Genomic DNA, 56383 nt, shown 5'->3' with positions numbered 1-56383 from the left:
CCACCCGGCTGGACCTCACCCACCGGCCGCCACTACACCAGCGAACACCAGGACTGGGAACCACCTTGGTGGCCACCCGGCGTCCTCCCCGGGGACCGAAGCCTGCTCGAGGAAGCCCTCCTGGCGCAACTGGCTTTATGACCGCCGGTGACGAAGGCTGTCCGGGTTTCGACTTGCCTAACCGCCGGGTCCTGCCGTCAGCCCAGTCGACGGTAGCGGATGTGCGTGGCCAGCGGGGAGTGGAGCACCTCGACGGGCTCGAAGTTGAAGGATTCAGTCCCGTCAAAGATTCGCTCACCCGAACCGAGCAGTACTGGCGCGATGTCGAGGGTGAGCTCATCAATCACACCGGCCGCCAGAGCCTGCCGCACGGTGGAGGCACCACCGGCGATGTCGACGCCGTCATCCCCGGCCGCCTCGCAAGCCGCGGCGTAGGCCTCGTCGAACCCGCCGGTGACGAAATGGAAGGTCGTCCCGCCCTCCATCTCGATGGGGTCGTGTGCAAAATGGGTCAGCACGAACACCGGAGCGTGGTACGGCGGCTCCGGCCCCCACCATCCGTTCCATTCTTCGTCCCAGTCCCCGCGGACGGGGCCGTACATGTTCCGGCCCATCACGTACGCCCCGCGAGGCCGCATGAGCCATTCGTTCGCAATCTGGTCGGCATCGTTGGCTCGTGGATCCCCAAGGTGCCAGGCGTGCAGTTCCATCCCGCGTCGGCCCAAGGGGTTCTCGCGGCTCTGGCCGGGCCCGGCGACAAAACCGTCCAGCGAGACCGACATGTGGCAGGTGGTATGCGGCACTGCGGACCTCCTGGGTGATCGCGGCCTGATGGCGGCCGCAAGGGGATACTGCGGCGGAGTCTAGCACTCGCCGGAGCGCCTACGCAGCACCGGCCACGGGGCTGCTACTCGCTTCGCGTGCCGAAGACGATCTCATCCCAAGACGGCACGCTGGAGCGCTTCGGCCGAGCGGGCCGTTCCGGCGCCTCGGTCTCGGGCAGCTGGCCCGTGCTGGGGGAGGAATCGTCCTGCTTGGCTGCCGGACGGCGCGGATTGCCGCCCAGCAGCTCATCCAGCCCGGCACCACTGGAAGCCCCGCTGTCCGCGGCCGGAGCGGAACCGGATGGCTTCTGCGGGGACGCGGCGATGGTGATTTCCCTCGTGTCGGTGCTGACGCCGTCGTGCAGCCTCAGCCTGTCATCGTCAACGTCCCGGTGCGGCGGAAGGAGGCTGAGCCTGGACAGCATGGAAGGCCGTGTATCGCGGCGCCGGATGAACGAATCACCCTGCGCGGCAGGGGCGTCGCCCTTCTCATCCTGCGGTTCCGGTTCCTGTTCCTCCGGCTCGGCGGCAACCTCGGAGGGGCGCGGGTGGGCGGCCGGCACACCGTGGGTCAGCAGCAGCGCCAGGGCGTCGTCTGAGTCCTCATCCACGCCAAGGCGCTGGCCACGTCGTGAACGGAGCATGTCCAGCAGGCCGTCGGCTTCCTTGCCGGGAGCCTGCGCAGGGCCTGCCTGGCCTGGGGAGGAAGCTTTCCCAGCATCCGCGTCCGTTTCGAAATCGAAGGGACGATCGGAAACTGCTGTGAGGCGGCGGGCAGGCACCGGCCCGTCCAGCGGCTCAAGTTCACTGAGCTGCTGCGCCCAGCGGTTGGTGTTCTGGAGGGACTTCCGCGCCGGGTTGAACGTCCAGAGGGCGGGCGGCTCCTCGCCGATGCCGGGCGTTCCGCCGGACTTTGCTTCGAAGCTTGCCGACACAGTCCATGTGCCGTCCTGGCGCCGCCAGGAGTCCCATTCCACCGTCGCAGGGTCGATGCCATGGGCGGACAGCCGGTGCGCCACCATGTCCCCGAGGGTGGCTGGATTGTCGCCAAACGCGGAACGGTAGATGTCGTGGCCGGGGGAGGGCGCCGCTACTTCCACCTTGCGCGCTTGCTGGGCCACGTACTCGCGCTCAGCCAGGACGGGGCCTTCATACCGTTCAACCTTGGCCAATGGCAGGCCGGACAGTTCCGCGACGTCGGCTGCTGTGGCGCCGGCCCGGATCCGTGCCTGGATGTCGCGCGGCGACATGGGAATGGCGGGCCGCTCGGTACGCGGCTTGGCCGTGGTCCGGCTCGCCGTCCTGAGTGCCTCGTCGATCGGCAGCTGGAACATCTCGCCGCCGGCCCCGCTCAACAGGAGATGCGTCCCGTCGTCGTGCACGCCTACAAGCCGTAGATCCTGCATACAAATCCTCCACCCTGGCATTACTATCAATCGAAACTCTGCCACCCGGCCGGGCGGATTTGGCTCAAGGGGCATGGCGCGCCGTCATTTTCCGCTGGATCCGGGGCCCGGCCAGCTCCTGCGCCGGATGTCAGCGCCGGGCAAGGGCTGCCGTCAGCTGGTCCGGGTGGCGGGTGGAGGCCAGCCAGTAGGGGGTGCGGTCTGCGGGATCGGTGATCTCGATCCTGACCACGGGGTCGATCCAGCCGCGGATGCACAGGTACGCCAGGCCATTGAGCCTGGTACCGCGCTCGGCCGTCGCCTCATCTGAACGGAACTGCTGTACTTCACCAACGAACCTGCGTTCGATCGTGGCCCGGCCAACCGTGAGGGAATCCTCCGTAACCGTGATGGCGGGAGTGGAAAGCACCAGGAGGACCGCAATGATGATGAAGAGGACAGCTGCCGCGGTGTAGCCCGCGGCCATGCTGATGGGTGCGAACACCAGGATTCCGGCGGCGGAAACACCCGCTGCGATGATCCAGATCCAGGCGTTGGGCCACAGCTTTTCCCGGTAGGCAGCAGGCGCCCCTGCGGACGGTGTGCTGGGGACTGATGCGGACGGGCTTGATTCGGGCATGAACCAAGCTTTCCACCTTTGGGCCGCTATTTCACCTTGGGACAGCGCCGCTGCACCGGGGGAGGGTGCCGAGCAGATTGCCGCCCTAGGAGCGATTTGGGAGCGCGGGTTAGAGTGAGTGACTGTGACTGATCATCCCGCCACAGTAGACCTTGCCCCGGAGGCAGCCTCCCCGGCCCCCGGCGCACCGACCCTCCAGGTGCAGCTGAAAATGCTGGACCCGGAGCTGGAAGCCCCGTCCTACGCGCATCCGGGCGACGCCGGGGCGGACCTTCGCGCGCGGGAGGACGTAGTGCTGCTGCCGGGGGAGCGCAAGCTCGTACCGACGGGCGTCGCCATCGCCCTTCCCGAAGGCTTCGTGGCCCTGATCCACCCCCGGTCGGGCCTGGCCACCAAGCACGGCCTGACCATCGTCAACGCCCCCGGAACCGTGGACGCCGGCTATCGGGGCGAGATTTCCGTCACCCTGCTGAACACCGACTCGTCCCAGCCGATCGAGCTCCGCCGCGGCGATAGAATTGCCCAGATGGTGATCCAGCGGGTGGAGCACGCCCAATTCATTCCTGTCAGCGAATTGAGCGGGTCCGTCCGGGGTACTGGAGGCTTTGGTTCCACCGGCGGCTTTACCGTCCCCGGAGCCTGACACCTCCGCTGTCCCCGCTGCCACGCCAGTATCCGTTGCACGGACCCGGTTCGCGCCGGCACATTCATAACTAAGGAGTCACCCATGGTCTTTGGGCTCGGCAGGAAAGCCAAGAACGCAGAGCCGGCTGAACCGGACGAATCCCTCACCGCCGCAGAGACCGGCACGGGGGAGCCCGGTACGTCAGCCTTCCGCCAGGACGGACCCTTCGACGAAGCCGAGATCAGCAGCCGTGACGGCTTCGTGGACCTCGGCGCCCTGCTGATCACGCCCAGCGAAGGCCTGCAGCTCCGCCTCGAAGTGGAGGAAGCAACCCAGCGGGTCGTGGCCGTCACGCTGGACCTGAACGGATCCAGCCTGCAGCTGCAGGCATTTGCCGCCCCCAAGACTGAAACGCTCTGGGATGAGATCCGCGAGCAGATCGGCCAGTCGGTGGGCGCACAGGGCGGGCAGGTTGAAGAGGTGGAAGGTGCCTTCGGGACCGAGCTCGTCGCCAAACTCCCCGCTGGCCTGCCGGACGGCAGCCAGGGTTACCGCGTCGCCCGGTTCATCGGCGTGGACGGACCCCGGTGGTTCCTCCGCGGCGTTTTGGGCGGTCCCGCAGCACTCGAGAAGCCTGCCGCCGAACCGCTGGAAGCACTGTTCCGGAAGGTCGTAGTCGTGCGGGGCGACAGCCCCATGCCTCCGCGCGACCTCCTGCAGCTGCGGCTGCCCAAGGATGCGTCCGCCACTCCTCCGCCCGCTGCGCCCACCCTGGAGGAGCCCGAACGTGGTCCGGAAATCACCCAAATCGGCTGAGTCCCCCGGAGCTTTTCGCGACACCGGGATCACCCCCATCGACCAGCTTCCGGACAAGGGCCGCGTCCTGTGCGAGGGCCATGTTGAATCGGTAACCTTCGTGCCGGCCGACCGGACCGCCGAGTTCAGCGCACTGCTCGCCGATGCTGACGCCGGAGGCCCGGGATTGGGGCCAGGGCGCCGCAGGGCGCCGCGGCTTCGCGTCGTCTGGCTGGGGCGACGACGGGTCCCCGGCATCGAGGCCGGCGCCGTGCTGCGGGTTGAAGGCATGCTGGCCCGCGGCAAGGACCTGCCCACCATCTTCAACCCCCGCTACGAGATCCTGTCCCGCGAGGAGAACGAATGACCGCCCGCCAGCCCGACCCATCCGAGACCCCGGGCTCCACGCCCCGGAAGGCACCGGCCGGGGAACCATCGCCGATGGCGGGGTTGGCCGCCGAATACGCCGCCAAGGCCGGGCTGCACCGCACCCATGATGGCCGCGTGGACGTGCTGCGCAGCGCCGGCGGGGTGCAGGGCATCGCCGAGAGCATTGTTCCCGGGCTGGTCTTCCTGATCGCGTTTACCGTCACCCGTGAACTGCCCCTGTCCCTGGTGGCAGCGCTGGTGTCGGCAGCAGTGTTCACCGTCGTCCGCCTCGTTCAGCGGCGACCCCTGACCCAGGCCCTCGCCGGTGTTGTCGGCGTGGGCATCTCAGCCTGGCTGGCCAACACCACCGGCAAGGCAGAAGACTTTTACCTGCCCGGTTTCCTGACCAACGCCGCATATATCCTGGCGATGGTCCTCTCGATTGCAGTGAGGTGGCCGATAGCCGGGCTGCTGTTCGGCTTCATCCGCAATGAAGGTGTGGACTGGCGGAAAGACCCTGCCCGGGTCAGGGCCTACCGCCTGGGCACCTGGATCATCGTGGCCGTCCTGGCGCTCCGGCTTATCGTCCAGGTTCCCCTGTACCTGGCGGGAACCGATGGCCTGGCGGCCCTCGCCACCACCCGCCTCATCATGGGCGCGCCCCTCTACATCCTGGGCGTCTGGATCGCGTGGCTCGTCACGCGGCCGGCTCCGGCCGAAGCTGAAGCAGGCGGCGGCCAAGCCGCCTGACGCCGCAGCCCCCAGCAGCCCCCGGCAAACCGGGGGCTGCGGCAACTAGCCGTCGAAGCCGTCGTCGTCCATTGTTGGTCCGTGCCCGGAAGCGGAGGCCGTCCCGCTGGCCACCTGCTGCGACGTATCAATGCTGCCCGGCGCCGAAGACAGCAGCGCACGCAGCCCATCCTCGGCGGCAATCGTGGTGACAAAGAAGAGCTCGTCGCCGCCGTCGATGACGTCGTCGCGGCTGGGCGTGATGGGTGCCTGATCCCGCAGGATGGCCACCAGGGTGGCGTCCTCGGGCCAATGGATATCCCCGACCGTCATGCCGATGACGTGCGAGTCGTGGGGAACGGTGAACTCCACCAGCGACGCCACCCCCGTCTGGAGGGTGAGGAGCCGGACCAGGTCACCGATCTCCACCGCTTCCTCCACGAGGGCGGTCATCAGCTGCGGGGTGTTGACGGCGACGTCGACGCCCCACGAGTCGTTGAACATCCAGTCGTTCTTGGGGTTGTTGACCCGGCCCACCGTGCGGCCCACACCGAACTCGGTCTTGGCGAGCAGGGAGACCACAAGGTTGACTTTGTCGTCGCCCGTCGCGGACACCACGACGTCGGCATCCTCAACCTTGGCGCCCTGGAGGGTGGACAGCTCGCAGGCGTCACCCACCAGCCAGTGAGCGCCGCGCAGGCCGCTGCGGCCGATGACCTCGGGCTTGAGGTCGATCAGGAGGATTTCATGCTTGTGCGCCAGCAGTTCCCTGGCGATTGACGATCCGACGCTGCCGGCACCGACGATAACGACTTTCACTGATACTCCTTGGCGGGGGCTTTGGCGAGGATCTGGGCGATCTGGGCGCTGCGGTCCACCTGCAGCATGGCGTGCACGGTGTCCCCGTCCTGATATGCCGTTCCCGCATCGGGCAGCAGGCCTTCACCGAAGCGGGTGAGGTAGGCCACGCGTACGTCCGCGGCCTTTTCGATGCTGCTGATCCGGTGCCCGATCCAGCCGGCGTCCAGGTCCAGTTCGGCCAGGACCAGCCGCCCGGAAGGCTCGCGGAAATCGCCGGCGAGGTGCTGTTCGGGAAGGATTCGGCGGAGCACCTGGTCCGCGCTCCAACGCACCGCCGCCACGGTGGGAATGCCCAGGCGCTGGTAGATCTCGGCGCGTCCGGGGTCGTAGATCCGCGCCACCACGTGCGGGACATGGAAGGTTTCGCGCGCCACCCGGGTGGCCAGGATGTTGGAGTTGTCGCCGCTGGACACCGCCGCGAAGGCATACGCTTCACCCACGCCGGCCTGCTTGAGCGTGTCCCGGTCGAAGCCCACACCGGTGACCTTCCGGCCCGTGAACCCTTGGCGGAGCCGGCGGAACGCGCGGTCGTCCTGGTCGATGATGGCCACGGAATGCCCGGCATCCTCCAGCGTGTGCGCCAGCGTTGCCCCCACCCGGCCACATCCCATGATCACGAAATGCGCCACCGTTTCTCCTTTGTGTTCCTGTCACGATTGTGCAGCTAGAACTCTACAGTCACCCGCCGGCATTCAGGCCTGGCGGCCGCCGTCATGACATCGCCCGCGATTCAGACTAGCTTTGTGGGGTGTTGACAATACTGAACGCCGTCAAACGCGTGCTGGTGGGCAGGCCGTTCCGGAATGACCGCCTCTCCCATACCTTGCTTCCCAAGAAGATCGCACTCCCGATTTTCGCGTCGGATGCCCTCTCGTCCGTTGCCTACGCGCCGGACGAAATCCTGCTGACCCTGGCCCTCGCGGGCGTCAGCGCCGTCGCTTTCTCTCCCTGGGTGGGCCTCGCCGTCATGGTGGTGCTGCTCACCGTCGTCGCCTCCTACCGGCAGAACGTGCACGCCTACCCGTCGGGCGGTGGCGACTACGAGATCGCCAATGAGAACCTGGGCAAGTACGCGGGGCTGACCGTGGCGTCGGCCCTCCTGGTGGACTACGTGCTGACGGTGGCTGTGTCCATGTCGTCCGCGGCGGCGTACCTGACCACGGCTGTCCCGTCGCTCCACGGCCAGCAGGCCGCCATCGCCACCATCGGCGTCATCATCCTTGCCCTGGTCAACCTCCGCGGCATCAAGGAGGCCGGCAGTGTGTTCGCCGTCCCCACCTACATCTTCATGGCCTCGATCTTTGGCATGACGGCCGTGGGAATTTTCCAGGCGGCCACCGGCCAGTTGGGGGAAGCTCCTTCTGCCGGGTTCACAATTGTCCCGGCGCCGGGCTTCGATGAAGGACTGGTGGGGCTGACCGGCGCTTTCCTGCTGCTGCGGGCCTTCTCCTCCGGAGCCGCGGCACTGACCGGTGTCGAGGCGATCAGCAACGGCGTTCCCAACTTCCGTCCGCCAAAGAGCAAGAATGCGGCCACCACGCTGCTGCTCCTGGGCATGATCGGCGCCGCCATGCTGGCCGGCATCATCTACCTTGCCAACGCCACCAAAGTGCACATCGTGCTGGACCCTGCCACGGAGTTCCTGCTCAACGGCAAGCCGCTGCCTGAGGGCTACATCCAGAATCCGGCCATCAGCCAGATTGCGCAGACCATTTTCGGCGCCGGCTCCATTCCGTTCTACATCGTGGTGGCCGCCACCGGCGTCATCCTGGTGTTTGCCTCCAACACCGCCTTCAACGGCTTCCCCGTCCTCGGGTCCATCCTTGCCCAGGACGGTTACCTTCCCCGCCAGCTGCGCACCAGGGGCGACCGCCTCGCCTTCAGTAACGGCGTCCTTGCCCTCGCGGCCGGTGCGCTGGTGCTCATCATCTCGTTCGACGCCGACGTCACCAGGCTCATCCAGCTGTACATCGTGGGCGTGTTTATCTCGTTCACCATGAGCCAGCTGGGCATGATCCGGCACTGGGGGCGTGAACTGAAACTCGCCAAGGACAAGACGGTCCGGCGCCGGATGGTTAAATCCCGGACCATCAACAGCATCGGCTTCGGCATGACGGGCCTGGTGTTGGTCATCGTCCTGATCACCAAGTTCGAACAGGGCGCATGGATCGCCCTGCTGGCCATGTTCATCCTCTTCCTGATCATGTGGAGCATCCGGGCGCACTACGACAATGTTGCCAAGGAACTTGCCGTGGACGAGGACTCCTCCCCGCGTGCCCTTCCCACCCGGGTCCACGCCGTCCTGCTGGTCTCCCACGTGCGCAAGCCCGTCCTGAGGGCCCTGGCCTATGCCCGGGCGTCCCGGCCCTCCCGGCTGGACGCCATCACGGTGGACATCGACCACGAGGAGACGGCCCAGACCGTTGCCGACTGGGAGAAGCTGGAAATACCCGTTCCGCTGACTGTCCTCGCCAGCCCGTACCGCGAAACCGTGACGCCCATCATGGAATACGTCAAGCAGATGAGGCTGGACTCTCCGCGGGACCTCGTGGTGGTCTACATCCCCGAATACGTCGTCGGTAAGTGGTGGGAGCAGCTGGTGCACAACCAGACCGCGCTGCGCATCAAGACCCGCCTGCACTTCGAACCCGGCGTCATGGTGGCAAGCGTGCCCTGGCAGCTCAAATCCTCCGAAGAAGCAAAGAACCTCCAGGACGTCCAATGACCCCCAGAACATCCTCCGCGGCTACTACCGAAGCGGATGCCGCAGGCCACGCGGGCGAAGAGGCCGTCCTCGACATCGGACCCGTGGCCCACGGCGGGCACTGCGTGGCCCGGCACGAGGGGCGAGTTGTCTTTGTCCGCCATGCCATCCCCGGCGAAAAGGTCCGCGCCAGGCTGACGGACGCAGGGGAGGACGCCAAGTTCTGGCGCGCGGACACCATCGAGGTGCTTGATGCCTCCCCGGACCGGGTGGAGCATTTCTGGCGTCCGGCGGATTCCCTGCGGGCCTGGAGCCACGGCCACCCGCCCGTGGGCGGGGCCGAATTCGGCCATATGGTCCTGGCCAGGCAGCGCAGCCTCAAGGCGGACGTCCTTGCCGAACAGCTAAGGCGCCTCGCCGGTGTCGAACTCAGCACCGAGGTTGAAGCGGTGGGCAAGGATGCCGGAACGGGGGCCGTGGGGGAAGCGTCCGACGGCGGCGGGGGCCTTGGGTGGCGGACCCGCGCAAGCTTTTCGGTCACCACCGGCGGCAAACTCGGGATGCATGCCCACCGCTCCGGTTACATCGTTCCCGTGCGGGACATGCCCTTGGCGACGGAGGACATCAACGCACTGCGCCTGTGGGACCTGGACCTGCAGGGCGTCGAGCGGGTTGAGGTGGCAGCCCCCGCGAACGGCTCCCGCCCCCTGGTGCTGCTGGCACCGGCTCCCGGAACCAAGGACAAGCGGCTGAAGGCCATAGCCGCGCAACTTCCCCCTGACGTTTCGGTGGCAGGCTTCGACCCCCTCACCGGCAGCGTCACCCAGCTGAAGGGCCGCACCTGGGTCGAGGAATCCGCCGCAGGCCACAACTACCGCGTCACCGGGGAAGGGTTCTGGCAGATCCACCGCGACGCGCCCGAAACACTTGTGGGGAGTGTCACAGAATTCCTCCAGAACGGTGGTTTCCTGCACTCCGGCGCGGTGGTGGCCGACCTCTATGCCGGGGCGGGACTGTTCACGGCCGTCCTTGCCGATGCCGTGGGGGAGACCGGCTCCGTGCTCTCCGTTGAAGGGGCGCCGGGAACCAGCCGCGATGCCCGCAAAAACCTTCACGCGGCGCCCCAGGTGGAAGTGGTGCAGGGCCGGGTGGAGCGCGTCCTGCGCCAAAAGCCACGGAATTTTGACGCCCTCATCCTTGACCCGCCCCGGGCCGGCGCAGGCAAGTCCGTGGTGGGCCAACTGGTCGCGGCACAGCCCGGCGCCGTCGCCTACGTGTCCTGCGATCCGGCGTCGTTCGCACGCGACCTGGGTTACTTCCAGCGCTCCGGGTGGGAACTGGCCAGCCTGCGGGCCTTCGACCTGTACCCCCACACCCACCATCTGGAGACAGTGGCACTGCTCGTTCCGGCTCCGTGATGCCGGCGGTGTTTTCGACTACGATGGCCGTAGTAGTCCCACGTCGCGCCCCGGATTCCCGGGCCGGCCGTGTGCAATTTTCGGGCCCTGGACATAGTTAGGGCCTCCTAACTAGCAGGCGGTCAACCGCGCGACAAAGATGAAACTGTTGCGAGAGGAGTCCTGCGATGAGCACTGTGGACAGCTTCGGTTCAAAAGGCAAACTTAATGTAGCCGGAACCGAGTACGAAATTTTCCGGTTGAACTCCGTTGAAGGTGCAGAAAACCTTCCGTTCAGCCTCAAGGTATTGCTTGAAAACCTGCTGAGGACCGAGGACGGCGCGAACATCACTGCCGATCACGTTCGCGCCTTGGCAGGCTGGGATCCCAACGCGGAGCCCGATACAGAAATCCAGTTCACGCCCGCCCGCGTGATCATGCAGGACTTCACCGGCGTCCCCTGCGTGGTTGACCTGGCGACGATGCGTGAAGCGGTCAAGAGCCTGGGCGGCGACCCCAAGCGGGTCAACCCGCTGGCACCGGCCGAAATGGTCATCGACCACTCGGTCCAGATCGACGCCTTCGGCAACTCCGGCGCACTGGAGCGCAACATGGAGATCGAATACCAGCGCAACGGTGAGCGCTACCAGTTCCTGCGCTGGGGCCAGACCGCGTTCGATGACTTCAAGGTCGTTCCCCCGGGAACGGGCATCGTGCACCAGGTCAACATCGAGTACCTCGCCCGCACCGTCATGACCCGCGAGGTGGACGGGGCACTCCGTGCCTACCCCGACACCTGCGTCGGCACCGACTCGCACACCACCATGGTCAACGGCCTGGGCGTTCTCGGCTGGGGCGTCGGCGGCATCGAAGCCGAGGCTGCCATGCTCGGCCAGCCCGTCTCCATGCTCATCCCGCGCGTTGTCGGCTTCAAGCTGAGCGGCAGCATCCCCGCGGGTGCCACCGCCACCGACGTGGTGCTGACCATCACCGAGATGCTCCGCAAGCACGGCGTGGTGGGCAAGTTCGTCGAGTTCTACGGCGAAGGCGTCGCCGAGGTGCCGCTGGCGAACCGCGCCACCATCGGCAACATGAGCCCGGAATTCGGTTCCACGGCCGCCATGTTCCCGATCGACGACGTCACCCTCGACTACCTGCGCCTCACCGGCCGGTCCGAGCAGAACGTCGCCCTCGTGGAGGCCTACGCGAAGGAACAGGGCCTGTGGCACGATCCTTCCCGCGACATCAAGTTCTCCGAGTACCTGGAACTGGACCTGTCCACCGTTGTCCCGTCCATCGCCGGCCCCAAGCGCCCGCAGGACCGCATCGAGCTGACCGAGGCCAAGGACGAGTTCCGCCACGACCTGAAGAACTACGTCTCCCACGACGCCAACGCCGGCACCCTGGACGAGTCCCTCGAAGAGACCTTCCCGGCCTCCGACGCCCCGTCCTTTACCTCCGGCGCAACCCACGTTTCGGACACCGACCGCGAACCGCCGAAGTACTCGGCAGCGCACGGCGGCGCCGGACGCATTTCCAGCCCGGTTCCGGTGAAGATGGCTGACGGACGCGAATTCGAACTGGACCACGGTGCAGTCACCATCGCCTCCATCACCTCCTGCACCAACACGTCCAACCCGTCGGTCATGCTGGCCGCCGCGGTACTGGCACGCAACGCCGTCGAAAAGGGCCTGACCGCCAAGCCGTGGGTCAAGACCTCCGTCGCCCCAGGCTCGAAGGTTGTCACGGACTACTACGAGAAGTCCGGCCTGACCCCGTACCTGGAGAAGCTCGGTTTCTACATCGTCGGCTACGGCTGCGCCACCTGCATCGGCAACTCCGGCCCTCTGGAGGCAGAAATCTCCGAGGCTGTCCAGGCCAACGACCTCGCCGTCACCGCCGTGCTCTCGGGCAACCGCAACTTCGAAGGCCGCATCAACCCGGACGTCAAGATGAACTACCTGGCCTCGCCGCCGCTGGTCATCGCCTACGCCCTGGCAGGTTCCATGGACTTCGACTTCGAGACCGACCCGCTCGGCAAGGACGAAGCCGGCAACGACGTCTTCCTGAAGGACATCTGGCCCAACCCGGTCGAGGTCCAGCAGGTCATCGATTCCTCGATCGACAAGGACATGTTCGCCAAGGGCTACGAGGGCGTCTTCGACGGCGACGACCGCTGGAAGGCACTGGACACCCCGGCCGGCGACACGTTCGCCTGGGATCCGAACTCCACGTACGTCCGCAAGCCCCCGTACTTCGAGGGCATGCAGGCGCAGCCGGAGCCGGTCAAGGACATCACCGGCGCACGCGTGCTCCTGAAGCTCGGCGACTCCGTGACCACCGACCACATCTCCCCGGCCGGTTCGTTCAAGTCCGACACCCCCGCGGGCCAGTACCTGCTGGCCAACGGAGTGGAGCGCAAGGACTTCAACTCCTACGGCTCGCGCCGTGGCAACCACGAGGTGATGATCCGCGGCACGTTCGCGAACATCCGCATCAAGAACCAGCTCCTGGACGGGGTCGAGGGTGGCTTCACCCGCGACTTCACGCAGGCTGACGGCCCGCAGGCCTACGTCTACGACGCCGCGCAGAACTACCAGGCAGCGGGCACCCCGCTGGTGGTCCTGGCAGGCAAGGAGTACGGTTCCGGATCCTCCCGTGACTGGGCTGCCAAGGGTACCGCCCTGCTGGGCGTCAAGGCCGTCATCGCCGAGAGCTACGAGCGCATCCACCGCTCCAACCTCATCGGCATGGGCGTCCTGCCGCTGCAGTTCCCTGCCGGCGAGAACGCTGCCAGCCTGGGCCTGACGGGCACCGAAACCTTCTCGGTGGAGGGCGTGACCGCCCTGAACGAGGGCACCACGCCCAAGACCCTGAAGGTCACCGCGACCGGAGAGGACGGCTCCTCGAAGTCGTTCGACGCCGTCCTTCGCATCGACACCCCGGGTGAAGCGGACTACTACCGCAACGGCGGCATCCTGCAGTACGTGCTGCGCCAGATCTCCGCGAACTAGCGGGAACTGCTGCGCAGGCAGCAGCATCGACGGAGCCCCGGCCGGTCACCGACCAGCCGGGGCTTCGGCGTTGCACGCGGGCTTCGCCGCCAAAACGAGGCGTTAGAGTTAAACGGCACGTCTACCACCCGAAGGAGGGGTCATTGGGAATCTTGGACACAATCCGGAATCCGCAGGACCTGAACGAGTTGACCGAGGAACAGCTGGAACAGCTGGCTTCGGAGATCAGGGACTTCCTGATCACGAACGTCTCCCAGACGGGCGGCCACCTCGGACCCAACCTCGGCGTCGTGGAACTGACGCTGGCCGTGCACCGCATTTTCGAATCTCCCCGTGACAGCATCGTTTTCGACACGGGCCACCAGTCCTACGTCCACAAACTGCTGACCGGCCGCCAGGACTTCAGCACCCTCCGCCAGGAAGGCGGCCTCTCCGGCTACCCGTCCCGCGCCGAGTCCGAGCATGACATTGTGGAAAGCTCCCACGCATCCTCATCACTTTCCTGGGCGGACGGCATCTCCCGCGCCCGCCAGCTCACCGGCGAAGGCGACCGGCACGTCGTCGCCATCGTGGGCGACGGCGCGCTCACGGGCGGCATGGCCTGGGAAGCCATCAACAACATCGCCGCGGACAAGAAGCGCCGCGTCGTCATCGTCGTCAACGACAACGGCCGCTCCTACGCGCCCACCGTGGGCGGCTTCGCCGACTACCTCGCGTCGCTGCGCCCCACCATCGACTCCTTCCGCGCCGCTCCCGCCTACGAGGGTGCCCTCGACTGGTGGAAGAAGAAGCTGCAGAACGGCGGCCCGGTGGGCCAGTTCACCTACAAGAGCCTGCATGCCATGAAGAAGGGCATCAAGGACTGGTGGGCGCCGCAGGGCATGTTCGAAGACCTCGGCATGAAGTACATCGGCCCGGTGGACGGCCACAACCTCCAGGCGATGGAGAACGCACTCTCCACGGCCAAGCACTACGGCGGCCCGGTCATCGTCCACGCCATGACGGAAAAAGGGCACGGCTACGCGCCCGCCCGCGCCCACGAGGCGGACCAGTTCCACGCCGTGGGCATTATCGACCCCGAAACGGGCGAGCCCACAGGCTCAGCCGGGGCGCAGTCCTGGACCTCGGTGTTCGCGGACGAGATCGCCGCCATCTCGGACGAACGGGAGGACGTCGTCGGCATCACCGGCGCCATGCTCATCCCCGTGGGGTTGCACAAGTTCGCCGCCAGGCATCCGGAGCGCGTCATCGACGTCGGCATTGCCGAGCAGCACGCCCTCACCGCAGCCGCGGGCATGGCGTTCGGCGGCCTTCACCCGGTGGTCGCGGTCTACGCCACCTTCCTCAACCGGGCCTTCGACCAACTGCTCATGGACGTCGCCCTCCACAAGGCCGGCGTCACCATCGTCCTGGACCGGGCCGGCGTCACCGGCCCCGACGGCGCCAGCCACCACGGCATGTGGGACATGGCCATGGTCCAGATCGTCCCCGGACTGCACCTTGCCGCGCCCCGGGACGCCACCCGGCTGCGCGAGGAACTGCGCGAGGCCCTCGCGGTCAGCGACGCCCCCACCGTGGTCCGCTTCTCGAAGGGATCGGTCGGCGCCGAAGTGGAGGCCCTGGAACGGCTTAGTGACGGCGTGGACATCCTCGCCCGCCGCCCGTCCGGTTCCACCGAGAATGACGTCCTGATCGTCAGCGTCGGTGCGATGTCCGAGCTCGCCCTCGACGTTTCCAACCGGCTCGGCGCGCAGGGCATCAGCACCACCGTGGTGGATCCCCGCTGGGTGCTGCCGGTCCGCCGCTCCATCATTGCGCTGGCCTCGCACCACCGGCTGGTGGTCTGCATCGAGGACGGAGTGCGCGCCGGCGGCGTGGGCTCCCGGATCCGCCAGGAGATGCGGGCAGCCGGTGTCGACACCGCCCTCAACGAGGTGGGCTTGCCCGTCGAGTTCCTTGACCACGGCACCCGCGGACAGGTCCTGGAACGGGTGGGGCTCACAGCCCAGCAAATCACGCACGACATCGTCGCCCAGGTCCTGGGAACGAAGGTTCCGTTCGCGCGCCCCCTGCCGGGGCAGCAGCATCCCACTACCGGCAGCCTCCCGATCCTGTGAGGGAAGAGGATGCGCTGAAGTACCCGGGCGCCGTGGGGGAGTCGGGGCCTGTCCTGCACACCACCACCACGCGCGTACCCAATGTCCTGGAGCCCGGCCAGCTGGTGGTCTCCCGCAACAGGAAATGGAACGGGAAGGCGCACTGGGTGGTGCCCGGCCGCTACCTCGGCGAAGACCAGCATGGATGGTGGATTTTCCAGGGCACCAACGAATTCTGCTCCCGCCCGGGCGCAGCGTTCTACACCCGTTCGGACGCCGTCCTGCTGGTGCCGCGCCACGGCGACTGGGTGGCCACGTTCTACGACTCCGCACACCCCAACGGCGTCCGGGTCTACGTGGACCTGGCCGTTGGCCATGAATGGACCGACATCCGGCCCGCCGTCACCGAGTTCCACGTGATCGACATGGACCTGGATGTCATCCGCACCGCGCAGCGCGGAGTCTTCATCGACGACCAGGACGAGTTCGCCGACCACAGCGTGGCCATGAACTACCCGCCCCAGCTCATCGAGGACATCCAGGCGGCTGCCGACGAGCTTTACCACGCCGTCAAGGCGCAGCAGGCGCCCTTCGACGGTTCCGATATTGAATGGTTTGCCAAAGGACGCACATGAGCGGGATTGTCAGGGTTTACAAGCGCGACGACGAAGGGGCCCTCCACTTCCGGGAGGCCTGGTTTGACGAGGACTACTCGCAGTTCGTGATGAATTTCGGTGCCGTGGGGCACCAGAGCAAAACCGAGGAGACCGACGTTGCCGACGCCTCCGCGGCGGACGGCCTGCTGGACGCCTTCGCCGCCCAGTGCGCGGAGGACGGATACGCCGAGCTCCCGGCCGAGCAGCAGTCCTGGGTGGTGGCGCAGTTCGCTTTAAAGACCAGGGAGGGAACCGACCGTGACCGCTTCCTGCAGAAGAAGGCCACGGACGCCCTGATCAGCCATCTCGCCTGGCGCGGGCTCGGGACGGTGGAACGCTCGGAATTCACCGATTTCAAGCTCAACATTTTCTGCCTTTGCCCGGACGTGAACAAAGCGGTCAACGCCATCAAGGTCTGCATCCGCGGAGAAGACCTGGACTTCACCAAGCTCAGCATCGGCGCGGCGCCCTACAACGAGCCGGAACATTTCAAGCTCAAGCATTCCGCCAAGCCCGCCAACAGCTTCAGCCTTTAGGAGGCGTTCGTGACCAGTTACCGCCGGGTCGGAAAATCAGGCCTGACCGTTTCCACCGTTGGCCTGGGCTGCAACAACCTCGGCCGCGCAAACACCGCCACCGAGTCGCAGGACGCCACTGACGCCGTCGTCCACGCAGCGGTGGACGCCGGCATCACCCTGTTCGACGTTGCCGACACCTACGGACGCGAACCCGGGCTCAGCGAAACCATGCTGGGCAGGGCGCTCGGAAACCGCCGTGCCGGCGTGGTCATCGCCACCAAGTTCGGCATGGACATGAAGGGCGCCAACGGCCCGGACTTCGGCGCCCGCGGGTCGCGCCGTTACATCATCGCGGCCGTCGAGGCCTCGTTGCGCCGGCTCGGAACGGACTGGATCGACCTCTACCAGTTCCACACCCCCGACCCGCTGACCCCCATCGACGAAACCCTCTCGGCCTTGGACACCCTGGTCACCAGCGGGAAGGTCCGCTACATCGGCCACTCCAACCGTGCCGGCTGGCAGATCGCGCAGGCCGAGTACGTGGCCCGGGAACTGGGGACCGCGCGCTTCATCTCCACGCAAAACCATTACAACCTCCTGGACCGGCGGGCCGAACTTGAAGTGACACCCGCCGCGGAGGAATTCGGGCTCGGCGTCCTGCCGTACTTCCCGCTGGCCAACGGATTGCTCACGGGCAAGTACTCGCCGGGGCACGCCCCGGCAGGCTCACGGCTGAGCCACACCCGCACCAACATGGTGGACGACGCCGACTGGGAACAGCTGGGCAGCTTCAGCGCCTTTGCCAAGGAACGCGGGCTCACCGAGATCGAGGTGGCCTTCTCCTGGCTTGCAGCACAGCCCTCCGTGGCCAGCGTCATCGCCGGGGCCACCAGGCCCGAGCAGGTGCGGCAGAATGCCGCGGCCGCAGACTGGACTCCCACGCCGGAAGACCTCGCCGCCCTCGACGACATCTTCCCTCCGGTCCCCAAGGTCGCACTCTTCTAGGCAGCCGTGCCCGCATACCTGTTGGACGTCGACACCGGCATCGACGATGCCCTGGCGCTTGCCTACCTTGCGGCGCTGCCGGACACGGAGTTCGTGGCCGTCACGGCGTCTCCCGGCAACGTGGATGCCGACCAGGTGGCCCGCAACACCCTCGCCCTGCTGGAATTGTGCGGCCGGCGCGGCGTCGAAGTGGCGGTCGGCGCCCGCGCACCCCTGTCCATCCCCCTGCTCACCACCCCGGAAACCCACGGACCGCAGGGGATCGGCTATGCCGTCCTGCCCGAACCGGAAGGACGGCTCTCGCCGCGGAACGCCGTCGACCTCTGGATCGAACATGCCCGGGCCAGGCCGGGGGAGCTGACCGCCCTCATCACCGCGCCGCTGACCAACTTCGCGCTGGCACTGCGGAAGGAACCGGCCCTCCCGGACCTGCTGGCCAAGGTGGTCATCATGGGCGGCGCCTTCTACCACCAGGGCAACACCACACCCACCGCCGAGTGGAACACGCACGTGGACCCGCATGCGGTTAAGGAGGTCTACGCCGCCTACCGCGGCCGGCCCTTCGAAAAGCTGCCGATCATCTGCTCGCTGGACACCACGGAGCGGATGGAGCTGCATCCGGCCCACGTGGCGGCGCTGGCCGAAGCCGCCGGCGCCCGCGTTCCCGAACTCGTGCTGCCGGACCAGCCCGAAGGCCAGCGCAGCACCTCGGACAACGCGCTGATCCGGCATCTGTCCGACGCCCTGCGCTTCTACTTCGAGTTCCACCGGCTCTACGACCAGGGATACCTGGCACACGTCCACGACTTCTTCGCCGCCGGAGTCGCCGCCGGCACGCTCGAGTACAGTGCCCGGCCCGCCACGGCCGACGTCGAAACGGAATCGCCGCTGCTGATCGGAACCACGGTGGCCGACTTCCGCGGTCTCTGGGGAGCGCCGCCCAACGCCAGGATCGTCTCCGGCAACAACCCGGAGCAGGCGTTCCGTGAACTCGTTACCGCCGTCGGCAGCATGGCACGGCGCGTGGGCTGAAAAGCCGGCAGTCCCGGAACAAACCGCGTTTGGCGGCGGCCCGCCGGGGGCAAAGGGTTAGTAGAATGGGCTCCGGACCGGCCCGGCGCAGTTGCCGCCGGCTGCTGCCGAGGTGACATAGGCAGCGACAACCCAGCCCGGACCAGCCGGGCCCCTGCCCGCACCCAAAGGAACACCATGTCATCGCCCTCCCTGACGCTTCCATCCCAGGAACGCCCCGCGCGCCGCCGGCTGCTGGAAATCCTCGGCGCCCTCGCCATTGCCGCCACCTACATCTACCTGGTCCTCAACCAGCCCACGGACATCACCGGCGGACCGGGCAGCGCCTCGGCCCTGATCGCCCTCTCCGGATTCCTGGCCGGAGCGGTCCTGCTGATCATCGCCGTGCTGCCCACCCTGCCCGCGTCCACCCTGGTGCTGATCCCGGTGGCACTCGTCCTGAACATCGTGCTGGGCCAGTTCGTGGGCAGCACCCTGGTTCCCTTCTACCTCGACGCCATCGGCACCGTGCTGATTGCGGTCCTGGCCGGCCCGGCAGCGGGTGCGGCCACCGGCGCCCTCAGCAGCATCGTCTGGTCCTTCTTCAACCCGACCGTGCTTCCTTTCGCCGCGGGCGCCGCCCTGATCGGGTGCCTCGCCGGGCTCGCTGCGCGCTACGGCCTCTTCCGCCGCTTCTACCTGGCCCCCGTGGCGGGATTCATCACCGGCATCATCGCGGGCGTGGTCTCGGCCCCGGTGGCCGCGTTCGTCTTTGGCGGAACATCCGGCGTGGCCACCGGCGCGATCGTCAGTGCCTTCCGCGCGATGGGCGACACCCTCCTGGCTGCCATCACCAAGCAGGCGCTGCTCTCGGACCCCATGGACAAAGCCATCGTGTTCACCATCGTGGCCCTCCTGGTGTACGCCCTGCCGCGCAGGACCAGCCAGCAGTTCCCCTTCATCCGGCGCCACCGGGTGCTCGCCGGCAAGGAGCAGGCTGCGCCGGGCAGCAGCCACACCGAAACCCCTGCACAGGGCACAGCGCCGGGCACCGGACTGAACAGCTGACCGCACCCTGTGACCGTACGTTCCGCAGCCGGGACCGCCGCACCAGCCAGGCGGGAGCGGCTTAATCCGCTGACCTTGCTGGCCGCGGCAGGCAGCACGGCAGTGATGACGACGGCGGCCGCCAGTTGGGCGCTTTCCCTCGCCGTGATCGCGGCGTGCCTCGGATTGTCCGTGGCAGGCGGCACGGTCCGGCGGCTGTTCCCGGCGGCCGCCGCCGTCCTGGTCCCGCTCGGACTGTCGCTGCTGGTGCTCCACGGGCTGTTCTTCCCCGAGGGGCGGACCGTGCTGGCCGAGTGGGGGCCTGCCCGCATCACGGCGGAGGGGCTTGGCTTCGCCGTCCAGCGGATTCTGCTGCTGGCGGCTGTAGTCCTGGCCCTCCTGGTCTTCTCCTTCAGCGTCAGCGTCCCGGACCTCGTGGCAGCCTTGTCCGACAAGGGCGTGCAGGGCCGGTTCGCGTTCGTGCTGGCGTCCACGCTGACGCTCCTGCCCGCCATCGCCGCGCGCGCCGACCGCATCCGGCAGGCCCAGGAATCGCGCGGCCTGGTGGTTTCCCGCAACCTGTTCTCCCGTGCCGCCGCCTTCCGGCTGCAGGCCGTCCCGCTGGTGCTGTCGCTGGTGGACGACGCTGCAACGCGGGCCACCGCGCTGGAATCGCGGGGCTTCACCGCCGCGGGGCCGCGGACCAGCTACCGGGAAGTGGCCGATTCCACGACGCAGCGGATCCTGCGCATCATCCTCGTGCTTGCAGCCGTGGCCGCAATAGTGCTCCGGGTCGTGCCGGCGGGTGCAGGTGCCTGAGCGGATGACTGGCAGCGGCCCGGGCAGAGGCAGTACAGGCCGTCCCGGCACGACCCGGAGTCCGGCCCTGGCTGCCGGCATCCGGAACTTCACTTTCCATGACGCCCCGGGACCGGCCCTGCATGACCTCGAGCTGTCCTTCGCGCCCGGTACCTTCACTGCCATCCTGGGCGCCTCGGGCAGCGGAAAGTCCACCTTGGGAAAGCTCCTCGCCGGCTGGCTGCCTCCGGGCGGACACGGACAGCTCACAGGGTTCCTGGAGGTCTCCGGCACGCGGCTGGAGTTCGACGGCGGCGCGGACGACCCCCGGATCGACCCCGCCTCATGGGGCCGCCACGTAGGATTCGTACCCCAGGATCCCGCCACCGTGCTGTCCACGGTCCGGGCCACCGTGGCCGAAGAGCTGGCGTTTGGCCTCGAGAATGCCGGGATGGAGCGGGGTGCCATGCGCGCGGCGGTGGACCGTACCGCGGGGATGCTCGGGCTCGACGGCCAGCTGGATCAGGAACCGGGCCGGCTCTCCGGCGGGCAGCTCCGCCGGCTGGCCATCGGCTGCGCGATTATCCCGGGGCCTCCGGTGGTGGTCATGGACGAGCCCTTCGCGTCCCTGGACGCCGCCGGATCCCGGGAACTGGCCGCCCTGGTGCGCCGCCTCGTGGAGGACGGGACCGCCGTCGTGATCCTCAGCCAGGCCATGGACGCACCGCTGCTGGAGGCGCACCACTGGGTGGTGCTCGAGGACGGAACCGCCGTAGCCAGCGGCAACCCCCACCGCATGGCCTCCGAGTCCAGCCTTTTGCCGGCTGCAATCCGGCGTCCCGGACAAGAACCGGTGCTGTCCATGGCCAGGCCGGCCGCACTGCCACCCAGCTCACCCGCCGCGCTGCAGCTGAGCGGCGTCTCCTTTGCCTATCCCGCAGCACCGGGCGGCAGGACCTGGGGCCGCGGGCCTGCCAGCGGAAGAAGGCGCGGGCAGGCGTTCGGAGCCGCAGCCTTGGACCGCCTCCCCGCGGTGCTGGAGGACATCCACCTTGCCGTCCACCCGGGCGAGATCATCGCCGTGACCGGACCCAATGGGGCCGGCAAATCCACCCTGCTGCGGCACTTCAATGGCCTGCTCCGTCCCACCGCAGGCAGCGTGCTGGTCGGCGGGGCCGACATCGGGGGAGTGCCGGTGGGAAGGACTGCCGCCTCTGTGGGCCTGCTGTTCCAGCACCCCCGGGACCAGTTGTTCGAACGGACCGTCGGCCGGGAGGTCCGCTTCGGCCTGGACCGCCTGTTCGGCCCGGGGGCGGAGGAGCGCGCAGCGGCGGCACTGGAAGCGACAGGACTGTCAGGCCAGGCCGGGGAACACCCCGCAGAACTGTCGGCCTCCGCGCAGCGGCTGCTGTCACTCGCCACCGTCCTCGCCCGCAAACCCGCCGTCATGGCGCTGGACGAACCCACTGTCGCGCTGGACGGCAGGGGGCTTGCCCTCCTCAATGCAGCCGTGCAGTCGGCAGCCGCGGAAGGCGCCGCCGTCGTGCTGGTCACCCATGACCTGGGCTACGCACGCTCGGCGGCGCACCGGACTGTGGCGCTTGATGGCGGCCGGCTGGTGCCGGCCTGACAGCCTGGCCCACCAGGAGGCCAGGCTGCCTATGCGCCTAGCCTGCAGCCGGGGAAGCGATGCCGGGCGCCAGGAAACGCTTGCCGTTGACCCGCTCCGACGCACCCACCCGGTCCAGGTACGGCGTGATGCCGCCCAGGAACATCGGCCAGCCCGCGCCCAGGATCATGCAGAGGTCGATGTCCTCCGGCCCGGCCACCACGCCCTCGTCCAGCATCAGGCCGATTTCCTCAGCAAGGGCATCCTGGACGCGGCGCAGCACCTGCTCTCCCGTGGAAGGAGTGGAGCCAAAGGACATCAGCTCAAGGGTGGAGGCCGGGATGGCGCGGGAACCGTCAGGGGCGGACGCCCACAGTGCCTTGACGTTGTTGTCGATGAGCTTCTTCAGGTTGGTGGAGACCGGGAAGCGGTCGCCAAAGGCAGCGTGCAGCGATTCCTGGACGTGCTGCGCCACCGGAAGTCCCACCATGGCCAGCAGGGTGAACGGCGTCATGGGCAGGCCCATGGGACGGAGTGCATTGTCGGCCACCTCCGCCGGGGTGCCTTCGTCGAACACGGCCGTGACCTCGCCCATCAGCCGGAGCAGGATGCGGTTGACCACGAACGCGGCGGCGTCCTTGACCAGCACGCCGGTCTTCTTCAACGCCCTTGCCAGTTCGAAGGCAGTGGCCAGCACGGCGTCATCGGTCCGCGGGGCACGGACGATCTCGAGAAGCGGCATGACGGCCACCGGGTTGAAGAAGTGGAAGCCCACCAGCCGTTCCGGGTGTTGCAGATCGGCAGCCATCGCCGTGACCGAGAGGGATGAGGTGTTGGTGGCCAGGATGCACTCCGGCGACACGATCCCTTCGAGTTCGGCGAAGACCTGCTTCTTGATGTGCAGTTCCTCGAACACGGCTTCAATCACGAAGTCGGCGTCCGCGAACGCTTCCTTGGACACCGAACCCGTCACCAGGGCCTTGGTGCGGTTGGCCGCGTCCTGGCTGACGCGACCCTTGGCCAACAGCTTGTCCACTTCGGCATGGACGTACGCCACGCCCTTGTCCACGCGCGCCTGGTCGATGTCGGTCAGGACCACCGGCACCTTCAGCTGCCGGGCGAAGACCAGCGCCAGCTGGCCGGCCATCAGCCCGGCACCGACGACGCCCACCTTCGTGACGGGGCGGGCCAGCTTGCGGTCGGGGGCACCGGCCGGGCGCTTGGCACGCTTCTGCACCAGGTCCAGGAAGGCATAGACGGTGGAGCGGAACTCATCCGTCTGCATCAGGCCGGCCAGCGTCTCGCATTCCAGCGCAGCGGATTCCGCGGCCGTCATGGTCCGGTTGGCCTCGAGGAGTTCCAGGACCTTGGCCGGGGCGGGGGAAGCGTTGGAGGTCTTGGCCTCGACAAACTTCCGGCCGGCTTCAACTGCCGCAGTCCAGCGGGCCTCAGTGTCCGGAGAGGAGGGGTCGACGGCGTTGGGCCGCTCCGGGACTACCTCGCCGGAGATGACGCCGGCAGCCCAGGCCAGCGACTGTTCCAGGAAATCGGCCGGTTCGAAGAGGGCATCGGCGATGCCCATGCCGAACGCCTGGCTGCCGGAAAGGGTCCGGTTGTTGCTGAGCGGGTTCTCGATCATCACCTTGACGGCATTCTCCGGGCCCACCAGGCGGGGGAGGATGTAAACGCCGCCCCAGCCGGGCACCAGGCCCAGGAAGCCTTCGGGCAGGGCCAGGGCGCCTGCGCCGGTGGACACGGTGCGGTAGGTGGACTGAAGGGCGATCTCAAGGCCGCCGCCAAGGGCGGCGCCGTTGATGAAGGCGAAGCTGGGGACGCCCAGGTTCGCCAAGGTGGCGTAGACGTCGTGGCCCAACTGTGCCATCCACAGTCCGTGCTCGCGCTGTTCCAGGGACTTCACGGCGGAAAGATCCGCCCCGGCCACCAGGTAGTGCGGTTTGCCGGTGACGCCGACGCCCACGATCTCGCCGCGGGCGGCGCGGTCCCGGAGGGACTCGAGCACGGTGCCGAGCTCCACCAGGGTGTTGGGACCAAGCGTGGTGGGCTTGGTGTGGTCGAGGTCGTTGTCGAGGGTAATGAGGGCGAAGGTGCCCGGACCCGGCTTCCCATCCCGTCCTGGAAGAGCGATGTCCTGCACATAGGAGTGGGTGACGGTTTCGTTGGGGAAAAGGTCAGCCAGCTTGCGGAAGTCTGCGGCGCTCATGCCAGGGCTCCTTCGGAAACGGTAGCGGCGCTCTCGCCGGAGGGGGTTCCACTGTAGTCGGGGTGGTGCGGGTTTTCCCAGATCACTGTGCCGCCCATGCCCAGGCCCACGCACATGGTGGTGATCCCGTACCGCACCGACGGGTCTTCCTCGAACTGGCGGGCCAGCTGGATCATCAGCCGTACGCCGGAGGAGGCGAGCGGGTGGCCCACGGCGATGGCGCCGCCGTAGCGGTTGACCCGGGGGTCGTCGTCGGAAATGCCGTAGTGGTCCAGGAAGCTCAGGACCTGCACCGCGAACGCCTCGTTGATCTCAAACAGGCCGATGTCATCGATGGTCAGCCCCGCGTTCCGGAGCGCCTTCTCGGTGGCCGGCACGGGGCCAATGCCCATGACTTCCGGCTCCACCCCGGCATAGGCGTAGCTGACCAGCCGCATCTTGACAGGCAGGCCCAGCTCCGCGGCGGCGTCGGAGGATGCCAGGACCGCGGCGGTGGCGCCGTCGTTCAGGCCGGCCGCGTTACCGGCAGTGACCCTGCCGTGGGCGCGGAACGGCGTGCGCAGGCCGGCGAGGTCAGCCATGGTGGTGCCGGGCCGCGGCGGCTCATCCTTGCTGTGGACGGTCCAGCCCTCGCCCGGCTTGCGGGCGGCCACGGGAACCAGGTCCGGCTGGATCTGCCCGCCCTGGTAGGCCGCCGCCAGCTTGTCCTGGGAAGCCACCGCATACGCGTCCGTGCGCTCCTTGGTAATGGACGGGAACCGGTCATGCAGGTTCTCCGCCGTGTTCCCCATGTTCAGGGCCGCGGGGTCCACCAGCCGCTCGGACATGAAGCGCGGGTTGGGGTCTGCGCCCGAACCCATGGGGTGGTGGCCCATGTGTTCCACTCCGCCGGCGACCACCACGTCGTAGGCACCGAAGCCGATGCCGCCGGCCGTCGTGGTCACCGCGGTCATGGCTCCCGCACACATCCGGTCGATGGCAAAGCCCGGCACCGTGCGCGGCAGCCCGGCCAGCAAGGCGGCCGTGCGGCCCAGGGTCAGGCCCTGGTCGCCGGTCTGGGTGGTGGCGGCGATGGCCACCTCGTCGATCCGCTCCGGAGGCAGGCTGGGATTCCGCCGCAGGAGGCCGCGGATGCATTTCACGATCAGGTCGTCGGCCCGGGTGCCGGCGTAGATTCCTTTCTCGCCGGCCCGGCCAAAGGGTGTGCGGATGCCGTCCACAAAGACGACGTCGCGGACAGTGCGCGGGGATGCGCCGCTTCCGTGCTGGCTCACGTATAACTCCTCATCGAGACGTTGCGCGCCGGGTGCATGCCGGAAGGCGGCGGCAGCCGGGCGTCGGTCCCACCGATGTTACTCGTGAGTAACTTAGCCCGCAAGGGCTGGAGTGCGGACGTTACTGCGCGCCGGCCGCAGGAACGAGCTTCGGCTCCTTTGGAGGCAGCGGCTGCGGGTTCAGGAAAGCGCCCGCGATCAGTGGCGCCGTGAGCTCCACTTGCCATTCGCGGGCTCCCAGCGTACGGAGCTCGGCGGCTACGGAGTCGGCACTGACCTCTGCCGGGGGACGCCAGGCGACCCGCCGAAGGTAGTCGGGAGTCAGCAGGTTCTCCAGCGGCAGCTTCAGTTCCTCGGCCTTCTCCTGCAGCAGGGGCCGGGCAGTGGCCAGCCGGGCCGCTGCTTCGGGATCGCGGTCCGCCCAGACCCGCGGGGGCGGCGGCGCGTTGGTGGGCAGGTGCAGCGGGGGCAGGTCCTCGAGGGCTCGCGCCGCGGCGATGCACCGAAGCCAGCGGGGGGCTTCGCGCTGGGCGGCGCGGCCGTGGAAGCCCTTGGTGGTGAGCAGCTGGGGCACGGTGGCGGGCATGGCCTTGGCGGCTGCCACCAGGGCGGAGTCCGGGATGAGCCGGCCGGGGGCGACGTCCCTCTTCTGCGCCAAGGAATCACGTTCCAGCCACAGTTCGCGGACGGCGGCGAGCTGACGCCGGTCCCGGATCTGGTGCAGTCCCGACGTCTTCCGCCAGGGGTCCACGCGCGGCGGAGCGATGCCGGCCTGGAGGATCGCGGCAAACTCCTGCTCGGCGTACTCCAGTTTTCCGTCAGCCTGCAGCAGTTCGATGAGCTCTTCACGCAGCTCGCTGAGGACCTCCACGTCCAGCGCCGCGTACCGCAGCCAGGGCTCCGGCAGCGGGCGGGTGGACCAGTCGGCTGCCGAGTGCTCCTTGGCGAGGCCGAAGCCCAGCAGCTGTTCGATCACCGCCGCCAGGCCGACGCGGGGCAGGCCTGCCAGCCGCGCGGCGAGCTCGGTGTCGAACAGCTTGTCCGGCCACATGCCGAGCTCGGAGAGGCAGGGCAGGTCCTGGGTGGCGGCGTGGAGGATCCATTCGACCCCGCGGAGGGCATCGTTGATGATGTCCAGGTTCTCGAATGGTTCAGGATCGATCAGCCAGGTTCCGGCCCCCTCGCGGCGGATCTGGACCAGGAACGCGCGTTGCCCGTACCGGAACCCGGAGGCCCGCTCGGCGTCAACACCGGCCGGCCCCGTGCCGGCGGCGATGGCAGCGGCGCACCGCTCCAGCCCGGTTTGTGTCTCGATGACGAGGGGAACGCCGTCCCGGGGGGAATCGAGATCGATAATTTCGGGGATGGGGCTGTCAAAGCCTTCCACCGTGATGTGGGGTGCGGCAGCAGCAGCCGGGACGCCGGCTGTGGTGTTATCCGGAATGTTTGGGGTCATGGTGTCCCCAGTTTACCGGCCTGGCCCCGCCATCGCCCCTGTCGTGGCAGGCCATGCTGCCGCAACCTGCCGTGTCGCGGCTGGATCTCCTAGCTGCGGCGCCGGTGCGGAAGGGCGGTGACACCGTCAGGAAGGGGTGGCAGGCCGGCGAAAGTGCAGACCATGTCGGACCAGGCTTCGAGGTGGGCGGTGACGTCCGCCGACGCCGGAGTCCAGGAGGCCCGGAGTTCGATGTCGATCGACCCTGGCCGCCCGGCGAGGGTGCCGAAGCTTTCGGAGAGGACGCGGGTGGCGGTCCCGCCTGCGGCGCGGTAGGGGGCCTTGTGGTTTTCCAGCGCCTCCACCAGCCACGTCCAGGCGACCGTTCCGAGCATTTGGTCATTGCCCATTTCCGGCTCCAGTTCGGCCCGGATGTAGGTGACGATGCGGAACTCCCCGTCCCATACCTCCGAGCCGTCCGGATCGTGGAGCAGGATGAACCGGCCTGTGGCAAGCTCCGTATCATCCTCGTCCGGCGCTCCCGCGGCGGACGCCAGGGCCATGGCCGCGGGCCCGTGCACAGGGGTGGCGGGGCTGCCGGCACCGGGCGCAAGGACCTCGGCGCCAAGCGCGACGGCGAAGGGGGCAAGGCGCGCGGGCGCGGGAATCTCCGCGAGGTGCAGTTCCTTGCGGCACCGGGCTTTCCTGAGGGCTCCCAAGGCGTGGAGAAAATCCGGAGGAACCTGGTCAAGTGCGTTCACCATGGCAGATTACGCAACCGGGTGGTGCAGGGCCGGAAGGCTCGCCGTCGCGGCCGTTCAGCCCGCCCGGCCGCCTGCGTAGTCCCGAAGTTCACGGCGGATCGCGGCAGCGAAGGCATCGACGTCCTCCTCAGTGGTGTCAAACGAACACATCCAGCGGACTTCCCCGGCCGCCTCGTCCCAGTCGTAGAAGCGGAATGCGGTGCGCAGCCTGTCCGCAACGCCGGCGGGAAGCACGGCGAACACGCCATTTGATTCGGTCTTCTGGGTCGGGCGGACGCCGTCGATGGAGTCGACGGCGGCGCGCAGCCGGGTCGCCATGGCGTTGGCGTGCCGCGCCGAGCGAAGCCACAGGTCCCCCTCCAGCAGGGCGATGAACTGCGCTGACAGGAAGCGCATCTTGGAGGCCAGCTGCATGTCCATCTTGCGCAGGTACACCAGGCCGTGGGCGGCGTCCGGGTTCAGGGCAACCACCACTTCGCCGAACAGCAGCCCGTTCTTGGTGCCCCCGAAGGACAGGATGTCTACTCCGGCGTCCCGGGTGAAGGCCCGCAGCGGCACTTCGAGGTGCGCCGCCGCGTTGGCAAGCCGGGCCCCGTCCATGTGCAGCTTCATGCCCTTGGCGTGCGCGTGGTCCGCGATGGCCCGCACTTCCTCCGGCGTGTAGCAGGTTCCCAGTTCCGTGGTCTGGGTGATGGAGACTGCCAGGGGCTGGGCGCGGTGTTCATCGCCCCAGCCCCAGGCTTCCCGGTCGATCAACTCCGGAGTCAGCTTGCCGTCCGGGGTGGGGACATGCAGCAGCTTCAGCCCGCCGACGCGTTCCGGTGCCCCGTTCTCATCCATGTTGATGTGCGCGGTGGAGGCGCACACCACGGCACCCCAGCGGGGGAGGAGGGACTGGAGGGACAGGACGTTGGCCCCGGTGCCGTTGAAGACAGGGAAGCACTCGATGCCCGGGCCGAAGTGTTCAGCCATCAGCTCCTGCAGGCGGGCCGTGTAATCGTCCTCGCCGTAGGAGACCTGGTGTCCGTCGTTGGCCGCGGCCAGGGCCGCGAGGACTTCGGGGTGGACGCCGGAGTAGTTGTCGGAGGCAAAACCGCGCACGTTCGGATCGTGCAGGCGAAGTGCCGCGACGGTGTCTGCTGGGGTCGTCATAGGGTTGCTCACGCTTTCAGTCTAGGTACAGTCCCTGCGGCGGTCAGTCCGCCAGCCGGAGCCGGGTTCCGTTCAGTTCCGCCGCGGGGACGGTGAAAAGCCGGACGACGGCGGCGGCCAGGTCAGCCACGTCGGTCGCCCCCGCGAACTTCCGCTCCGGGTGTGCACGGCGGAGTCCGTCATCCACCAGTGCCTTGACCACCAGGACGACGGCCGCTGCCTGCCCGCCGCTGCCTGCTTCCGATGTCCGGCGGAAGCCGTCCGCCAAGGCCATGGTCCATGCTTCCGCGGCGGCCTTGGCGGCGACGTAGTTTGCCGTCGACGCCGTCGGGTTTTCAACGGCGGTTGAGGAGACCATGGCGAACCGGCCGTGCGGTGAGGCTGCGACGTCGTCGAAGAAGACCCGGCTGACGTTGCGCAGGGTGGTGATCGCGCCGCGCGCCAGGAAGTCCCAGTCCTCGTCGGACTGGTCCGCGATCCCCTGGCCGCCGCGCCAGCCACCCACCAGGTGGACGACGGCGTCCACCGCACCGAAGGTGCGGATGACGTCGTCGCGAAGCTCCCGGACGTCGTCCAGGACTGCCAGATCGCATGCGAAGGGCGTGACGCCGTCGCCCGCCTTTTCCGCAGCCTCCTTGATCCTGGCCTGGTCCGAGCCCACCGTGGCCACGCGGTGCCCGGCGGCAGCCAGCGCCCGGGCAACCGCGACTCCGGAAGCGCCGCTGCCACCGGTGACCAGGACGTTGAGGGTGGGCCCCTCCACGACGGGGGACTGGCTCACAGTGCTGAGCTGCCGGTGATGCCGGCTGTTGATTCGATCACGGGGCGCATCTTCTTCTCCAGGGCTTCGTAGAACATGGACAGGGGGAACTCGTCGTCAAGCACTTGGTCCGTGAGCCCGCGTGGCGTGCCCGCCAGGGGCAGTGCGTCCGGCCCCTTGGCCCAGACCGATGCCGGGTTGGGGGTGACGGTGGCCGACACCAGCCGGTAGGCCGCCAGCCAGTGTGCTGTTTTCGGCCGGTCGATGGAGCGCCAGTACAGTTCGTCGATGCTGGCGCCCAGGGCGATCACGGCGTCCGGCACTTCGTCCCAATCGATGGTGAGCCGGGTGTCGGTCCAGTGCAGGACATGCTGCTGGTGCAGCCAGGCGAAGAGGAGCTGGCCGCCCAGGCCGTCGTAGTTGCGGACGCGGCTGCCGGTGATGGCGAAGCGGAAGATGCGGTCGAAGATGATGGCGTACTGCACCAGCTTGGCGTGCCGGCGTGCTTCCGGATCGGCGTCCTCGTCCTTTTCGATGCGGACCGACTCGCGAAACGCGGTGAGGTCGCAGCGCAGCTCCTCCAGCGAGTAGAGGAAGTACGGCATCCGCTGCTTGATCATGAAGGGATCGAACGGGAGGTCGCCGCGCATGTGCGTCCGGTCATGGATCAGGTCCCACATCACGAAGGTGGCCTCGGTGAGGTCCTGGTCTGCCAGCAGTTCCGCGGCACCCTCCGGGAGTTCCAGGGAGGTGATCTCCGCGGCGGCCTTCAGGACGCGGCGGAACCGGGCGGCTTCCCGGTCGGCGAAGATGGCGCCCCAGGTGAAGGTGGGTGTCCTGCTGACCGCCACCGTTTCGGGGAAGAGGACGGCGGAGTTGGTGTCATAGCCGGGCGTGAAGTCAACGAAACGGATCGGGACGAACAGTTTGTTGGAGTACTCGGCGGCCTCCAGGCCGGCGATGAAGTCCGGCCAGATGACCTCGACCAGCACGGCCTCCACCAGCCGGTTGCTGCTGCCGTTCTGGGTGTACATCGGGAAGACCACCAGGTGCTGGAGGCCGTCGCGGCGCTCTTCCTGGGGTTGGAAGGCGATGAGCGAGGACAGGAAGTCGGGGACCCCGAACCCGCCGGCAGCCCAGGCGGAGAAGTCCTGGCACAGGGCGTCCAGGTAGGCGGCGTCGTGGGGAAAGGACGGTGCGAGGGAACGGACGGACCCGATGATGCTGTCAACGTGCCCGGAAGCCTCCGCATGTGCCGAGGCGGCCGGGATGGAGCCATCCTGGGCCTGCACGGCCTGGAGCGCGGTGGCGGCGCCTTTGAGGCGCAGCCAGTCCGGATTTTCCGCTGAAATTCCCGTCACGGCGGTGGTCAGGGTCTCTGTCATCGTTGGCTGCCTTTCTGGTTGCTTGCTTCTCTGGCGAGCGTAACAAGCAACAATCAGGACTTATCCCAAAAGGCCGTTAGCCTAAGAGACTCTTAGGCTAACGGCGTGCGCGGGCTGTCGAGATCAACCCGCGGCTGGCGCATCAGGGCTGCGGTTCTGCTTTCCCGGGCTCAGCCTTTTCGCTGCTCACGAGGCGCAGGGACACCGAATTGATGCAGTAGCGCTGGTCGGTGGGAGTGCCATAACCCTCGCCCTCGAAGACATGGCCCAAATGCGAGTCGCAGGATGCGCAGCGCACCTCGATGCGGTCCATGCCCAGGGTCCTGTCGTGGATGTACCGGACTTTTCCTTCGGCCAAGGGTGCCCAGAAGGAAGGCCAGCCGCAATGGGAATCGAACTTCTCGTTGCTGGTGAACAGCTCCGCCCCGCACGCCCGGCACTGGTAGACCCCGGCGGTGTGGGTGTCCCAGTATTCGCCGGTGTACGGCCGCTCGGTGCCGGCCTGCCGGAGCACGTGGTACTCCTCCGGGGTCAGCTCCTCGCGCCACTGCGCGTCGCTTTTTTCGACGGTGCCCTGGTGGGCGCTGCTTTGCTGCTCGCCGGCGACCACGCCTGTTGCCTTGTTGCCGAAGATGCTGTTTCCAAAAATGCTCATAGCATTCCCAACGCTCAGGAGTCGCCGATAAATCCCGAGCCTGCGTACAGGTGCAGCACGGGAACGCCAAGCTGGTCCTGGGCCTTGTTGGCCCAGTCGGTGTGGAAAGTGTCCGAGACCGCATGCGGCCTGGTGATCACCACAGCCTGCGTGGCTCCCGTTTCCCGGACCTTGGCAACGAGGCCGTCCACGGCACCGCCCTCTACCACCTGTCCCGTGACGCCCGCGCCAAGGCCCTCCAGTGCCGCCAGCGAGACCGCCAGGGTCTCATCCGCGTGCACGCGCTCGGCAGCAGGGTCCGGATGGCGGGCCGACAGTTCCCGGAAGGCCTTGGCGATGTCCAGCATGGACAGGTTCTCCAGGAAATCCACCAGCAGGTGCCGCTCGGTGTTCGCGGGCACCAGGACCAGCAGCTGCGTGTCCGTCCCGTTCACCAGGCGTTCGATGTTCAGGCGGTCGTCCGCTCCCAGGGGTTCTTCGGTCAGGATGACGATGGGATCACTCATGGCCTTAGCCTAGCCCTGCAGATGGGCCGCCGCACTCAAGGAACCCGCCGCGGCCGGCCGGCTGATCTGCCCGCTGGATGCAGGCATCTGGCTACCGGGCAGTAAGAATAGTCGCATGGCACTTTTTCCCCGAACCCGCACTGCGACCCGACCAGGACCCCAGGAGCCGGGAGTGATGTCGTACCGTGCAAAGTGGGCTGTCGCCGGGGCCATCACCGGCGGCTCGGTGGCTGGCCTGCTGGGGGCGGGATCCTCAGCGCTCGCCGTGTACTTTGCGCGCCGCGTCATCACCCCAGCCCGGCAACGGACCGCGGACAAGGAAGTGCTCGCCGTCATCCGCGACGGTCATCAGCAGCAGGTGATCCTTGCAGCCGATGACGACACCACCGTGGACGGTGTTTACGGTTTCTTTTTCGACGCCGGAGAGGGCCATGCGCGGATTGGCCGCATCGTCTCCTACTCGCCTGCGGAACGAACCGTCCTGCGCGAGGTGGAGGCCGTCTACAGTGGAGACCTCTCCAGCGCGAGGTGGGGATGGTGGAGCGGTGCGGTCTATCCCGACCCGGCCGCCGTCGGAATTCCGGCTGAAGACGTGGCGATCCCGGTGGAGCGGGGCGAGGCGCCTGCATGGCTGGTCCGGGCGGGGGGTAAGGCGCGCACGTGGGCGGTCATGGTCCACGGGCGGGGGGCAACCCGGCAGGAAGCGCTGCGCGCCGCCGGACCGGCGCTGGAACTGGGGCTGACAAGCCTCCTCGTGTCCTACCGAAACGACGGGCTGGCCCCCTCCGCGGACGACGGGCGCTACGGGCTGGGGTCGACCGAGTGGCGGGATGTCGAAGCTGCCATCGAGTACGCACTGGCCAACGGCGCGGAAGAAGTTGTCCTGTTTGGCTGGTCCATGGGAGGGGCCATCTGCCTGCAGACCGCGGACCTGTCCCGTTACCGCCACCTGATCCGGGCCATGGTGCTGGACGCGCCCGTCATCGACTGGGTCACGGTGCTGGCCCACCACGCCCAGCTGAACCGGATCCCGTCGCTGGTGGGCCGGTACGGCCAACTGATGCTGGGTCATCCGATCGGCCGCCGCCTCACGGGCCTGTCCGCCCCCGTGGACCTGAAGGAGATGGACTGGGTCTCGCGGGCCGTCGAGCTGCGGACGCCGACGCTGATCATCCACAGCGTGGACGACGAATACGTACCGTACGGTCCTTCCGCCCGGCTGGCCGAACGCAATCCCGAAATGGTGACGTTCGAGACGTTCCACCACGCCCGGCACACCAAGGAATGGAACGTTGACCCGGAACGGTGGGAGCGGTTGGTCAAGGCCTGGCTGCGGCAGCAGCTTGCGCCCCGCTCCAACCCCGGGAGCGCGCTCGAGGGCCAGCCCGGAACGGTCGACGGCGGCGCACGGCTTCCGTACTAGGCTTCAGGCATGGGAGCGCACAGCGGAACAACGCACGCGGCCGGCAGCGGCCAAGGGCTGCATGACGGGCTCGCCCGGGTGGTGGAAGGCCTCGCGGATTTGGTGGCAGCCCCGCCCGACAGGCCGCGGCAGGCTTCCTTTTCACCGTTGGACGGAACTTTGGTGGGCGAAGTTCCTGAGTGCACAACCCAGGACGTCGATTCCGCCGTCGCCCGGGCACGGCAGGCGCAGCGCCGCTGGGCCGCAGAGTCCGTCGCAGACCGCCGCGCGGTGGTGCAGCGGTTCCGAAGCCTGCTGCTGGTCCGCGAAAAGGACATCCTGGACCTGGTCCAGGGCGAGAGCGGCAAATCGCGGCTGAGCGCCTTCGAGGAACTGGCCGACGTCGTCCTGACCGCTAACTACTATGCGCGCAACGCCGGACGGTTCCTCCGTCCGGCCCGCCGTAAGGGCGCGGCGCCGGTCCTGACCCGGACCGTGGAGTACCGGCTTCCCAAGGGCGTCGTGGGCGTGATCAGCCCCTGGAACTACCCCCTGACCCTCGCCGTGTCGGATGCGCTCCCCGCCCTCCTGGCGGGTAACGGAATCGTTCTGAAGCCTGATTCGCAGACGCCGTTCACGGCCCTGCTGATGCTGCAGCTGCTCCGGCAGGCCGGGCTTCCCAAGGACCTGTTCCAGATTGTCACCGGGCCCGGCCCAGTCATCGGCCCGGCCATCATCGAACGCGCGGACTTCGTCATGTTCACGGGATCCTCCAAAACGGGCAGGGAAGTGGCGCAGCAGTGCGGCGCCCGGCTCATCGGGTTCTCCGCTGAACTCGGCGGCAAGAACCCGATGCTGGTCCTCGCGGACGCGGACCTCGGCAAGGCCGCCAGCGGGGCAGTGCACGCCTGCTTCTCCAACTCGGGCCAGCTCTGCGTCAGCATCGAACGGATCTACGTCCACGCCGCTGTCTTCGAGCGTTTCCTGGCAGCCTTTACCGCAGAGGTGGAGGCGATCCGCCTGGGTCCGGGCGCGGACTGGGACATCGGCATGGGGTCCCTCATCAGCGCCGAACACGTCGAACGGGTGGACCGCCACGTCCGGGACGCTCTGGCCAAAGGCGCCCGGCTCGTCACCGGGGGCCGCAGGAGGCCGGACCTGGGGCCGCTGTTCTACGAGCCCACCGTCCTGACGGGGGTCACGGACAACATGCTGCTCGCACGCGAGGAAACCTTCGGTCCGGTGGTTGCCGTCTACCCCGCAGCGGACGACGACGCCGCCGTGGCCATGGCCAACGACTCCGATTTTGGGCTGAACGCGAGCGTCTGGTCCGCCCGCCACGGGGAATCCGTGGGCCGCAGGCTGCAGGCCGGCACCATCAACGTCAACGAGGGATATGCGGCCACCTGGGCTTCGCATGACGCACCGATCGGCGGGATGAAGGACTCCGGCGTCGGGCGCAGGCACGGGCGGGACGGCATCCTCAAGTACACCGAGCCGCAGACCATCGCCCTGCAGCGGCTGCTCCGGGTGGCACCGGCACCGGGCATGACGAACAAGACGTACGCGAACATCATGAGGCGGGCCGTCACGCTGATGAGCGGACTACCGGCAAGGCCAGGGAAGTCTGCTCCATCCGGGAACGGAGAGGACTGACATGGCCAAAGGAACAGGGCTGTCCGGCGCAACCCTCCTGGTGACAGGAGGAGGCAGCGGCCTGGGCCGCCGCCTCGCCCTCGGGGCAGCGCAGCGGGGAAGCCGGGTAGTCATCTGGGACATGGATGCCGTTCGCGGTGCAGCCGTCCGGGACGAAATCCTGGCGGCCGGCGGTGAGGCGGAAGCTTTGGCTGTGGACGTCACCGACAGGGACGCCGTCAGTGCCGCGGCAGCCAGTACCGGCCATGTCGACGTCCTCGTCAACAACGCCGGTGTCGTCAGCGGCGACCACCTCCTGGATGCGGACGATGAGGCCATAGAACGGACCCTGAAGGTCAACGTCCTGGCCTTGTACTGGGTCACCCGCGCCTTCCTGGCCGGGATGGCCGGCCGCGGGCGGGGAACCGTGGTCACCATTGCCAGCGCGGCGGGCCTGGTGGGCGTGGCACGGCAGACCGACTACTCCGCCAGCAAGTTTGCCGCTTTCGGTTTCAATGAGTCGCTCCGCGCCGAGCTGCGGGCCAACCGGCACGAGGTCAACACCCTGGTGGTGTGCCCCTACTACATCGACACCGGCATGTTCGAGGGCGTCCGGACCCGGTGGCCCCTGCTCCTTCCCATCCTGCGTGAAGAAGATGTGGCAACCAAAGTGCTCGATGCCATCGAGTCCGGCAGGCGGCAGCTGGTCCTGCCACCGATGGTGAACCTGCTGCCGGCCCTCCGGGTGCTCCCGGTGGGGGCCTTTGACCGGCTGATGGACGTGTTCGGCGTGAACCGCACCATGGACCACTTCACCGGCCGCGCCGGAGACCGTGCCGCAAAGACTGACACCTGAACCAGCCCCCTGAAACAGGTCCTTTCCCGGAAGGTGACTCTTGGCCCTACCGCCTTCAGCCCTCGATGCCTAGCGTTGCTCTGGCAGGGGGCACAACTGGCAAGGCAAGTGAAATGGGGCCCACCAATGCGCATCACGAGGCGACAACTCCTGCAGGCCGGCGCGGCAGCCGGCGCGGGCATCCTGACCCAGGGGTACGGAACCGGCACCAACAGGGCGCTCGCTGCCCCGCCTGGTTCCGCCGCGGCCTTCACCGAGCAGCTTCCGGACCTGGCCGGGCTGGGGGTCGTCGACCTGACGGCCGGCGGCAGCACGTCCTTGTGGATGCGCAACGCGCGGCACCGCTTCCAGGAGGGCATGGGGCTGACCGACACCCTTGCCTACCAGGACGCCAGAACGGCGCGTACATACCTGGGCCCCGTGATCATCGCCCGGAAGGGAAAGGGCATCAGCCTCACCGTCCACAACGGAATCGGCTGGCACCCCCTGGCCTTCGCCGTCGACCCCGGACTGGTGCCGGCCGGCAGCAATGACGCCCGCTACCCCAGGGCGGCGGTCCACCTTCACGGCGGGAACACCAGGCCCGAGTCCGACGGCGGCCCAACACAGGTGCTGCTGCCCGGCGATTCCTACACCTACCGCTACGGCAACGACCAGGACGCCGCCGGGCTGTGGTACCACGACCATGCGCTCGGCCTGACCCGCCTGAATGTCTACGCTGGGCTGGCCGGCGGATACCTGCTCCGCGACACACCCGGACCGGGCGGCACAGGCATCGATACCGGTGACGGAACGCACCTGCCCCCGCCGCCCTACGAGGTCCCGCTCATCATCCAGGACCGCATGTTCAACCCCGACGGTTCGTTTGCCTACCCGCCAAACCCTGACCTCACCGGAGCGGACGGCACGCCCCGCCCGTGGGCCCCCGAGTTCTTCGGCGACGTGGCGACCGTCAACGGGAAGTGCTGGCCCAACCTGGACGTGGCCCGGGGGATGTACCGCTTCCGGGTGTTCAACGGTTCCAATGCACGGTTCTACGATCTCAGGTTCGAGGCCGGTGGTTCAGCGATGCCGTTCCGGCAGATAGGTACCGACGGCGGCCTGCTCAACGCCCCGGTCAGGCTCAACCGGCTGGTCATAGGCCCCGGCGAGCGGGCAGACCTGATAGTGGATTTCGCCGGTTACAAGGCCGGAACCACGGTGGTCCTCACCAACAGCGCACGGGTTCCCTTCCCGGACGGGCCGGAGTCCGTCCAGCGTGGCGCCATCCCGCTTCCACGGATCATGCAGTTCACGGTGCAGTCCCGCTCCGGCTACGACGTACCTCTGCCCGACCGGCTGCGGGCCCGCCCCATCACCCCGCTCGCAGACATGCATACAGTTGCCACCAGGCCCATGGCCCTGGTGGAGGTGGCCAATGCGGACGACGTTCCCGTCATGGCGCTGCTGAACAACAGGACCTTCGACAGCCCGGACATCACCACCGTGCGGAGCGACACACTGGAACAATGGGAGCTCATCAACACCACGGGGGACGCGCACCCGATCCACCTGCACTTTACGCAGTTCCAGGTGGTCGGCAGGCAGAAGTTCCATGTGGACGCCTACCTGGACGCCACCGGTTTCGTGGATGCCGCAACAGGGCTGCTGGTGCCAGGCCAAGGAAAGACCGTCCCGGCGGGGCCGTTCCTCCTTGGCCGGGAGAAGGGCGCCCCGCCCAACGAACAGGGCTGGAAGGACACCGTCGTGGCCATGCCGGGCGAAGTGACCAGGATCCGGGTTCCCTTCGGGGCGGCAGCGGCCGGCGGGGCCCCGCTGGCCATCGGCTCATCCTTCAAGGGCGAGTACGTCTGGCACTGCCACATCCTTGAGCACGAGGACAACGACATGATGCAGCGGTACGTCATCGCCTAGCGGCATCACGCTTCGGACGAAGTCCGTCCCGGCGGGGAACCGACAGGTGCCGTGACGGCGTTGGTCAGGCGCACCAGGTCTGCCGGTGCCAGCTCAATGTCCAGGCCGCGCCTGCCGCCGGAAACCAGCAGCGTGTCCAGGGCCAGGGCACTGGAATCCAGGACAGTGGGGGAGGGGAGGCGCTGGCCCAGTGGGGAGATGCCGCCCAGGACGTAGCCCGTGCGGCGCTGGGCGGCAGCGGGATCGGCCATCGCGGCTTTCTTCGCGCCCAGGACTGCCGCCATGGCCTTCAGGTCCAGGGTTCCGCTGACCGGAACGATGCCCACGGCAAGCCGCCCCTCCACGTCCACCATCAGGGTCTTGAAGACGCGGGACGAATCGATGCCCAGGACGTCCGCGGCTTCCTCGCCGTAGCTGGCGGCCGCGGGGTCATGGGCATAGGGGTGCAGCACAAAGGGAACCCCGGCGGCGGTCAGCACCGCTGTTGCCGGGGTTCCCTGGAAACTGTTCTTGCGTGCCACGCGGCGCGGTCAGCCCTGTGCGGGGGAGGCCGCGGCCACCTTGCGCTTGATCCTGCCCAGCATCGCGGTCATGCCCCGCATGCGCAGCGGCGTGATGGCGCGCGTGAGGCCCAGCAGCTCCGGCATGTCGTCAGGCACGGAAAGGATCTCGTTGGCGGACAGGCCGTCCAGGCCCTCGTGCAGCACGCCGGCGAAACCACGGGTGGTGGGGGCTTCGGCCGGAGCCTTGAAGAACAGGCGGACAGGCCCGCCGCCGTTCTCAGTCTCAATGGTGAGGAACAGCGGCGACTGGCACTCCACCACCTGCTCAAGGAGCTCGGGGTGGTCCTTAAGCCGGTCCGGGAGCTCCGGGAGTCCTTCCGAGAACTCCAGCAGCAGCTGCAGCCTCTCGGGTTCGGACAGGGCCTGGAAATCGTCCACGATCGCCGCCAGGGCGGAAGGCAAAGCTTGAGTAGTCATCAGTTCCAGTCTACCGGGGGAGCGTTGTCAGGCACCCACGGCGACAGGAACGGAACCGCGCTCAGCGCCCTTGACGATCGGCACGCGCACGGCGTTGCCCCACTCGGTCCACGATCCGTCGTAGTTGCGGACCGACTCGAAGCCCAGCAGGTACTTGAGCGCGAACCAGGTGTGGCTGGAACGCTCGCCGATGCGGCAGTAGGCCACGACGTCATCGCCTTCGGACAGGCCCGCCTCGCCCAGGTAGATGGCTTCGAGCTCTTCCCGGCTGCGGAACGTCCCGTCCTCGGCGGCAGCACGGGCCCACGGAACCGAGGCTGCGGTGGGGATGTGGCCCCCGCGCAGGGCGCCCTCTTCCGGGTAGGCCGGCATGTGGGTGCGCTGGCCGGTGTATTCCTCCGGGGAGCGGACATCAATCAGCGGCTTGCCGAGGTGTGCCAGGACGTCGTCCTTGAAGGCGCGGATGGGAGCGTCGTCGCGCTCCACCACGGGGTAGTTTCCGGCAGCCGGGGCGGGACGGTCCTTGGTCAGTTCGCGGCCTTCGGCAACCCACTTGTCGCGGCCGCCGTCCAGCAGCCGGACGTCCTCGTGGCCGAAGAGCGTGAAGACCCAGAGGGCGTAGGCGGCCCACCAGTTGGACTTGTCCCCGTAGATGACCACGGTGCTGTCGCGGGAAATACCCTTCGACGCCGCAAGCGCGGCAAAGGCGGAACCGTCAACGTAGTCGCGGGTGACTTCGTCGTTCAGGTCCGTGTGCCAGTCGATCTTCACGGCGCCCGGGATATGGCCGGTTTCGTACAGGAGCACGTCCTCGTCGGATTCGACCACGATGAGCTCGCCGTTCGCCACAGCGCCGCTTTGAAGGGCAGCCGCGAGCCACTCGGTGGAGACGAGCCGCTCGGGGTGGGCGTACGCTGCGAACTTGTCATTCTGTTCAACCGGGTAGGGCATGACTTGGCCTTTCAGTAAGAGCACGGGAAACCGCGGAACATGCAATGGAACCTGTTCCCACACTAGCCAGCGCCCGGAAGGTTGTCCGTATTCCGTTAATAGGGCGAAATGTTGCCTTCGTCACGCTGCGGGGCGGCAGGACGGGGTCCCGCCCGGGGACGGTCCGCATAGCCGGTATCCTTTCTGGGGACCAACCACCAGCAGAACGGACCACCTTGGTACAGATCGAACAGCTTGCCGCCCGCACTCCGGCAGTTTCGGTGGATGAACTCCTGAAGGGCTTCTACCCGTCGCCGCGGTTCGGCGAGGTCTCTTTCGCGAGCTACCGCCCGGACCCCAAGCAGCCCAGCCAGGCCGCCGCCGTGCATGCCCTCAAGGGATTTGCCGACGGCGTGGGGTCGGGTAACGGGGGCGGGCTCTTCAAGAAAATGTTCGGCAAGAAGGACGCGTCCCGGGCCGGCATCTACCTCGACGGCGGGTTCGGCGTCGGCAAAACGCACCTGCTCGCCTCGCTCTGGCACGCCACGCCAGGGCCGAAGGCCTTCGGAACGTTCGTGGAGTACACCAACCTGGTGGGCGCACTCTCGTTCCGCAAGACCGTTGATGCCCTGAGCAGCTACAAGCTGGTATGCATCGACGAGTTCGAACTCGACGACCCGGGCGACACCGTCCTGATGTCGCGGCTGATGCGCGAACTGGCCGACGCCGGCGTCAAGCTCGCCGCCACGTCCAACACCCTGCCTGGTTCGCTGGGCGATGGCCGGTTCGCCGCCGTCGACTTCCAGCGCGAAATCCAGGTCCTGGCCGACCAGTTCGACGTCATCCGGATCGACGGCGAGGACTTCCGCCACCGCGGCCTGCCGGCAGCGCCGGCGCCGCTGCGGAACAGTGAACTGTCCGCGCACATGAAGGCGGAGTTCGATGGCAAGACCGTGGCCCAGGACGAGTTCTCCACGCTCATCCACCACCTCGCCGGCGTCCACCCGAGCCGCTACCGGCAACTGATCGACGGCATTGACGGCGTCGTATGGCGCAACGTGGAAACCATCACGGAGCAGGCAGTGGCGCTCCGGTTCGTGGTCCTGGCAGACCGGCTGTACGACAAGGACGTTCCCATCCTGGCCAGCGGCGTGCCCTTCGACAAGCTGTTCACCGAGGAAATGATGACCGGCGGCTACATGAAGAAGTACTTCCGTGCCGTGTCCCGCCTGACCGCCCTGGCCCGGGAGGGCCAGAACCACGAGCCGTCCTAGTCTGCTTTCCAGGTCCTGTGGTTCCCCGGTTTCGCTGATTCAGGGTTGGTCCATAGTCCGGTGCCGGTGGCGCGGGACCAGCAGTGCCCGCACCGCGAGCCCCGCAAGGAGGGCCCAGAACGCGGAGCCGATGCCTGCCAGGGTCAGGCCGGACGCTGCCATCAGGAACGTCACGGCGGGGCCGATTCTGTCTTCCGGGTCCGCCAGAGCAGCCGAGGCGGCGGAAGCGAGCGTGCCCAACAGGGCCAGGCCGGCCACCGCCTCCAGCATCCCCGCCGGGGCGGCGTTAACCACTGACACCAGGGCTGCGGAGAAAGCAGCCAGCACCAGGTAGCCCAGCCCGGACGTAAGACCGGCAATCCAGCGCCTGCTCCGATCCTCGCCGGCCTCTTCGCCCGCGGCGAGGGCGGCGCTGAGCGCCGCAAGATTGATGGCATGGCCCCCGAGCGGCGCGGCAAGCATGGTCCCGGCCCCCGTGACCAGCATCGATGGGCGCCACGGGGTGTCGAAGCCAAAGGAGCGCAGCACCGCCACCCCGGGAACGTTCTGGGATGCCATGGTCACCACGAACAGCGGCAGCGCTATACCCGCCAGTGACTGCATGCTGAACGAGGGGGTGGTCCACACCAAGGCAGGCACCAGCCCTTCCGCGTCCGGAACTGTTCCCGCGGAGGCCAACGGGATGCCGATGACGCCCAGGGCCACCAGCAACGCAGCAGGGACGGCCCAGCGTGGAGCAAACTTCGTCATGAGCAGCCAGCAGATGATGACGGGGGCCACCAGCAGGGGCTCGCTGCCCAGGGCCTTGAAGGGTGCCAGGCACAGCTGCAGCAGTACACCGGCCAGCATCGCCTGCGCCAGTGACGCGGGGATCCGTGCCATCAGCCGTCCCAGTGCGGGGACCAGCCCGGTCAGCGCCGTCAGCACCCCGGCGGTAAGGAAGGCGCCGACGGCGGCCGGCCATCCGCCGTCGGCCGCTCCTGAAGTGGCGAGCAGCGCAGCCCCGGGCGTGGACCACGCTAACGTCACCGGCACCTTGGAACGCCAGGCTAAAAGCAGGACCCCGAGGCCCACTGCGAGTGTGAGTGCCAGCAGTCCGGACGCGGCCTGCGCAGGATTCGCGCCCACTGCCCTGAGCCCGGCGAGCACCACGGCGAAGGAGGACGTGAAGCCCACCAGCGCCGTGACGATGCCTGCCACAACGGGGCGGGAGTCGGGTTTTGTCCGTACGGGCGCGGAAGTGGGGGATGCAGGGGACTTCGCCATACGTGGCAGGTTACCGGCGAGCCCGGGAGAAGAAGGAATCGCCTTCCCGCCGGGGCTGCTTCCCGCCCGGGGACCGTATCAGGGGAACCGCATTAAACGCCAAGGGTGCGGGCGCCGCCTCACGGCGGGGCCCGCACCCCGGTGACGTGCTAGGGCAAAGCCCTGGCCAAATCCGTTACGGAGCCCTGTCGACCGGCGGAGCCGGAGTGGCAGGTGCAGCCGGGGGAACCTGCTCGGCGGCAGGTGCCTGGCCGGGGTTTCCGTTCTTGTCAATGAGCTTGGAAGCGCCATCCTGGATCTTGTTGACGTGGCCGGAGTACTTGCCTCCGGTTTTCTTGTCAACCAAATCGCCGGCCTTGCTGATGCCGTTCTTGATGGCCTGCTCGTTGCCGCGGATGAGGCCCTGAGCCTTGCCCTTTAGATCGCCAATCAAACCCACGGGCACCTCCCTTCAGTCGCGGAGCCAGGTCGCTCCTCGCGCCTTCGATCCTATCGGGGCTCAGAAGGTGTGCCAAGGAAATCCCGTTCGCCTGCAGCGGATGCCGGGAAACAAAAAAGCAGCTCCGCAGAGCTGCTCTCCAAGTGGGCGATACTGGGATCGAACCAGTGACCTCTTCCGTGTCAGGGAAGCGCGCTACCGCTGCGCCAATCGCCCGGAACCGGAAGTCCGGCATATGGGTGTGAATACTGGAGCGGACGACGAGATTCGAACTCGCGACATCCACCTTGGCAAGGTGGTGCTCTACCAGCTGAGCTACGTCCGCGTGCAGGCTCTCCGGACTGATCCGGCGTTCCTGCTGGGCAAGTTTCCTTGCCAGTGGGCGATACTGGGATCGAACCAGTGACCTCTTCCGTGTCAGGGAAGCGCGCTACCGCTGCGCCAATCGCCCATTGCATCCGAAAAATGATCCGGAAACCATGGTTTTCACCGAGGTGGGTACGGGATTCGAACCCGTGTATACGGCTTTGCAGGCCGCTGCCTCGCCTCTCGGCCAACCCACCGTGTAAGCGTTCATTCCGTGGAATGGTTGCTGTGACAGTGTCCTGCGAGCGGACGACGAGATTCGAACTCGCGACATCCACCTTGGCAAGGTGGTGCTCTACCAGCTGAGCTACGTCCGCATTTTGGAGGCTTGATTCCTTGCCGTTCCCGGCATTTCCTCGCGTTCCAACGAGTAAAAACAATATAGGAGGTTCCGGGAATCTCCAAATCGGCACCGGCAGCCGGGGCCGTCACGCCCCTACTTCCCAGTAATGGCGCGGCGGAGAGGTACTTACATGCGTGTAATTTGCGACGGCGGGAGGCCGCCGCGGCTGCCTCCGCTGCGGGACGGGTTCAGCCGGAAGGGCCGGTTGCGGGCCGGTTGGATCAGTTGGGGGAGCTGCCGGGATGGTTCACGGGTCACTGTCCAGCCAGGGCGGCCGCCCCCTGGGAACACCGATTTTTGAATTGTCCCGGTGGTGGGCTAGCATTCAAATGCACCCGGGCGATTGGCGCAGTGGTAGCGCGCTTCGTTCACACCGAAGAGGTCACTGGTTCGAACCCAGTATCGCCCACAGTACAGAAGGTCCGTTTCCGCTCCTCACAGCGGGAACGGACCTTTTTTGTGCCCGGCCGCCGCGCCGGAGACTTTGTCAGTCCCTTGTGAAAGAGTTTTTGTATGACTGATCCGCTTCTCGCCCATGCCACCGAATACGGCCGGATGTACGCCCGGTCCACCTCGGAGCAATTCTCGGTCCCCTCCATTACTACGGTGATCAGCCAGCAGCCCCACGGGCTGGACGGCTGGTTCGGCTACATGGGGGCCAGCAGCCTGGCCAACGATCCTCTGTTGGCGGACTGCCTGGGCAGCCCGGCCAAAATCAAGCAGGCGGTCAGCCGTGCCGCCAAGGCCGCAGAAACCTATCGTGATGAGGCTGCGCAGCGCGGCGACCGGGTCCACAACTACTGCGAGCAGGTGGCTTTGCGTGCTTTGGGCCGGCCGCATGCCATGCAGGAAGCGCGCCAGGCCCTGGCTGCCAACGGTGAAGAAGCCTTCGCTGCCCGCTTCGACGAATGGTGGGAGCTGTTCAGGGTGGAACCCATCGCCCCTGAAATCACCGTGTGGAACAACGCGGTGGGATACGCCGGAACGCTGGACCTGGTGGCACGGATCAACGGCCGGGTATGCCTGATCGACTACAAGACCAAGGGCACCACCCGCGACGGCCAGGTCAAGCCGCTGGACGACAAAGTGGTCATGCAGCTGGTGGCGGGCATGAAGGCCGAGGAAAGCCTGGTGGACGCGGAAGCGGGCACCTGGGAGCCCTGGAAATACGGTGAAAACCCTGTTCTGCTGGCCGTTGCCATTGGCGAGACCGAGGTGCGGCCGGTCCGCGCCAACCCGGAAGTCCTCAAACACCACTGGTGGAAGTTTTGTGCCCTGCGCCGCGTTTGGGAGCTGAACGCGGACACCATCAGCGCCGGCAGCGCCCTGCTGCCTATTGCCCCGCCGCCGCTGGCCCAGGTCCGCACCGCCTGAGTTCGCAACACCCCACGTCCAAGTCCGTCACGCCTAAGCCCGCACCGCTCAACCGCACCGCCGGGTGCGGGCCGACGCATCTGGAGTGCTGCACCTAAACTGGATAGGTTCCCTTTGCCGCCAACCGTGAGGAAAAACAGCGCATGGCTATTCTGAATATCCGCATCATCGGGGATCCCGTGCTTCGCACGGTCGCCGATCCCGTGACGGAATTCGGGCCGGAGCTGGCCAAGCTGGTCGCAGACATGACTGAAACCATGGAGGACGTGGAGGGCGCCGGCCTGGCCGCACCCCAGGTGGGCGTCAGCCGGCGCGTGTTCACCTACCGCATCGGCGGCGTGGAGGGGCACGTCATCAATCCCGTCCTGGAAAACAGCGAGGACTACCAGGACGACCATGTGGAAGGCTGCCTCTCCATCCCCGGACTCGGCTTCCCGGTCCGCCGCTTCCGCGCCACCCGGCTCACCGGCGTGGACATCCACGGCAATCCGGTGTCGATAGAAGCAGAGGGCATGTTGGCGCGCTGCTTCCAGCACGAGAACGACCACCTTGACGGCATCCTCTACACCGACCGCCTTGAGGGGGAGGACCGCAAGGCGGCCCTGCGCTCCATCCGCAATGCCAATTACGACTCCATCGCCGGGAGGACGACGGCGAAGCGCGCCAAGACAGTCGGCAGCAGTTTCGGCGGTGCAAGCTTCGGTGGGGGCAGCTTTGGGACAGCCGGCCAGGGCGCCGCTGAATGAGGGTTCTTTTCGCCGGTACCCCGGCCGTCGCCGTCCCGTCGCTGGACGCCCTCGTTAAGGCCGGGTTCGACGTCGTGGCCGTGCTGACCCGGCCGGACGCCCCGGTGGGCCGGAAACGCGTGTTGACACGCTCGCCGGTTGCCGCCCGGGCGGCGGAACTGGGGATCGAAGTGATCCATGCCGCGAAAGTGGATGCGGATGCCACTGCCAGGATTTCCGCCGTGAACCCGGATGTAGCCGCCATCGTGGCTTACGGCGGCCTGGTGCCTCCGGCCGCGCTCGGGATTCCCCGGCACGGCTGGGTCAACCTGCACTTCTCGCTGCTGCCTGCCTGGCGTGGCGCGGCGCCGGTGCAGCGGTCCGTGATGGCAGGGGACGACGTCACCGGCGCCGTGACGTTCCAGTTGGAGGAAGGCCTGGACACTGGCCCCGTCTTCGGAACGCTCACCGAAGGAGTAGGGCCGGACGACACCGCGGGGGAACTTCTGGAACGGCTCTCGCACAGCGGTGCGGTGCTCCTGGCCCAGACGTTGTCTGCCATTGAAGCCGGTAAAGCGGCGCCCCAGCCGCAATCGGGCGAAGTCACCCTCGCGCCAAAGCTCACGCTCGAGGACGGCCGGGTTATCTGGACCCACCCGGCACTGGCCATCAGCAGGCAGGCCCGCGGCGTCACCCCGGAGCCCGGCGCCTGGACCATATTGGACGGGCAGCGGGTCAAGCTCGAACCGGTCCGGCTCCGCCCCGACGTCTCCGGGCTGGTGCCCGGTGCCGTGTCAGTCCAGGGCAAGAGCGTATTGGTGGGCACTGGCTCGCACGCGGTGGAGCTCACCCGCGTCCAGCCCGCCGGCAAAAAGATGATGGGCGCCGCCGACTGGGCGCGCGGCATGGCTTCAGCAGAGAGTGTGGTGTTCGAATGAGCGGGTCCGGCAGCAACGCGGGAGGGCCGCGAAACGGCGGCGGCGGCAGTACTGGCAAAGGCGGACGCGCCGGCAGCCAGGGGACCGGCCGCGGCAAGGGAGCCCCGGGGGATTCCAGCCGCCGCAATGCCCAGGGCCGCGAACGCAACCGTGGTCCGCGGCGTAACTTCACGGAAAACGCACCCTCCCAACGGACCCGGCGCGCGGATCCTGCCCGGCTGGTGGCCTTCGAGGTCCTGCGCGCCGTCGCCGCGGAGGACGCCTACGCGAACCTGGTCCTTCCGGCCCGGATCCGCCATCACGGCCTGGACAAGCGCGACGCCGGTTTTGCCACCGAGCTGAGCTACGGTGCCCTCCGCAGCCAGGGCACTTATGACGCCATCCTCGCCAGATGCGTTGACCGGCCACTGGCCCAGCTGGACCCGGCCATCCTCGATGCCCTGCGCATTGGCACACACCAGTTGCTGGCCATGCGCGTCCCTGCGCATGCGGCCCTGGACCAGACCGTTGGACTTGCCCGGGCAGTGATTGGCGCGGGCCCCTCCGCCCTCATCAATGCAGTGCTGCGGAAGATTAGCGCCCGGAGCCTTGAGGAATGGCTGGACTTGCTGGTGGCGGGTGAAACCGACGAGACGAAGATTGCCTCGCTGCGATACGCGCACCCGGAATGGATTGTCCGCGCCATGCGGCAGTCCCTCGTGGCCCACGGCCGCCCCGCCACCGAGATCACCGACCTGTTGGAAGCGGACAACGCGGCCCCCGTGGTCAACCTTGTGGCCCTTCCTGGCCTGGGAAGCCTTGACGAGGCCCTGGAAGAGGGCGCCACCCCCGGCGAGCTGGTCGAAGGGTCGGCGCTCTCCAGCGGTGGGGACCTGGGCCGTCTGCCGTCTGTGCGCGCAGGAACCACGCGGGTGCAGGACGTCGGCTCGCAGCTCGTGGCGAGGGCCTTGGCAGCGGTCGACCTCCGCCCGGCCCCGGACGGGCATGGCGTGGACGTCAAGGGCCAGGCCGGAACGGGTGGGCCGGGAGAGGAAGCCTGGCTGGACCTGTGCGCCGGCCCGGGCGGGAAAGCAGCACTCCTGGGCGCCTTGGCCCATGAACGGGGAGCGACACTCCTGGCAAATGAACCAGCCCCGCACCGTGCCAAGCTGGTCGGCCAAGCCCTCTCCGCGGTCCCACACGATACTTGGCGGGTACGGACCGGAGACGGCCGCGAAGTGGGCACCGAGCAGCCCGCCGCGTTCGACCGCGTCCTGGTGGACGTCCCGTGCAGTGGCCTGGGCGCACTGCGGCGCCGGCCCGAATCCAGGTGGCGCCGCACCCCGAAAGACCTTGCCGACCTTGGCCCGCTGCAGCGCGAGCTCCTCGCATCCGCCCTTGCCGCGGTGCGGCCCGGCGGAGTGGTGGCGTACGTGACCTGCTCCCCGCATCCGGCCGAAACCACCGCAGTGGTGGCTGACGTCCTCCGGAAGCGCAACGACCTTGAACTCCTGGACTCCGGAGCAGCACTGGACGCTGTCAGCCTGCCTGGAGCTCTTGGCGCCGGACACGAATTGACGGCCCAGCTGTGGCCGCACATCCACCACACCGATGCCATGTTCCTGGCCCTCATCAGGAAGAAAGCCTGATCCGGAAGAACCGAAGTCCGGCCTGCGGACACGAGATCCGGCCCGTCCCTGCGGGGCGCGCGGACTTTGCCCATTTGAACCAAACACCCTCAGCGAAAGGCACCCCACGTGACGCAATGCTGCATCAACCCGAGCATCCTCTCTGCCGACTTCGTCAACCTCGAGGCCGAACTGCAGCGCATCAGCAACGCCGATGCCGTGCACGTTGACGTCATGGACAACCACTTCGTACCGAACCTGACCCTCGGCCTGCCCGTGGTGCAGCGGATCCAGGCTGTGAGCCCCGTTCCCCTCGACGCGCACCTGATGATCGCCGATGCCGACCGCTGGGCGCCCGGCTTCGCCGACGCCGGCCTGGCGTCCGTGACTTTCCACGCTGAAGCATCCATCGCCCCCATCAAACTGGCGCGGGAACTGCGCAGCAGGGGATCGAAAGCGGGCATGGCCCTGCGCCCGGCCACGCCCGTTGAGCCCTACCTGGACATGCTGGCGGAACTGGACATGCTGCTCATCATGACGGTGGAACCGGGTTTCGGCGGACAGGCGTTCCTGGACGTCACGCTGCCCAAGATCCGCCGGGCACGGGCGGCGGTGGATGGCTCCGGCATTGGGGTGGCAATCCAGGTTGACGGCGGCATCACCGAGGACACCATCGCGCGCGCTGCCGAGGCGGGCGCCAACGTGTTCGTGGCAGGCTCCGCGGTGTACGGGGCAGACGACCCCGCCGCGGCCATCGACCTGCTGCGCGAAAAAGGAAGCCGGACGTTACGTGCGGCGTCGGTGGAATAACCGGGGGCACCTGCCGGTTGTGGCACAATAACAACACACATACGTGCTCCGGGGTCGGTGTAAGTCCGAACCGGCGGTGACAGTCCGCGACCCGCGAGCCGAGGTTCTCCCATGGAGGATCCCGGCGGACGGTTGAACCGGTGGAATTCCGGTACCGACAGTTAAAGTCTGGATGAGAGAAGCACGTACAGCTGTATCTGCGGGCCTTCGGGCCCCGCAGCGTTCTGCTGTCGTATCCCCGGAGCCATCGCGGTTCGACAGGGAAGGAACGACAGGAATGAACCCCCAGCGATGGCTCTTTAACGCCGAAAGTCCTGCTGCTGCGATGGCAGGCCCACATCCCCGGCCCAGGCCCACTGCGATGGCCGCCGCATGACGGGCGCGACGGGGCTGCAGCCCGCCGCTGGGGTGGTCACTGCCTTCAGCCCGGCCGAAACGCGGGCCATGGAAGCCGCCCTGAAAGCTGCCCTCAACGGACCGCGCGGCGCGAACCCGCTGGTCGGCGCCGTCGTCATCGATCCTGACGGCCGTCAGCTGGTCACCGGCTACCACCGCGGTGCGGGTACCGCCCATGCCGAGGCCGACGCAATTGCCCAGGCGGCCGCCGTCGGCCTTGACCTGACCGGCTGCACCATGATGGTCACCCTGGAGCCCTGCGACCACGTGGGGCGCACCGGCCCCTGCACAGCAGCGATCATCGCCGCCGGAATCACCGATGTGGTGTATGCCGTGGACGATCCGCATGACCCCGCCGCCGGGGGAGCCGCAACCCTGCGCGCCGCCGGAGTGCGCGTCCGCAGCGGCCTCGGCGCGGACGAAGCGCTGGACCTGAACCGCCAGTGGTTTGAGGCTGTGGCGGCAAGGCGGCCCTTCGTCACACTGCACATCGCCCAGACGCTGGACGCGCGGATCGCCGCCGAGGATGGCACGAGCCAGTGGATTTCCAGCCCGGAGTCGCTCGCGGACAACCATGCGATCCGCAGCAGGATCGACGCCATCCTGGTCGGCACCCAGACCGTCCTGGTGGATAATCCCCGCCTCACCGCCCGGACCCCTTCCGGCGAACCTGCGGCCAGCCAGCCCGTGCGGGCCGTCATGGGGCTTCGCGACGTCCCGGCCGACGCCGCAATACTTGGCGATGACGGGCTCGCCGTCCACCTTCCCACCCGGGATCCGGGCGAGGCCTTGTCCATGCTGTACGCCTCAGGCACCCGTCACGTCATGGTGGAGGGCGGCTCCCGGATCCTCAGCTCCTTCCTGGCAGCCGGACTGGTCGACGAACTGATCGTCTACCTGGCCCCCACCCTGCTCGGTTCCGGCACGCCGGCCCTGAACGGGCTGGGCATCACCAGCCTTCCCGACGCCCAGCTGTGGGAATGGGATGCCGCCGACGGCGGTGCCGTACGAACGCTGGGCCGGGACCTTCGGCTGCATTTGAGGCCGCAACGAAGGGTTGCACTGGACCCCAAACCAGCTGACCCACAAAGCTCTGACCCGCAACCTTCAGACCCACAACCGTCCCGCGAATCTGCGGATCAAGCCCAGGGAGGCTACTGATGTTCACCGGAATTATCGCCGAACAAGGGCACGTACTGTCCGTCGAGCGCGACGGGGACAGCAGTGCCACCGTCCGGCTGCACGCCCCGGGCACCACCGAGGGCCTGGCCCTGGGCGGCTCGATCGCCGTCAACGGAGTATGCCTGACCGCAACCGACATCGATGGCAAGGAATTCAGCGTGGACGTCATGGGGGAGACCCTGGTCCGCAGCACCATCGGTGAGCTTGCCCCCGGTGACGCCGTCAACCTGGAGCGGTGCCTTCCGGCCGGTGGCCGCCTGGACGGACACGTGGTGCAGGGCCACGTCGACGGCGTCGGCGTCCTGCTGGAACGCGAACCCCAGGGAAACTGGGAGCGGCTCCGTTTCGGCGTCCCCGCCAACCTGGCACGGTACATTGCCGAAAAGGGCTCAATCGCCATCGACGGCGTCTCCCTCACGGTGACGGCGGTCAGTCCCGCTGACGAACCCGACCCCTGGTTCGAGGTTGGCCTGATCCCCACCACCCTGGCCGAAACCGGCCTTGGCACCAAGACCACCGGCAGCCGGGTCAACCTGGAGGTCGATGTGCTGGCGAAGTACACCGAACGCCTGCTGGCATTCGCCGGCCCCCGCGCTGCCGCCACCGGTGAAGCCGCAACCGCGGGAGGTGCACGGTGAACGCCGTCGTACGCCTCGAACCCGCAGTCACGGAGGCCCCGGCGGCTAAAACCGTCCCCGCGCTGGACACCATCGAAGACGCCGTCCGCGCCCTGGCAGCCGGCCGGCCCGTTCTGGTGGTCGACAACGAGGACCGGGAAAACGAAGGCGACATCATCTTTGCAGCACAGCACGCCACGCCGGCGCTGATGGGCTGGACCATCCGGTACAGCTCCGGCGTCATTTGCGTCCCGCTGCCGGGCGAACGCGCCGATGCCCTGGCCCTGCCTCCGATGGTTGCCGTCAACGAGGACGCCAAGGGGACCGCGTACACGGTGTCCTGCGACGCAGCGATCGGCGTCAGCACCGGAATTTCCGCCACAGACCGGGCGCTCACCGCCAGGATCCTCGCCGATCCGCAGGCCGTGCCGGCGTCGATCACCCGCCCGGGGCATATTTTCCCGCTGCGTGCAGTTGACGGAGGTGTGCGGGAGCGCCAGGGCCACACCGAAGCCGCGGTGGACCTGTGCCGCCTCGCGGGACTGGAACCGGTCGGCGTGATCGCAGAAGTGGTTTACGACGACGGGGAAATGATGCGCCTGGACGGCCTGCGTTCGTTCGCAGCGGAACATGGATGCCCGCTGATCTCGATTGAGGACCTGGTGGCGTATCTTGAAGCCGGGGCCGGGGGAGCCCACGGAGATGCCCGGGTGACGCCGGGCGAAGAGAAGGAGGAACGATGACGGCAACGGCAGCCAGCGACGACAGCCACCAGAACGGCCACCGGAAACACCATGCGGGGTCCGGTGAGGCGCCCTACCCCGTCAGCGGAGGGCCCATTGTGCAACTGCCCACGGCCTTCGGTGATTTTGTGGCGCAGGCCTGGACCGACGTCCTGACCGGCGTGGAACACCTTGCCGTCAGTTCGCCCAACCCGCCCGCGGACGGCGAAGCGCCACTGGTCCGGCTGCACTCGGAGTGCCTGACCGGCGACGTCTTTGGTTCCTACCGCTGCGACTGTGGGGAACAGCTGGCCTTTGCCCTGGAACTCATCCGGGACAACGGTGGAACGCTGCTCTACCTGCGCGGACAGGAAGGCCGCGGCATCGGCCTGGCCAACAAGATCAAGGCCTACGCGCTGCAGGAGGCCGGGTTCGACACCGTCGAGGCCAACGAGCAGCTGGGCCTGCCGGTGGATGCCAGGTGCTACAAGGCCGCTGCCCAGATCCTCGCCGAGATGGGGCTGCATGAGGTTCGGCTCCTAAGCAACAACCCGGACAAGCAGAACAGGCTGGCCAAGGCCGGGGTCAAGGTTGTGGAGATGGTTCCAACGGAGGTTCCGTCCCGCGAACAGAACATCCGGTACCTGCGCACCAAGAAGGAGCGCATGGAGCACCGGCTCCTGCTGGACACGCAGGTGGCCCCCGTGCCCGTGTCCGGCTCCGACGCCCTTTACGACCACGAACAAGACTGAACGGAACACAAGGAAAACATGAGCGGACACGGCGCCCCCGATATCGACCTCACCACCCTTAACCCCGCAGAAACGTCGCAGCTGAAGCTGGCGATCGTCGCGGCAAGCTGGCACACGCAGATCATGGACGGCCTCCTGGATGGTGCACTTCGTGCTGCCAAGGACGCAGGCATCGCCGAGCCCACGGTGGTGCGCGTGCCCGGCAGCTTCGAGCTTCCCGTCGCCGCCGCACGGCTGGCACCGCACTTCGACGCCGTGGTGGCCCTCGGCGTTGTGATCCGCGGCGGCACGCCGCACTTTGACTACGTCTGCGAAGCCGCGACGTCGGGGCTCACCGACGTCAGCGTCCGCACCGGTGTTCCGGTGGGCTTCGGCGTCCTCACTTGCGACAACGAGCAGCAGGGCCTGGACCGCGCAGGCCTGCCAGGCTCCAAGGAAGACAAGGGCCACGAGGCCGTCACCGCGGCGCTGGCCACCGCCGTCGTCCTCAAGCAGTACGCCTGACCCGACATGCCGGGCGCGGTGTGTATTCGCTCACATCGCGCCCGTCATGCAAGGGCCCGGGAAGCGCCCCCGCGGCCGCACCAAGTAGGCTGGAGGGCGTGAAGAATTTCGAGACGCTGTTCGCTGAGCTCAGCGAGAAGGCAGCCACCCGCCCGGAAGGCTCCCGCACCGTCGCTGAATTGGAGTCCGGTGTTCACGGCATCGGCAAGAAAGTCGTTGAGGAAGCAGCCGAAGTGTGGATGGCTGCCGAATATGAATCCGATGAAGCGGCGGCCGAGGAAATCTCCCAGCTGTTGTACCACCTGCAGGTTCTGATGCTCGCCAAGGGCCTGACCCTGGAAGACGTCTACAAGCATCTGTAGCCACCGGTCCGGCGCACTGCCGCCGGGCTTCGCTGTGGCCTGCACTGCCTGAAACTAGACCTTCCACCAAGAAAGAAATCCCCATGCTGCGCGTAGCCGTCCCCAACAAGGGCTCCCTGTCCGAAGCCGCCTCTGCCATGCTCTCCGAAGCCGGATACCGGCAGCGGCGCGACAGCCGCGAGCTGGTCATGGTCGACCCCGACAACGACATCGAGTTCTTCTTCCTCCGCCCCCGCGACATCGCGGTTTATGTCGGCCAGGGAACGCTCGACGTCGGCATCACCGGCCGGGACCTGCTGCTGGACGCCGAGGTGGAAGCCGAAGAGCTGCTTCCGCTGGGGTTCGCGGCGTCCACTTTCCGCTTCGCCGGTCCCGTCGGGAACTTCAGCTCCGCCGCCGAGCTCGAAGGCAAGCGCCTTGCCACCAGCTACGACGGCCTGCTGCGCACCTACCTGGCTGAGCGCGGGATCAACGCCAAGGTGGTCCGGCTGGACGGCGCCGTGGAATCCTCCGTCCGCCTCGGCGTCGCTGATGCCATCGCCGACGTCGTGGAAACCGGAAACACGCTCAAGGCCGCCGGGATGGAAATCTTCGGCGACCCCATCCTCAAGTCCGAGGCCGTCCTGATCCGCCGCACCGGAAACGGCGGCGCCGCCAACGGCACAGCCAAGGAAATCGAGGTCCTGATCCGCCGCCTGCAGGGCGTCCTCGTGGCCCGCCAGTACGTCCTGATGGATTACGACATCCGCAAGGAACTCGTGGAGAAGGCAGCCGGCCTGACCCCCGGCCTTGAGTCGCCCACCGTCTCCCCGCTGCGCGACTCCGACTGGGTCGCCGTCCGGTCCATGGTGCCCAAGAAGGAAACCAACCGGATCATGGACGAGCTGTACGACCTCGGCGCCCGCGCCATCCTGGTCAGCAGCATCCACGCCTGCCGCATCTGACGCTTCCAACAGCACAGACGCTTCCCAACAGCACCGCAGAATTCCAGGAGTTCCCATGGCAGTAGCAGTACGGGTCATTCCCTGCCTCGACGTCGACGCCGGACGCGTCGTCAAGGGCGTCAACTTCGAGGGCCTCCGCGATGCCGGCGACCCCGTTGAACTGGCCCACCGCTATGACAACGCCGGCGCCGACGAACTCACCTTCCTGGATGTGACGGCCTCTTCAGGCAACCGCGAAACCACGTTCGACGTCGTCCGCCGCACCGCAGAGGAAGTCTTCATTCCGCTCACGGTCGGCGGCGGTGTCCGTGGCGTGGCCGAGGTGGACAAGCTCCTGCGGTACGGTGCGGACAAGGCCTCCATCAACACGGCAGCCGTGGCGAGGCCGGGCGTCATCGACGAAATCACCCGGCACTTCGGATCCCAGGTCCTGGTCCTGTCCGTGGATGCCCGCCGCACCCGCCCCGGGTCCCAGCCCACGCCGTCGGGTTTTGAAGTCACCACCCACGGCGGGCGCACCGGCACTGGCATCGACGCCATTGAGTGGGCCAAGGAGGCGGCCGACCGTGGCGTGGGGGAGATCCTGCTCAATTCCATCGACGCCGACGGCACCAAGGACGGCTTCGACCTCGAACTCATCAAGCTGGTCCGGGCAGCCGTCAAGGTTCCCATTATCGCTTCCGGCGGTGCGGGGGAGCCGGCACACTTCCCGCCTGCGGTGGCTGCGGGCGCGGACGCCGTGCTGGCAGCGTCGATCTTCCACTGGGGACCGGACGACATGATGTCGCAGGTCAAGGACGCCATCCGCGCGGCAGGCTTCGAAGTACGCTGACCCAACTGGCCTGCAGCACCCGCGTGTGGTGGATGAGCAGGTCGGGCTCAGAGTCCTACTTCGGCTGACTGGAGGAGTGCGACGGCGTCGGGCTGGCCTTCGAACGTGACCAGCGCATGGCGGGTACGGCCGTGGGCGTGCATCAGCAGTTCGCCCGGCTCGCCGACAATGGCCACCGAGACCGGCGCGCGCTTGGCAACGTGGCGCGGACCGGACGGCCGGACCAGGACAATGCCCAGGTCCACGCCGCGGTAGAGGATGGCGGCGCGTTTGACCAGTTCGTCCCAGAGGGCGTCGGAGTAGGCCTCGTCAAGAGCCCTGGGGGCCCACCGGTCCACGGCGCGCCGTACGTCTTCGGTGTGCACGAAGTACTCGATCAGGTTGGCGCTTTCGTCCAGCGCCTTGATGCTCATCGGCGAGAGGGCCGGCGGACCGGCGCGGAACGTGTTTACCAGCCGGGCATAGTCCTCGTTGCTGGTGAGCTTGGCGGCAAGCCTGGCGGTGGCCTGGTCCGATGCTTTGGCCAGGCGTTTGATGACCAGGCCAAGCCCGACTGCTGCCTTCCGTTCCCGCAGGTAGAGGTGCGCGGCGAGGTCCCTGGTGCGCCAGCCCTTGCACAATGTGGGCGCGTCAGGACCGGCCGCAAGCAAGGTTTCGGCCAGGACTTCTCGGGACGGTTCGACGAAATGCATCACTTGGAAAACTAGCACGAGAGCCGCGGACTTGGGCAGCACCGGAGCCGCGGCTGGCGTGCCGTTGTTCACATCGGGAAAGGGCGCCGGTGAAGGCACTAGACTTGACCCGATGTCTGAGCAGCAAACCCCCGCCCAAACCGCTGGATCCGCCGCGTCCCCGTCCGTGGAATCCGTGCCGTCGTCGTCCCCTGTTTCCGTCACGGGCACGGCCGCCGGCAGGCTCCCCGAAGACGTGGCCGCCGCCCTCAAGCGCGACGCCGCCGGCCTCGTTGCCGCCGTCGTG

General features: G+C 67.7%; 55 protein-coding genes, 6 tRNA genes and 1 riboswitch (2 of these 62 cut by a window edge). Of the genes, 36 read left to right on the top strand and 25 right to left on the bottom strand.

All coding sequences use genetic code 11. The features are described 5' to 3' along the window. Positions 1-141: the 3' end of an HNH endonuclease signature motif containing protein gene (locus tag AC3IMC_RS12605; protein ID WP_490918888.1), read on the top strand. 1272 nt of this gene lie to the left of the window's left edge; the window shows 141 of its 1413 coding nt (coding positions 1273-1413); the start codon falls outside the window, past its left edge; it ends in the stop codon at positions 139-141. 56 nt (positions 142-197) lie between these two features. On the opposite strand, the gene AC3IMC_RS12600 is transcribed toward AC3IMC_RS12605, so the two are convergent. The 3 genes from AC3IMC_RS12600 to AC3IMC_RS12590 form a co-directional block, all read right to left on the bottom strand. Continuing rightward, positions 198-803 carry a dihydrofolate reductase family protein gene (locus AC3IMC_RS12600; RefSeq protein WP_490918887.1) on the bottom strand — a complete coding sequence of 202 codons (606 nt, stop codon included), beginning with the start codon at positions 801-803 and terminating at the stop codon, positions 198-200. 104 nt (positions 804-907) lie between these two features. Beyond that, complete coding sequence (gene sepH / locus AC3IMC_RS12595) at positions 908-2230, bottom strand: septation protein SepH (RefSeq protein WP_490918886.1); 1323 nt, start codon at positions 2228-2230, stop codon at positions 908-910. 130 nt (positions 2231-2360) lie between these two features. Next, positions 2361-2849: a DUF3093 domain-containing protein gene (locus tag AC3IMC_RS12590; protein ID WP_490918885.1), complete on the bottom strand. Its 489-nt coding sequence runs from the start codon at positions 2847-2849 to the stop codon at positions 2361-2363. A gap of 124 nt (positions 2850-2973) precedes the next feature. On the opposite strand from AC3IMC_RS12590, the gene dut reads away from it, so the two are divergent. The 4 genes from dut to AC3IMC_RS12570 all read left to right on the top strand — a co-directional run bounded on the left by dut (position 2974) and on the right by AC3IMC_RS12570 (position 5388). Then, the gene (dut, locus tag AC3IMC_RS12585) at positions 2974-3492 is read left to right on the top strand and encodes a dUTP diphosphatase (protein ID WP_490918884.1); all 519 of its coding nucleotides are present in this window, start codon (positions 2974-2976) and stop codon (positions 3490-3492) included. A gap of 84 nt (positions 3493-3576) precedes the next feature. Continuing rightward, a complete protein-coding gene (locus tag AC3IMC_RS12580; protein ID WP_490918883.1) occupies positions 3577-4290 on the top strand; it encodes a DUF3710 domain-containing protein in 714 nt (237 codons plus the stop codon). A 37-nt stretch (positions 4291-4327) separates the two neighbouring features. After that, positions 4328-4636: a hypothetical protein gene (locus AC3IMC_RS12575; RefSeq protein WP_490918917.1), complete on the top strand. Its 309-nt coding sequence runs from the start codon at positions 4328-4330 to the stop codon at positions 4634-4636. Continuing rightward, positions 4633-5388, top strand: a complete 756-nt coding sequence (locus AC3IMC_RS12570) for a DUF3159 domain-containing protein (protein ID WP_490918882.1) — start codon at positions 4633-4635, stop codon at positions 5386-5388. Before AC3IMC_RS12575 ends, AC3IMC_RS12570 begins: the two co-directional genes overlap by 4 nt. Positions 5389-5433: 45 nt before the next feature. Here AC3IMC_RS12570 and AC3IMC_RS12565 read toward each other — a convergent pair whose 3' ends face one another. Together AC3IMC_RS12565 and AC3IMC_RS12560 are read right to left on the bottom strand one after the other, a co-directional pair. Then, positions 5434-6186 carry a potassium channel family protein gene (locus AC3IMC_RS12565; protein ID WP_490918881.1) on the bottom strand — a complete coding sequence of 251 codons (753 nt, stop codon included), beginning with the start codon at positions 6184-6186 and terminating at the stop codon, positions 5434-5436. Continuing rightward, positions 6183-6857 (bottom strand): potassium channel family protein, encoded by a 675-nt coding sequence (locus AC3IMC_RS12560; RefSeq protein WP_461856589.1) that lies wholly within the window; start codon positions 6855-6857, stop codon positions 6183-6185. Before AC3IMC_RS12560 ends, AC3IMC_RS12565 begins: the two co-directional genes overlap by 4 nt. A 119-nt stretch (positions 6858-6976) precedes the next feature. On the opposite strand from AC3IMC_RS12560, the gene AC3IMC_RS12555 reads away from it, so the two are divergent. From AC3IMC_RS12555 to AC3IMC_RS12505, 11 genes are all read left to right on the top strand, one after another. Continuing rightward, a complete protein-coding gene (locus AC3IMC_RS12555; protein WP_490918880.1) occupies positions 6977-8953 on the top strand; it encodes an APC family permease in 1977 nt (658 codons plus the stop codon). Next, positions 8950-10350, top strand: coding sequence for a class I SAM-dependent RNA methyltransferase (locus AC3IMC_RS12550; RefSeq protein ID WP_490918879.1), 1401 nt, complete (start codon positions 8950-8952; stop codon positions 10348-10350). The genes AC3IMC_RS12555 and AC3IMC_RS12550 overlap by 4 nt, the downstream gene beginning before the upstream one ends. 167 nt (positions 10351-10517) lie before the next feature. Beyond that, complete coding sequence (locus AC3IMC_RS12545) at positions 10518-13343, top strand: aconitate hydratase (RefSeq protein ID WP_490918878.1); 2826 nt, start codon at positions 10518-10520, stop codon at positions 13341-13343. Between the two features lie 143 nt (positions 13344-13486). Then, a complete protein-coding gene (dxs, locus tag AC3IMC_RS12540) occupies positions 13487-15460 on the top strand; it encodes a 1-deoxy-D-xylulose-5-phosphate synthase (protein ID WP_490918877.1) in 1974 nt (657 codons plus the stop codon). Further along, positions 15457-16074, top strand: coding sequence for a DUF402 domain-containing protein (locus AC3IMC_RS12535; protein ID WP_490918876.1), 618 nt, complete (start codon positions 15457-15459; stop codon positions 16072-16074). Before dxs ends, AC3IMC_RS12535 begins: the two co-directional genes overlap by 4 nt. Then, on the top strand, positions 16071-16631 hold the full coding sequence (locus tag AC3IMC_RS12530) for a hypothetical protein (RefSeq protein ID WP_490918875.1): 561 nt from the start codon (positions 16071-16073) through the stop codon (positions 16629-16631). The genes AC3IMC_RS12535 and AC3IMC_RS12530 overlap by 4 nt, the downstream gene beginning before the upstream one ends. A 9-nt stretch (positions 16632-16640) precedes the next feature. Next, complete coding sequence (locus tag AC3IMC_RS12525; RefSeq protein WP_490918874.1) at positions 16641-17618, top strand: aldo/keto reductase; 978 nt, start codon at positions 16641-16643, stop codon at positions 17616-17618. Between the two features lie 6 nt (positions 17619-17624). Beyond that, positions 17625-18650, top strand: a complete 1026-nt coding sequence (locus AC3IMC_RS12520; protein WP_490918873.1) for a nucleoside hydrolase — start codon at positions 17625-17627, stop codon at positions 18648-18650. A gap of 177 nt (positions 18651-18827) precedes the next feature. Next, the gene (locus AC3IMC_RS12515; protein WP_490918872.1) at positions 18828-19697 is read left to right on the top strand and encodes an ECF transporter S component; all 870 of its coding nucleotides are present in this window, start codon (positions 18828-18830) and stop codon (positions 19695-19697) included. 9 nt (positions 19698-19706) lie between these two features. Next, a complete protein-coding gene (locus AC3IMC_RS12510) occupies positions 19707-20495 on the top strand; it encodes an energy-coupling factor transporter transmembrane component T (RefSeq protein ID WP_490918871.1) in 789 nt (262 codons plus the stop codon). Positions 20496-20499: 4 nt separating this feature from the next. Continuing rightward, positions 20500-22104 carry an ABC transporter ATP-binding protein gene (locus AC3IMC_RS12505; RefSeq protein WP_490918870.1) on the top strand — a complete coding sequence of 535 codons (1605 nt, stop codon included), beginning with the start codon at positions 20500-20502 and terminating at the stop codon, positions 22102-22104. Positions 22105-22141: 37 nt separating this feature from the next. Here AC3IMC_RS12505 and AC3IMC_RS12500 read toward each other — a convergent pair whose 3' ends face one another. From AC3IMC_RS12500 to AC3IMC_RS12460, 9 genes are all read right to left on the bottom strand, one after another. Next, a complete protein-coding gene (locus AC3IMC_RS12500) occupies positions 22142-24304 on the bottom strand; it encodes a 3-hydroxyacyl-CoA dehydrogenase NAD-binding domain-containing protein (protein WP_490918869.1) in 2163 nt (720 codons plus the stop codon). Further along, complete coding sequence (locus AC3IMC_RS12495) at positions 24301-25578, bottom strand: thiolase family protein (protein WP_490918868.1); 1278 nt, start codon at positions 25576-25578, stop codon at positions 24301-24303. The genes AC3IMC_RS12500 and AC3IMC_RS12495 overlap by 4 nt, the downstream gene beginning before the upstream one ends. A 121-nt stretch (positions 25579-25699) precedes the next feature. Then, positions 25700-27034 carry an HRDC domain-containing protein gene (locus AC3IMC_RS12490; RefSeq protein WP_490918867.1) on the bottom strand — a complete coding sequence of 445 codons (1335 nt, stop codon included), beginning with the start codon at positions 27032-27034 and terminating at the stop codon, positions 25700-25702. 89 nt (positions 27035-27123) lie between these two features. Beyond that, positions 27124-27777, bottom strand: coding sequence for a DUF3000 domain-containing protein (locus AC3IMC_RS12485; RefSeq protein WP_490918866.1), 654 nt, complete (start codon positions 27775-27777; stop codon positions 27124-27126). Between the two features lie 54 nt (positions 27778-27831). Then, positions 27832-28929: a threonine aldolase family protein gene (locus tag AC3IMC_RS12480; RefSeq protein WP_490918916.1), complete on the bottom strand. Its 1098-nt coding sequence runs from the start codon at positions 28927-28929 to the stop codon at positions 27832-27834. Between the two features lie 43 nt (positions 28930-28972). Next, the gene (locus AC3IMC_RS12475) at positions 28973-29710 is read right to left on the bottom strand and encodes an SDR family oxidoreductase (RefSeq protein WP_490918865.1); all 738 of its coding nucleotides are present in this window, start codon (positions 29708-29710) and stop codon (positions 28973-28975) included. Then, on the bottom strand, positions 29707-31074 hold the full coding sequence (locus AC3IMC_RS12470; protein ID WP_490918864.1) for a DUF6421 family protein: 1368 nt from the start codon (positions 31072-31074) through the stop codon (positions 29707-29709). The genes AC3IMC_RS12475 and AC3IMC_RS12470 overlap by 4 nt, the downstream gene beginning before the upstream one ends. A gap of 142 nt (positions 31075-31216) precedes the next feature. Further along, positions 31217-31729 carry a peptide-methionine (R)-S-oxide reductase MsrB gene (gene msrB / locus AC3IMC_RS12465; protein ID WP_490918863.1) on the bottom strand — a complete coding sequence of 171 codons (513 nt, stop codon included), beginning with the start codon at positions 31727-31729 and terminating at the stop codon, positions 31217-31219. Between the two features lie 14 nt (positions 31730-31743). Beyond that, on the bottom strand, positions 31744-32235 hold the full coding sequence (locus AC3IMC_RS12460) for a hypothetical protein (protein WP_490918862.1): 492 nt from the start codon (positions 32233-32235) through the stop codon (positions 31744-31746). Between the two features lie 175 nt (positions 32236-32410). Here AC3IMC_RS12460 and AC3IMC_RS12455 point away from each other — a divergent pair, with 175 nt between their 5' ends. The 4 genes from AC3IMC_RS12455 to AC3IMC_RS12440 all read left to right on the top strand — a co-directional run bounded on the left by AC3IMC_RS12455 (position 32411) and on the right by AC3IMC_RS12440 (position 38042). Beyond that, on the top strand, positions 32411-33658 hold the full coding sequence (locus AC3IMC_RS12455; RefSeq protein WP_490918861.1) for an alpha/beta hydrolase family protein: 1248 nt from the start codon (positions 32411-32413) through the stop codon (positions 33656-33658). A gap of 9 nt (positions 33659-33667) precedes the next feature. Next, positions 33668-35293 carry a succinic semialdehyde dehydrogenase gene (locus AC3IMC_RS12450; protein ID WP_490918860.1) on the top strand — a complete coding sequence of 542 codons (1626 nt, stop codon included), beginning with the start codon at positions 33668-33670 and terminating at the stop codon, positions 35291-35293. 1 nt (position 35294) lies between these two features. Beyond that, positions 35295-36128 (top strand): SDR family oxidoreductase, encoded by an 834-nt coding sequence (locus AC3IMC_RS12445; RefSeq protein ID WP_490918859.1) that lies wholly within the window; start codon positions 35295-35297, stop codon positions 36126-36128. 126 nt (positions 36129-36254) lie between these two features. Beyond that, positions 36255-38042, top strand: coding sequence for a multicopper oxidase family protein (locus tag AC3IMC_RS12440; protein ID WP_490918858.1), 1788 nt, complete (start codon positions 36255-36257; stop codon positions 38040-38042). A gap of 5 nt (positions 38043-38047) precedes the next feature. Here the strand turns inward: AC3IMC_RS12440 and ybaK are convergent, their stop codons facing one another. From ybaK to AC3IMC_RS12425, 3 genes are read right to left on the bottom strand one after another with little or no spacing between them, the layout of a single operon-like run. Beyond that, positions 38048-38563 (bottom strand): Cys-tRNA(Pro) deacylase, encoded by a 516-nt coding sequence (gene ybaK / locus AC3IMC_RS12435; RefSeq protein WP_490918857.1) that lies wholly within the window; start codon positions 38561-38563, stop codon positions 38048-38050. A gap of 9 nt (positions 38564-38572) precedes the next feature. After that, entirely contained in the window at positions 38573-39022 is a 450-nt protein-coding gene (locus AC3IMC_RS12430; protein WP_490918856.1) for a SufE family protein, read from the bottom strand. 27 nt (positions 39023-39049) lie between these two features. Then, positions 39050-39973, bottom strand: a complete 924-nt coding sequence (locus AC3IMC_RS12425; RefSeq protein WP_490918855.1) for a sulfurtransferase — start codon at positions 39971-39973, stop codon at positions 39050-39052. 215 nt (positions 39974-40188) lie between these two features. On the opposite strand from AC3IMC_RS12425, the gene zapE reads away from it, so the two are divergent. Further along, positions 40189-41226: a cell division protein ZapE gene (zapE, locus tag AC3IMC_RS12420; RefSeq protein ID WP_490918854.1), complete on the top strand. Its 1038-nt coding sequence runs from the start codon at positions 40189-40191 to the stop codon at positions 41224-41226. A gap of 39 nt (positions 41227-41265) precedes the next feature. On the opposite strand, the gene AC3IMC_RS12415 is transcribed toward zapE, so the two are convergent. The 7 genes from AC3IMC_RS12415 to AC3IMC_RS12385 all read right to left on the bottom strand — a co-directional run bounded on the left by AC3IMC_RS12415 (position 41266) and on the right by AC3IMC_RS12385 (position 43614). Beyond that, positions 41266-42492 carry a benzoate/H(+) symporter BenE family transporter gene (locus AC3IMC_RS12415; protein WP_490918853.1) on the bottom strand — a complete coding sequence of 409 codons (1227 nt, stop codon included), beginning with the start codon at positions 42490-42492 and terminating at the stop codon, positions 41266-41268. Positions 42493-42667: 175 nt separating this feature from the next. After that, complete coding sequence (locus AC3IMC_RS12410; protein ID WP_490918852.1) at positions 42668-42931, bottom strand: antitoxin; 264 nt, start codon at positions 42929-42931, stop codon at positions 42668-42670. 144 nt (positions 42932-43075) lie between these two features. Further along, positions 43076-43147, bottom strand: a tRNA-Val gene (locus tag AC3IMC_RS12405). Positions 43148-43180: 33 nt separating this feature from the next. Further along, positions 43181-43256 (bottom strand) — tRNA-Gly (locus AC3IMC_RS12400). A gap of 54 nt (positions 43257-43310) precedes the next feature. Continuing rightward, a tRNA-Val gene (locus tag AC3IMC_RS12395) sits at positions 43311-43382 on the bottom strand. 41 nt (positions 43383-43423) lie between these two features. Continuing rightward, positions 43424-43494, bottom strand: a tRNA-Cys gene (locus tag AC3IMC_RS12390). Between the two features lie 47 nt (positions 43495-43541). Further along, positions 43542-43614: transfer RNA gene (locus AC3IMC_RS12385), tRNA-Gly, on the bottom strand. 363 nt (positions 43615-43977) lie between these two features. Here AC3IMC_RS12385 and AC3IMC_RS12380 point away from each other — a divergent pair. The 14 genes from AC3IMC_RS12380 (at position 43978) to hisF (ending at position 55405) form a co-directional block, all read left to right on the top strand. Beyond that, positions 43978-44049: transfer RNA gene (locus AC3IMC_RS12380), tRNA-Val, on the top strand. 104 nt (positions 44050-44153) lie between these two features. Further along, entirely contained in the window at positions 44154-45014 is an 861-nt protein-coding gene (locus tag AC3IMC_RS12375; protein ID WP_490918851.1) for a cytochrome, read from the top strand. A gap of 143 nt (positions 45015-45157) precedes the next feature. Beyond that, complete coding sequence (gene def / locus AC3IMC_RS12370) at positions 45158-45760, top strand: peptide deformylase (protein ID WP_490918850.1); 603 nt, start codon at positions 45158-45160, stop codon at positions 45758-45760. Next, entirely contained in the window at positions 45757-46677 is a 921-nt protein-coding gene (gene fmt / locus AC3IMC_RS12365) for a methionyl-tRNA formyltransferase (RefSeq protein ID WP_490918849.1), read from the top strand. Before def ends, fmt begins: the two co-directional genes overlap by 4 nt. Continuing rightward, positions 46674-48305 (top strand): RsmB/NOP family class I SAM-dependent RNA methyltransferase, encoded by a 1632-nt coding sequence (locus AC3IMC_RS12360; RefSeq protein ID WP_490918848.1) that lies wholly within the window; start codon positions 46674-46676, stop codon positions 48303-48305. Before fmt ends, AC3IMC_RS12360 begins: the two co-directional genes overlap by 4 nt. 108 nt (positions 48306-48413) lie before the next feature. Further along, positions 48414-49094 carry a ribulose-phosphate 3-epimerase gene (gene rpe / locus AC3IMC_RS12355; protein WP_490918847.1) on the top strand — a complete coding sequence of 227 codons (681 nt, stop codon included), beginning with the start codon at positions 48414-48416 and terminating at the stop codon, positions 49092-49094. A 39-nt stretch (positions 49095-49133) separates the two neighbouring features. After that, a riboswitch (FMN riboswitch) is annotated at positions 49134-49283 on the top strand. Between the two features lie 183 nt (positions 49284-49466). Then, positions 49467-50651, top strand: coding sequence for a bifunctional diaminohydroxyphosphoribosylaminopyrimidine deaminase/5-amino-6-(5-phosphoribosylamino)uracil reductase RibD (gene ribD, locus AC3IMC_RS12350; protein ID WP_490918846.1), 1185 nt, complete (start codon positions 49467-49469; stop codon positions 50649-50651). Further along, positions 50651-51310, top strand: a complete 660-nt coding sequence (locus AC3IMC_RS12345) for a riboflavin synthase (RefSeq protein WP_490918845.1) — start codon at positions 50651-50653, stop codon at positions 51308-51310. Before ribD ends, AC3IMC_RS12345 begins: the two co-directional genes overlap by 1 nt. Next, positions 51307-52032: a 3,4-dihydroxy-2-butanone-4-phosphate synthase gene (ribB, locus tag AC3IMC_RS12340; protein ID WP_490918844.1), complete on the top strand. Its 726-nt coding sequence runs from the start codon at positions 51307-51309 to the stop codon at positions 52030-52032. The genes AC3IMC_RS12345 and ribB overlap by 4 nt, the downstream gene beginning before the upstream one ends. After that, positions 52029-52763 (top strand): GTP cyclohydrolase II, encoded by a 735-nt coding sequence (gene ribA, locus AC3IMC_RS12335; RefSeq protein WP_490918843.1) that lies wholly within the window; start codon positions 52029-52031, stop codon positions 52761-52763. The genes ribB and ribA overlap by 4 nt, the downstream gene beginning before the upstream one ends. An 18-nt stretch (positions 52764-52781) precedes the next feature. Next, on the top strand, positions 52782-53267 hold the full coding sequence (ribH, locus tag AC3IMC_RS12330; protein ID WP_221387598.1) for a 6,7-dimethyl-8-ribityllumazine synthase: 486 nt from the start codon (positions 52782-52784) through the stop codon (positions 53265-53267). A 98-nt stretch (positions 53268-53365) separates the two neighbouring features. Further along, the gene (locus tag AC3IMC_RS12325) at positions 53366-53629 is read left to right on the top strand and encodes a phosphoribosyl-ATP diphosphatase (protein ID WP_009358176.1); all 264 of its coding nucleotides are present in this window, start codon (positions 53366-53368) and stop codon (positions 53627-53629) included. An 83-nt stretch (positions 53630-53712) separates the two neighbouring features. After that, positions 53713-54573 carry an ATP phosphoribosyltransferase gene (gene hisG / locus AC3IMC_RS12320; RefSeq protein WP_490918842.1) on the top strand — a complete coding sequence of 287 codons (861 nt, stop codon included), beginning with the start codon at positions 53713-53715 and terminating at the stop codon, positions 54571-54573. 55 nt (positions 54574-54628) lie between these two features. Next, complete coding sequence (hisF, locus tag AC3IMC_RS12315) at positions 54629-55405, top strand: imidazole glycerol phosphate synthase subunit HisF (RefSeq protein WP_490918841.1); 777 nt, start codon at positions 54629-54631, stop codon at positions 55403-55405. 47 nt (positions 55406-55452) lie between these two features. Here the strand turns inward: hisF and AC3IMC_RS12310 are convergent, their stop codons facing one another. Beyond that, entirely contained in the window at positions 55453-56097 is a 645-nt protein-coding gene (locus AC3IMC_RS12310) for a TIGR03085 family metal-binding protein (protein WP_490918840.1), read from the bottom strand. 112 nt (positions 56098-56209) lie between these two features. Here AC3IMC_RS12310 and hisI point away from each other — a divergent pair, with 112 nt between their 5' ends. Then, positions 56210-56383: the beginning of a phosphoribosyl-AMP cyclohydrolase gene (gene hisI, locus AC3IMC_RS12305; RefSeq protein ID WP_490918839.1), read on the top strand. 288 nt of this gene lie beyond the right edge of the window; the window shows 174 of its 462 coding nt (coding positions 1-174); the start codon lies at positions 56210-56212; its stop codon lies beyond the right edge, outside the window.

The organism is Arthrobacter sp. E70, from assembly GCF_058266945.1.
This window is presented reverse-complemented; position numbering and strand designations above follow the sequence as displayed.

Excerpts from the sequence above, each read along its gene's own strand:
- sepH (WP_490918886.1), bottom strand. The coding sequence starts at position 2,230 with ATGCAGGATCTACGGCTTGTAGGCGTGCACGACGACGGGACGCATCTC.
- AC3IMC_RS12590 (WP_490918885.1), bottom strand. The coding sequence starts at position 2,849 with ATGCCCGAATCAAGCCCGTCCGCATCAGTCCCCAGCACACCGTCCGCA.
- AC3IMC_RS12580 (WP_490918883.1), top strand. The coding sequence starts at position 3,577 with ATGGTCTTTGGGCTCGGCAGGAAAGCCAAGAACGCAGAGCCGGCTGAA.
- AC3IMC_RS12570 (WP_490918882.1), top strand. The coding sequence starts at position 4,633 with ATGACCGCCCGCCAGCCCGACCCATCCGAGACCCCGGGCTCCACGCCC.
- AC3IMC_RS12550 (WP_490918879.1), top strand. The coding sequence starts at position 8,950 with ATGACCCCCAGAACATCCTCCGCGGCTACTACCGAAGCGGATGCCGCA.
- AC3IMC_RS12545 (WP_490918878.1), top strand. The coding sequence starts at position 10,518 with ATGAGCACTGTGGACAGCTTCGGTTCAAAAGGCAAACTTAATGTAGCC.
- AC3IMC_RS12530 (WP_490918875.1), top strand. The coding sequence starts at position 16,071 with ATGAGCGGGATTGTCAGGGTTTACAAGCGCGACGACGAAGGGGCCCTC.
- AC3IMC_RS12515 (WP_490918872.1), top strand. The coding sequence starts at position 18,828 with ATGTCATCGCCCTCCCTGACGCTTCCATCCCAGGAACGCCCCGCGCGC.
- AC3IMC_RS12505 (WP_490918870.1), top strand. The coding sequence starts at position 20,500 with ATGACTGGCAGCGGCCCGGGCAGAGGCAGTACAGGCCGTCCCGGCACG.
- AC3IMC_RS12500 (WP_490918869.1), bottom strand. The coding sequence starts at position 24,304 with ATGAGCGCCGCAGACTTCCGCAAGCTGGCTGACCTTTTCCCCAACGAA.
- AC3IMC_RS12490 (WP_490918867.1), bottom strand. The coding sequence starts at position 27,034 with ATGACCCCAAACATTCCGGATAACACCACAGCCGGCGTCCCGGCTGCT.
- AC3IMC_RS12485 (WP_490918866.1), bottom strand. The coding sequence starts at position 27,777 with ATGGTGAACGCACTTGACCAGGTTCCTCCGGATTTTCTCCACGCCTTG.
- AC3IMC_RS12480 (WP_490918916.1), bottom strand. The coding sequence starts at position 28,929 with ATGACGACCCCAGCAGACACCGTCGCGGCACTTCGCCTGCACGATCCG.
- AC3IMC_RS12470 (WP_490918864.1), bottom strand. The coding sequence starts at position 31,074 with ATGACAGAGACCCTGACCACCGCCGTGACGGGAATTTCAGCGGAAAAT.
- msrB (WP_490918863.1), bottom strand. The coding sequence starts at position 31,729 with ATGAGCATTTTTGGAAACAGCATCTTCGGCAACAAGGCAACAGGCGTG.
- AC3IMC_RS12460 (WP_490918862.1), bottom strand. The coding sequence starts at position 32,235 with ATGAGTGATCCCATCGTCATCCTGACCGAAGAACCCCTGGGAGCGGAC.
- AC3IMC_RS12455 (WP_490918861.1), top strand. The coding sequence starts at position 32,411 with ATGTCGTACCGTGCAAAGTGGGCTGTCGCCGGGGCCATCACCGGCGGC.
- AC3IMC_RS12450 (WP_490918860.1), top strand. The coding sequence starts at position 33,668 with ATGGGAGCGCACAGCGGAACAACGCACGCGGCCGGCAGCGGCCAAGGG.
- AC3IMC_RS12445 (WP_490918859.1), top strand. The coding sequence starts at position 35,295 with ATGGCCAAAGGAACAGGGCTGTCCGGCGCAACCCTCCTGGTGACAGGA.
- AC3IMC_RS12440 (WP_490918858.1), top strand. The coding sequence starts at position 36,255 with ATGCGCATCACGAGGCGACAACTCCTGCAGGCCGGCGCGGCAGCCGGC.
- AC3IMC_RS12430 (WP_490918856.1), bottom strand. The coding sequence starts at position 39,022 with ATGACTACTCAAGCTTTGCCTTCCGCCCTGGCGGCGATCGTGGACGAT.
- AC3IMC_RS12425 (WP_490918855.1), bottom strand. The coding sequence starts at position 39,973 with ATGCCCTACCCGGTTGAACAGAATGACAAGTTCGCAGCGTACGCCCAC.
- AC3IMC_RS12415 (WP_490918853.1), bottom strand. The coding sequence starts at position 42,492 with ATGGCGAAGTCCCCTGCATCCCCCACTTCCGCGCCCGTACGGACAAAA.
- AC3IMC_RS12375 (WP_490918851.1), top strand. The coding sequence starts at position 44,154 with ATGACTGATCCGCTTCTCGCCCATGCCACCGAATACGGCCGGATGTAC.
- def (WP_490918850.1), top strand. The coding sequence starts at position 45,158 with ATGGCTATTCTGAATATCCGCATCATCGGGGATCCCGTGCTTCGCACG.
- fmt (WP_490918849.1), top strand. The coding sequence starts at position 45,757 with ATGAGGGTTCTTTTCGCCGGTACCCCGGCCGTCGCCGTCCCGTCGCTG.
- AC3IMC_RS12360 (WP_490918848.1), top strand. The coding sequence starts at position 46,674 with ATGAGCGGGTCCGGCAGCAACGCGGGAGGGCCGCGAAACGGCGGCGGC.
- ribD (WP_490918846.1), top strand. The coding sequence starts at position 49,467 with ATGACGGGCGCGACGGGGCTGCAGCCCGCCGCTGGGGTGGTCACTGCC.
- AC3IMC_RS12345 (WP_490918845.1), top strand. The coding sequence starts at position 50,651 with ATGTTCACCGGAATTATCGCCGAACAAGGGCACGTACTGTCCGTCGAG.
- ribA (WP_490918843.1), top strand. The coding sequence starts at position 52,029 with ATGACGGCAACGGCAGCCAGCGACGACAGCCACCAGAACGGCCACCGG.
- ribH (WP_221387598.1), top strand. The coding sequence starts at position 52,782 with ATGAGCGGACACGGCGCCCCCGATATCGACCTCACCACCCTTAACCCC.
- hisG (WP_490918842.1), top strand. The coding sequence starts at position 53,713 with ATGCTGCGCGTAGCCGTCCCCAACAAGGGCTCCCTGTCCGAAGCCGCC.
- hisF (WP_490918841.1), top strand. The coding sequence starts at position 54,629 with ATGGCAGTAGCAGTACGGGTCATTCCCTGCCTCGACGTCGACGCCGGA.
- AC3IMC_RS12310 (WP_490918840.1), bottom strand. The coding sequence starts at position 56,097 with ATGCATTTCGTCGAACCGTCCCGAGAAGTCCTGGCCGAAACCTTGCTT.